We start from the raw sequence: 50,235 nt of genomic DNA on the forward strand, positions 1-50,235 counted from the left end.
GTGCGGACGAACTCGCCGGCCTCGAGCATGCTGTCGGGGGTGCCGGTGTCGAGCCAGGCGAAGCCGCGGCCCATGCATTCGACCGAAAGCTCGCCGCGTTCGAGATAGATGCGGTTGACGTCGGTGATCTCGAGCTCGCCGCGCGGCGAGGGCTTCAGGGTCTTCACGATCTCGACGACCTCGGCATCGTAGAAGTACAGCCCCGTCACGGCCCAGTTCGATTTCGGAACCTGCGGCTTCTCCTCGATCGAGATCGCCTTGCCGGTCGCGTCGAACGCGACCACGCCGTAGCGCTCGGGATCGCGCACATGATAGGCGAACACGCTCGCGCCCCTGGTTCGGGCCGCTGCCGAGGCCATCATCTCCGGCAGCGAGTGGCCGTAGTAGAGATTGTCGCCGAGAATCAGCACCGAGGGTTCGCCTGCGACGAAGTCGGCGCCGATCAGATAGGCCTGCGCGAGGCCGCCGGGATGGGGCTGCTCGGCATAGGAGAGGCTCATGCCCCAGTCCGAGCCATCGCCGAGCAGGCGCCGGAAGTTCGGCAGGTCGTGCGGGGTCGAGATGATCAGCACCTCGCGGATGCCGGCGAGCATCAGCGTCGAGAGCGGATAGTAGATCATCGGCTTGTCGTAGACCGGCAGAAGCTGCTTCGACATCGCCAGCGTCATCGGATGCAGCCGCGTGCCGGAGCCGCCGGCGAGGATGATGCCCTTCATCGTCTATTCCTGATCTGCGAGGAGCCGTTTGACGCAGGCCGAAAGCGAGGCCTGCCATTGCGGCAGGCTGACGCCGTGCGTCGCTGCCAGTTTCGTCGAGTCGAGCCGCGAATTCGCCGGCCGGCGCGCCGGCGTCGGATAATCCGTGGTGGCGATGCGCTTCACCGCGACCGGCTTGCCGCCAAGGCGCGCCTGTTCGGCGAAGATCGCCTCGGCAACATCGGCCCAGACGGCCTCGCCCCGGGCTGCCATATGGAAGATGCCGCGCAGGGAAGCCTCGCCCGGCCGCTCGGCGAGATTGCGCGCCACAGTGAAGATCGCGTCGGCAATGTCGAGCGCGCTGGTTGGACAGCCCTGCTGATCGGCGACGACGCCGACCTCGTCGCGCGTCTCGGCCAGGCGCAGCATGGTCTTGACGAAGTTCTTGCCGAAGGGGCTGTAGATCCAGGCGGTGCGCAGAACGGCATGGTTCGCCGTCGCCGCCGCGACGGCCTGCTCGCCGGCGAGCTTGCTCGCGCCATAGGCCGAGATCGGACCGGTCGCATCGTCCTCGCGATAGGGCCGGCCGAGTGTTCCGTCGAAGACGTAGTCGGTCGAGAGCTGGATGACGGGGATGCCGAGGGCGGCGGCCACGCGCGCCGCTTCGCCGGCCGCCTGGCCGTTGACGCGCATGGCGAGGTCGGGCTCGCTCTCGGCCTGATCCACAGCCGTGTAGGCCGCGGCATTGACGATGACGTCGGGCCTGGCCGCACGAAGAGCCGGCGCGATCGTCCGGTGATCGGCGAGATCGAGCTCCGGGCGGCGGATCGCGACGACCTCGGCACCCACCGGCACGCGTTCCAGCATGGCGCGGACGACCTGGCCGGTCCAACCGGTGACGGCGATGCGCAGGCCCATCAGTCGAAATAGCCCAGCATCTCGGCCAGGCGCGGATGCTTGCGGTCCTTGTCGGAGAGGGTCAGCGAGGCCAGCGGCAGCCCCCAGTCGATGCCCAGCGCCGGGTCGTCGAAGGCGAGCCCGTGGTCGTTCTCCGGCGCGTAGGGCGCCGTGACCTTGTAGAGCACCTCGGTGTCCGGCTCGAGCGTGACGAAACCATGCGCAAAGCCCACCGGAACCAGGAGCTGCCTCCAGTTCTCGGCGGAGAGCTCGACCGCGACATGCCTGCCGAAGCTCGGGGACGACGCCCGGATGTCGACGGCGACGTCGAGGATGCGTCCGCGCGTCACCCGCACCAGCTTGTCCTGCGCGAAGGGCGGGGACTGGAAATGCAGCCCGCGCAGCGTGCCGACCGCTGCCGAGAGCGACTGGTTGTCCTGGACGAAATCGAGATCGAGCCCGGCCTCGGCAAAGGCCTTGCGGCTCCAGGTCTCGGAGAAGAAGCCGCGGTGGTCGCCGAACTTCTTCGGCGAGATGATCTTGACGGCGGGAATCGCCGTTTCCTCGACGCTCAGCATCGCTTCCGTCTCCCGCTCAGGCCGCGCCGAGGCGTTCGCCGCGATAGCTGCCGGAGCGGATATCGCCCCACCAGCCGGGATTGGCGAGATACCACTCGACCGTGCGGCGCAGGCCCGTCTCGAAGGTCTGCTTCGGCGTCCAGCCGAGCTCGCGGCCGATCTTGCCGGCATCGATCGCATAGCGCGCATCATGGCCGGGACGATCGGTGACATAGGAGATCAGGCGCTCGCGCGGCCCCGCCGGATCGGGCCTGAGCTCGTCGAGGATGGTGCAGATCGCCTTCACCACCTCGAGGTTCGTCTTCTCGTTGTGACCGCCGATATTGTAGCTCTCGCCGATCTTCCCCGCCGTGGCCACGGTGAGCAGGGCGTCGGCGTGATCGTCGACATAGAGCCAGTCGCGCACATTGAGGCCGTTGCCGTAGACCGGCAGCTTCTTGCCCTCGAGCGCGTTGATGATCATCAGCGGGATCAGCTTCTCGGGGAAGTGATAGGGCCCGTAATTGTTCGAGCAGTTGGTCATCACCACCGGCAGGGCGTAGGTGTGGTGCCAGGCCCGCACGAGATGGTCCGAGGCCGCCTTGGACGCCGAATAGGGCGAGTTCGGCTGATAGGCGGTGTCCTCGCGGAAGAAGCCTTCCGCGCCCAGCGAGCCGAAGACCTCGTCGGTCGAGATGTGGTGGAAGCGGAAGCCTTGCTTTCGAGCCTCCGGCAGCGCCCGGTAATGCCGCAGCGCCTCCTGCAGCAGCGTGAAAGTGCCGACGACATTCGTCTCGATGAAGGCGGCCGGCCCGTCGATCGAGCGGTCGACATGGCTCTCCGCCGCCAGATGCATCACGATGTCCGGCTGGAAATCGGCGAAGATCGCCTGCATGCGCTCGCCGTCGCCGATATCCGCCTGCTCGAAACGATAGCGGTTGCTGCCCGCGACGGGTTCGAGCGAGGCGAGGTTGCCAGCATAGGTCAGCTTGTCGACGACGCAGACCTCATGCCCGGTCTCACCGATCAGCTTCCGCACAACCGCCGAACCAATGAACCCGGCGCCGCCGGTGACGAGATAACGCAAGGGCACGCCGCAGAACTCCGAGAAAGCCGGTGTCTTCAGCCGCAAGGCTCAGGGCAAGGACCAGCCTTGGGACGGCGTGTCAAGCATCGCGCCTTCGCCGCCTCTCGTCCCGGTCAGCCCTTGAAATGCTTGGAGAGCTTGAGGGCCTGGCCCTGATAGTTCGATTTCAGCCCGGCGCCATAGAGCGCCTCCGGCCGCGCCGCCATGGTCTCGTAGACCAGCCTTCCGACGATCTGGCCGTCCTCGATGATGAAGGGCACATCTCGGGAGCGGACCTCAAGCACGGCGCGCGCACCTTGTCCGCCGGCGGCGCCGTGGCCGAAGCCGGGATCGAAGAAACCCGCATAGTGCACCCGGAATTCGCCGACGAGCGCATCGAAGGGCGTCATCTCCGCGGCATAGTCCGGGGGGACGTGCACGGCTTCCTTGGAGGCGAGGATGTAGAACTGGCCAGGGTCGAGAATCATGCTGCGCGAGCCGTCGGCCGGAATCGGCTCCCAGAAGTCGACGGCGCGATAGGCGCCGACGCGATCGACATCGATCAGCGCGGTGTGATGCTTGCCGCGATAGCCGAGCAGCCCGTCGAAACCCGAGAGGTCGACGCTGACGGCAACGCCCCCCTGGAAAGAAGGTTCGGCGGCGCTGACCAGCGTCTCGCGCATATGGACATCTTCCAGAGCGCGGTCATCGAGCCTCGTCTCGCCGGCGCGGAAGCGGATCTGCGAGAGCCTGGAGCCGGACCGCACGAGCACCGGGAAGGTGCGCGGCGAGATCTCGATGAAGAGCGGCCCCTCATAGCCATCCTCGACCAAGTCGAATTCACGCGCGCGATCGGTGATGACACGCGTGAAGACGTCGAGACGGCCTGTCGAGCTCTTCGGATTGGCGGCGGCGCGCAGGCCCTTGGGCAGCTTCAGGCCTTCCATCAGCTCGGCGATGTAGACGCAGTCCGTTTCCAGCACCGCGCCGCGCGTCAGATCGATCTCATGCAGCGAGAGATCATCGATCCGGCTGCGCACCGTGCGCTCGGGGCCGGGCAGGAAGCTGGCGCGGACGCGATAAGCGCGATCGCCCAGCCGCAGATCGAGGCTCGCCGGCTGGATCTGCCCCTCGGCAGGCGGCCGGGCGAGCCTGATCGTGCCCTGCTCGATGAAGGCGCGGATGGAGCTGTCTGGCTGGATGCCGGGCGTGAAGGGCAGCATGCAAGGTCCGCGAGGATAATCGATCATAGCTAGCGAAGCGCTCCGGAAAGGCCAAGCACGGCCGAGTGCGTGCGGGCAATAGCCACAGGGTTGTCCACGCCAGAATCAGGACGGGGACGCATTGACGCTGCCGCCGGCAGGCCGATAACTGAGCCGTGGCGGCAGATGTCGTCACAGGCTAGAGAATCGGACCGAAAAGTGGATTCCACTTTTCGGGCAAATCCGATGCGACAGCAAAGAGATAGATCGCCACTTTGCGTCCGGAACGACGCGCGGCGATCTAGCCGGAGCCTCGACCATGTATCAGGCACAGACGCGCGGCGTGCGTGTGACCGTGGCGCCGTCCTTCCTGGAAGCGGAATCCTCGCATGCGCAGGGCCGCTATTTCTGGGCGTACGCGATCGAGATCGTGAATCTTTCGACGCAGACCATTCAGCTGATGACTCGTCACTGGTTCATCACCGACGGGCGCGGCGAGATGCACGAGGTGCGCGGTGAGGGCGTCGTCGGCAAGCAGCCGGTGCTTAGACCGGGCGAGAGCTTCAACTACACCTCCGGCTGTCCGCTGACGACGCCGGACGGCTCGATGCACGGTTTCTACGCCATGCAGGATGAGAGCGGCACGATCTTCGACGTGGAAGTGCCGCTCTTCCCGCTCGACTCCCCCTATGTGAAGAAGGTTCTGCATTGACCGCCTCCGCTCAAACCGGGCAGCGCTACACGCCGCTCGAGATGCTCGCCCGCCTCGTCGCCTTCGACACGGTCAGCGACAAATCCAACCTGCCGCTGATCGATTTCGTCGAGGATTATCTCGCCGGCTGGGGCGTGCCGTCCGTGCGCTTCCCGAATGCAGCGGGCGACAAGACGGCGCTGTTCGCGACCGTCGGCCCGCAGGATCGCGGCGGCGTCGTGCTGTCGGGGCATACCGACGTCGTGCCGGTTACCGGCCAGGCCTGGAGCCGCGACCCGTTCACGCTGCACGTCGAGAACGGCCGCGCCTATGGCCGCGGCGCCGTCGACATGAAGGGCTTCCTCGCGCTGGGGCTGGCGCTCGTGCCGGATTTCCTCGCCGCCGACCTCAACACGCCGATCCACCTGTTCCTGTCCTATGACGAGGAGGTGACCTGCCTCGGCGTCGTCGATGGCATCGCAGCGATGGGCAAGACGTTGCCGCGGCCGCGCGCGGTCATCGTCGGCGAGCCGACCTCGCTCGACATCTGCGACGCGCACAAGGGCGTCAGAACGTTCCAGACCGTCATCAAGGGCTTCGCCGCGCATTCCTCCAAGCCGCAGCTCGGCGCCAGCGCCGTCCATGCCGGGGCGCTGCTCGCGGCCGAGCTCGACCACATGGCCGAGGACGCCAAGCAGAAGCTGGATGCGAGCGGTCGCTTCGACCCGCCCTACGACACCGTCCATATCGGCTCGTTCCATGGCGGCATCGCCCGCAACATCCTGGCCGATCACAGCGAGATCCTCTGGGAGATCCGCACCCTGCCGACCTCCGATCCCGAGGCGGGTCCCGCACGCTTTGCCGGCGTGTCGGACAAGGTTCAGGCGCGCATGCGCTCGACCGCACCGAGCGCGGCGATCGAGACGGAAATGACCTCGGATGTGCCGGGGCTCGCGCCCGAGCCGGGCTCGGAGGCCGAGCGGCTCGCCATGCGCCTGTCCGGGCGCAACCACACCATCGCGGTCGCTTATGCGACAGAGGCAGGACATTTCCAGCATGCGGGGCTGGCGACCGTGGTGTGCGGGCCCGGTTCGATCGACCAGGCGCATCAGCCCGACGAATACATCACGCTGGAGCAGCTCCAGGCCGGTGAGGCGTTCATGCGCAAGCTGATGGCGGAGTGCCGGCAGGGTTAGGCTGCCCGCTGGCGCTCACGTCGCCCTCTCGCCGTCATGCTCGCCCTTGTGGCGAGCATCCACGTCTTGAACACAGCCTTCGGTCGGCGAAGCGAAGACGTGGATGGTCGGGACAAGCCCGACCATGACGGGAGTGCCGTGCTTGGAGATTCCCAGGTCGCCGCCTTGCGGCGCCCGAGAATGACGGCGAGGTCACAGCCCCGCTGACAATCCGTCCTCGACCTCGGCCGGGTCGAAGCTGTAGCGCCGCGAGCAGAACTCGCAGGTGACTCCGAGCTTGCCGTCATCGGCGATCATCGCGCGGCGGTCCTCGGGAGAGAAGCCGCGCAGCATCGTCAGCACGCGCTCGCGTGAACAGCGGCAGGCCTCGCGGACAAGGGCCGGCTCGAAGACACGGGCGCCGCGCTCATGGAAGAGCCGATAGAGCAGGCGCTCGCTCTCCAGCATCGGGTCGAGCAGCTCATGGTCCTCGACCGTCTCGACCAGCGAGCGCGCTTCCATCCAGGCATCATCGCTGATGCCGTCGGGGTCGCTGCCGGTCAGGATCTCATGCCCCTCGGGCGCATCGCCGGGATGGATGTCGGCCGCGCGCAGGCGATCGGGCGAATGCGGCATGAACTGGACGAGGATGCCGCCGGCGCGCCATTGCGGCCGGCCGCCGGTCGTGACCGTGCCCACGCCGAGCCGTACCCGGGTCGGGATCTGCTCGGACTGCCGGAAATACTGGTGCGCCGCCTCTTCGAGCCCCTGCCGCTTCAGCGCGACGATGCCCTGGTAGCGTGTCGTCGTCGTGCCTTGGTCGACGGTCATGGCGAGATGCCCCTCGCCCAGCAACTCGCCGGTCGAGAGCTTCTCGCGAGCGATCGCCTCGGCGAGCTTGGCTTCGTCGATATGGGCGACGGCGCGGAAATTGTCCGGCGCGTTGAAGTCGACCACCATCATCGAGATGGCGCCGTCGCTCTTGGTCTGGAGCTGGAAGCGGCCCTCGAACTTCAGCGCCGTGCCGAGCAGCACGGTCAGCGCGGCCGCCTCGCCCAGCACGCGCGAGACCGGCGCGGGATAGTCGTGCCGCTCGAGAATCGTGTCGATCGAGGGGCCCAGCCGCGCCACGCGGCCGCGCACGTCGAGATCGGGCACGGCGAAGGGCACGACCCGATCGTCGAGCCCCGCGGTGACGCCTGCGTCGTTGGCGGCCATCAGGCCGCCACTCCGCCGAAGCACCAGGCCAAGATGCCCTTCTGCGCATGCAGCCGGTTCTCGGCCTCGTCGAAGACTGCCGATTGCGGGCCATCCATGATCTGGTCGGTGACCTCCTCGCCCCGCGAGGCCGGCAGGCAATGCATGAAGATCGCGTCCTTCTCGGCACGGTCCATCAGCCTCTCGTCGACCTGATAGGGCCGCAGGAGGTTGTGGCGCGTGCCTTCCTCGTCACCCATCGAGACCCAGCAATCGGTGATGACGCAATCGGCGCCCTCCACCGCTTCCTCGGGCCGGCTGGTCAGCGAGAGCTTCGCGCCCTGCTTCTTGGCCCAGGCGATCAGGGCCGGAGGCGGCGCGAGTTCCTCGGGCGTCGCGATGGCGAGCTCGAAATCGAGCCGGCCGGCGGCATGGACCCAGGAGGTCAGCACGTTGTTGGTGTCGCCGGTCCAGGCGATGCGCTTGCCCTGGATCGAGCCCTTGCGCTCCTCGAAGGTCATGACATCGGCCATCACCTGGCAGGGATGCTGGCGCTTGGTCAGCCCGTTGATCACCGGCACGGTCGCATATTTCGCCATCTCGACCAGCGAATCGTGATCGAGGATGCGGATCATGATCGCATCGACATAGCGCGAGAGCACGCGGGCGGTGTCGGCGATCGTCTCGCGCTCGCCGAGCTCGATCTCATGGCCCGCGACCATCATCGGCGAGCCGCCGAGCTCGCGGATGCCGACGTCGAAGGATACGCGCGTGCGCAGCGAAGGCTGCTCGAAGATCATGGCGATGACCTTGCCTTCGAGCAGGCGATCCCCCGCAGCGGCCGGTGTACGGCGTCGCGATTTCATCTCCTCGCCGGCGCGCAGGATCGCGCGCAGCTCACTGCCGGAGAAATCGGAGAGATCGAGGAAATGGCGCGTCACGGGCGCTTCCTTCGCTTCGCGGGGTGGGTGGGTTGAACTTATTCGGCGGCCGGGCGCTTCAGCGACGCCTCGACGGCGCTCGCAGCCTTGTCGAGCCGCGAGACCGCCTCGGCGACATCCGCCTCGGTGATGATCAGCGGCGGCAGCAGGCGTACGACATTGTCGCCGGCGCCGACCACCAGCAGACCCTGCGCACGGGCCTCGTTGACGAAGTCGGTGTTCGGCGTGTGGAGCTTGAGGCCCAGCATCAGCCCCTCGCCGCGGATCTCGGCGACGACCTCCGGATGCTTGTCCTTCAACTCGGCCAGCGACTGCTTCAGCCGCAGCGAGATCTTGCCGACATTCTCGATGAAGCCCGGCGCCAGCACGACGTCGAGCACGGCATTGCCCACCGCCATGGCGAGCGGGTTGCCGCCGAAGGTGGTGCCGTGCGTGCCGAGCGTCATGCCGGAAGCGGCTTCCTCCGTCGCGAGGCAGGCGCCCATCGGGAAGCCGCCGCCGATGCCCTTGGCGATCGACATGATGTCCGGCATGACGCCGTACATCTCATGGGCGAAGAACTTGCCGGTGCGGCCGACGCCGGTCTGGATCTCGTCGAAGATCAGCAGCAGGCCGTGCTCGTCGCAGAGCTCGCGCAGGAGCTTGAGGAAGCGGGCCGGTACGGAGCGCAGGCCACCCTCGCCCTGGATCGGCTCGATCATCAGCGCGGCCGTCTCGGGCGTGATCGCGGCCCGCAGCGCCTTCTCGTCGTCGAAGGGAACCTGATCGAAGCCTTCGACCTTGGGGCCGAAGCCGTCGATATATTTCTGCTGGCCGCCGGCAGCGATGGTCGCCAGCGTCCGGCCGTGGAAGGCACCCTCGAAGGTGATGATGCGGTAGCGCTCGGGATGGCCCTTCGCGGCGTGATATTTCCGCGCCATCTTGATGGCGCACTCGTTCGCCTCGGCGCCCGAATTGGTGAAGAAGACGCGCTCGGCGAAGGTGGCCTCGCAGAGCCGCCGCGCCAGGCGTTCGCCGTCCGGCGCGCCATAGAGGTTCGAGGTGTGCCAGATCTTGCCAGCCTGCTCGGTCAGCGTCTTGACGAGATGCGGATGGGCGTGGCCGAGCGCGTTGACCGCGATGCCAGCGCCGAAATCGAGATACCGCGTGCCGTCAGCCGTGATCGCCCAGGGGCCTTCACCGCGCTCGAAGGCGACGGGGGCGCGGGCATAGGTCGGCACGAGCACGGACTGGCTGGCGGAAGCAGGAGCCATGGGGCGAAAATCCTCGCGAAGAGAGACGGGGTGAGAACGGATGGGCGCTGGATTGAGAACGACGATCCGGGATGGGTGCTGCTGGCATGCAGCCATGATACGACCCGGGGACGACGTTATCGTCGCACCCAGCTCCTGACCTCTCGTCGCGCCGTCATCCGCATCGTTCGGGGCCTTGATCCGCAAACATAAGCGCCGCCCGAACGGGGCGGCGTCACCTTGTGGATAAATATGCTTAAGGCGGCCGGAGCTGTCAATTCAAAGCCGCGCTGTCGGTGTTGCCGAAAGGATTCGCTTGACGGCGCAATCGCGAATCGCCTGGGGAAAAGCTGTTTTCGGATTCGCCGACTCTTGTTCGCGAGTCACCGCAGCTTGTATGGTCTGCCTTGTCAGATACGACATTTCGTGCGGCGTCCCCTGTACCGTCTGTTGCGGCAGCAACGGCATTGTCCCCGTGACAAGGCCGCTGATCCCGGATTCCGTCACGAAGCGCCCTTAAAGGCTGGCCTCGCAAGGGCTGGCCGGACAAGACAGGTGATGCGGATGAACGAAGCCGGAGCATGGACTGACGAACGCGTCGAACTGCTCAAGAAGCTCTGGAGCGATGGGCTGAGCGCCAGCCAGATCGCCGCCGAGCTGGGCAATGTCACGCGCAATGCGGTGATCGGAAAGGTTCACCGTCTCGGCCTTTCTGGCCGAGCCAAGAGTGCGGCCCAGCCGGCCGCGCCGCGCAATGCCGCACCCCGCAAGGCGCCGCCGCGCTCGCCGAGCCATCCGATGGCGAGCCCGGCCGCGAACGCCACGCGCGGCGCCCACGCGCTGGCCCCCGCCTTCGCGCCGGAGGCCGAACTCGAGGCCGAGACTGCGCCGCTGCCTTCCGAGGATGTGGTGATCCCGTTCTCGGAGCGCGTCACCATCATGGAACTGCGCGAGTATATGTGCCGCTGGCCGATGGGCGACCCGACGACCCCGGATTTCCGTTTCTGCGGCGCGCGCTCGCAGACCGGCCTGCCCTATTGCAGCCACCACTCGCGCATCGCCTACCAGCCCGCCGCCGACCGCCGGCGCGACCGGAGCAAGGTACGGGCCTGAGCCGCGAGCAATCACGGACACAAAAAAGCCGGCCTTCGGGCCGGTTTTTTTGTGCGCGCCCGGAAAGCACGTCATGGCCGGGCTTGACCCGACCCTCTCCGGCTGAAGGAGGCACCGGTGGCGTCGCGTCATGAGATTCTCGGGTCTGCGCTTCGCCGCGCTGAGGAATGACGGCAGGAGTCCACCCCCTCAAAGGCGCCGACGGTTCTCCAGCGATCGGCTCCAGCGCGAGAGCGCGAAACAGATCAGCCAGTAGATCGCGCCGGAAAAGGCATAGGCCTCCATGTTCATGCCGACCCAGTTGGGATCGGCGAGCGAGGCCTGGGCGATGCCGAGCAGGTCGAGGATCGAGACCACCAGCACCAGCGTGGTGTTCTTGATCAGCGCGATGAACTCGTTGGTCATCGCCGGCAGCGAGATGCGCAGCGCCTGCGGCAGGACGATGAGGCCCGTCGCCTTCCAGTAGTTGAGGCCGAGCGCTGTGGCCGCCTCGCGCTGGCCCTTGGGAAGCGCCTGCAGGCCGCCACGCACGGCTTCCGCCATATAGGCGGCGATCACGAAGCCGAGGCCGATCACGGCGCGCGCCAGCCGGTCGATGCCGATGCCGCCCGGCAGGATCAGCGGCAGCAGCAGCGAGGCCAGGAAGATGACGGCAATGATCGGCACGCCGCGCCAGAACTCGATGAAGACGATGCTGATCAGCCGGATGACGCGCAACTGCGACTGGCGCCCGAGCGCGAAAAGGATGCCGAGCGGGATCGCGATCAGGCTCGAATAGATCGAGATGAACAGGGTCAGCATCAGCCCGCCCCATTCGCGCGTCTCGATATAGCGCAAGCCGAACCCGCCCGAGAGCAGCCAGATGCCGAGCGGCGGCAGGATCACGAGCATGGCGATGCCGAGCTTCAGCCTGAGTCGCTGCGGGGCGAAAACGACTGCCGCGATGCCGAGGACGAAGGCGATGCCCGCGATATCAACCCGCCAGCGTTGGTCCGGGGGATAGAGCCCGTACATGAACTGGCCGAAGCGGGCGCGGATGAAGACCCAGCAGGCACCGCCGGGCGCGCAATCGGCCCGCGTCGTGCCGACCCAGGTCGCGTCGATCAGCGCCCAGCGGATCAGCGGCACCGCGACCCAGGCGATGGCAAGCGCCAGGACCACGCTGACGAAGCCGGTGAAGGGCGTGCCGAACAGGCGTTCGCGCCAGAGGGAGAGGGACGAGGCGCGGTTCATCGCGTCACCAGGGCGATACGGGCGTTGTACCAGTTCATGATCGCCGACACCGCCAGGCCGATGACGAGATAGACGGCGAGCGTCATGGCGATGATCTCGATGGCCTGGCCGGTATTGTTGAGCGCCGAGCCCATGAACAGGCTGACCACGTCGGGATAAGCGATGGCCGCACCGAAGGACGAGTTCTTCAGAACGTTGAGATACTGGTTGGTCAGCGGCGGGATCATCACGCGCAGCGCCTGCGGGATGGTGACGAGGCGCAGGATCTGCCCCGGGCGCAGCCCCAGGGCCGATCCGGCCTCGGTCTGCCCATGCGAGACCGACTGGATGCCGCCGCGCACGATCTCGGCGATGAAGCCCGCCGTATAGGTGACGAGTGCCGCGAGCAGCGCGACGAATTCAGGGATGACGGCGAAGCCGCCGCGATAATTGAAGCCGCGCAGTGCCGGAACGTCCCAGCGCGTCGCCAGCGTCGCCCAGACCAGAGCCAGCAGCGGCACGGCGAGCAGCAGGACGAGGCCGACCCGCAGCGTCGGTGCATGCAGCCCGGTACGCTCCTGGCGCCGGCGCGCCCAGATCGAGAAGGCCCAGTAGGCGAGGACGCTGACGAGGATCACGAGGCCGGCGACCCGGAAATTCTCCAGCCCTGCTGGAAGCGGGATCGTCACGCCGCGATTGTTGAGGAAGGCGACGCCGAACAGGCTGATGCTCTGACGCGGAGCCGGCAACGCCGCGATGATGCCGAAATACCAGAACAGCACGAAGAACAGCAGCGGGATGTTGCGGACGAACTCGATATAGGCCCCGGCAATGGTCGAGATCAGCCAGTGCGAGGACAGCCGGGCAATGCCGACGACGAAGCCGAGCAGCGTCGCCAGCACGATCGCGATCACCGTCACCAGCATGGTGTTGGCGACGCCGACCCAGAACAGACCGAGGATGTTGTCGGCCTGGGTATAGCCGGTCAGGACGAAGGGCACCTCGATGCCGGAGGTGCGCCAGAGGAAGTCGAAGCCGGAGGCGATGCCGGCCTTGACCATGTTCTCCGAGGCGTTGCGCACGAAGAAGACGGTCATGCCGACGAGGAAGACGACGACCGCGATCTGGTAGATCCAGTCGCGGACGCGCTTGTCGTTGATGAGAGAGAAGAAGCTGCTCACGCCGGCCTCGATCGGGAGTCGCGGGCGTCATCCCCGGGCGCCGCGAAGCGCAGTCCCGGGAATCTCGTGACGCTCAGCCTGGTTTCCGAGATGGCCGGGTCAAAGCCCGGCCATGACGTGCTTCAAGCGGCTCTCACTGGAAGGGCGGGGTGAAGAGCAGGCCGCCCTTGGTCCAGAGCTGGTTCTGGCCGCGCTCGAGCTTCAGCGGCGAGCCCATGCCGACGGTGCGCTCGTAGCTTTCGCCGTAGTTTCCGACCTGCTTGATCGCGTTGTACATCCAGTCGTTCGACAGCCCCATCATCGCACCGAAGCCACCCTCGGCGCCGAGCAGGCGGCGCACTTCCGTGTTCTTCGAATTGGCCTTCATGTCGTCGACGTTCTTGGAGGTGACGCCGAGCGCCTCGGCGGCGATCGTGCCGTTCAGCACCCAGCGCACGATGAGCTGCCAGCGCTCGTCGCCCCAGCGCGTCACCGGGCCCTGCGGATCGTTCGAGATCGGCTGGGTCAGGATGATGTGCTCGTCGGGGTTCTTGAGCTTGGCACGCTGGCCGGCAAGGGCGCCGACGCCGGCCGTATAGGCGTCGCAGCGGCCCGAATCATAGGCGGTGATGGCGTCGTCGTTCTTCTGGAAATTGGTGATGGTGACCTTGAGATTGCGCTCGCGGAACCAGTCGGCGGCGTTCTTCTCCTCGGTCGAGCCGGCAGCGACGCAGACCGAGGCGCCGTCGAGGCCAGCGGCTTCCTTCACGCCCGTCGACTTGCGGACGACGAAGGTCTGGCCCTCGTAGAAATTGATGCCCTGGAAATTGAGGCCGAGCGTGGCGTTGCGCGAGAAGGTGATGGTCGAGTTGCGCGAGAGCACATCGACCTGGCCCGATTGCAGGATCGGCCAGCGCTGCTGCACCGAGGTCGGCGTGTACTTCACCTTGCTGGCATCACCGAGCACCGCGGCGGCGAGCGCCCGGCAGTAGTCGACGTCGAGACCGGTCCACTCGCCCTTGTCATTGGCGAAGGAGAAGCCGGGCAGGCCGAGATGCACGCCGCATTCGAGATTGCCGCGTGCCTTGACCGCATCCAGCGTCGGGCTCGGGGCGAGCTGCTGCGCCTGCGCAAGCGAGATTCCGGCAGCAAGAACGCCCGCCACGCTCAAAATTCTGAAGGTCATATCCGTCTCCCCGAAGCCATTGGCGGCCTTCTGTGCTGGAAGCGGGACTATGCAACAGCCGCACCGAAAGCGATAGCACCCGGCACGCGCTCGCTTCGGCGCGGCGCCTGAACCCTGTCGAAGGCTGTCAGGAGGCGCGTGCAGCCGAGATTTCGGAAGGCTGATCGCGGCCGGCGTTCCGGCGGCCTGAGCCGAAGGGCTCAGTTGCCGAACACGGTGTTGAGCTGGCTGCCGACCATGATGAAGGTGGTGCGCTTGGCCACCTCCTTGAGGCTGACCGCGCCGATATAGGTCATCGCCGAGCGCACGCCGCCCATCAGTTCCTGCATCGTGCCCTCGACCGGGCCGCGATAGGGCACCTCGACCGTCTTGCCCTCGGATGCCCGGTACTTGGCGACGCCGCCGGAATACTTGTTCATCGCGGTGTCGGAGGACATGCCGTAGAAGGTCATGGCGACCGGCACCTTCTCGCCGCCGCGCTCCTCGTAGCGGATCTCGCCCTCGCATTCGTCATGGCCGGCGAGCATGCCGCCCATCATCACGAAGTCGGAGCCGCCACCGAAGGCCTTGGCGACATCGCCGGGCACGGTCAGGCCGCCATCGCCGCAGACCAGGCCCTTGAGCCCGTGCGCGGCATCGGAGCATTCGATGATCGCCGAGAGCTGGGGATAGCCGACGCCAGTCATCTTGCGGGTGGTGCAGACCGAGCCCGGGCCGATGCCGACCTTGATGATATCGGCCCCGGCGAGCAGCAGCGCCTCGGTCATGTCGCCGGTGACCACGTTACCGGCCATGATCGCCGCCTCCGGGAAAGCGGCGCGCGTGGCCTTGACCGTGTCGACGAACTTCTCGGTGTAGCCGTTGGCGACGTCGAGGCAGATCTTGCTGATCGGCGACTGAGCATGGACCGCCTTGAGCTTGTCATGGTCGGTGTCGGTCGTGCCGAGCGAGTAGAAGGCGTTGGCCGATCCTGGCTCGCGGAAGAAGGCGATCAACTCCTCGGCGCTGTAGTGCTTGTGCAGTGCCACCATGGCGCCGTGCTTCAGCAGTGCCCGCGCCATGCTCATCGTGCCGACCACGTCCATGTTGGCGGCGATCAGCGGGAAGCCCTTCCACTCCTTGCCCGTATGGGCGAAGCGGAAGCTGCGCTCGACATCGACTTCGGCGCGGCTGCCGAGCGTCGAACGCTTCGGACGGATCAGCACGTCGCGGAAGTCGAGCTTCGGGTCGTTTTCGATGCGCATGATTGGCCTCTGGTGGCGTTCCGGGGGGCTGGAGCCGGAATCCCGAGGGCTTTTGCTCGGGTGACGCACGCGGAAGAGGCGTGCGCCGACACATAGCGCCCGGCCCCTCGCGATGCAATCCGGGGTCTTCCGGCTCAGGCCGAGGCAGGCGAGACCGGCGGCCTCGCGTTCTTGCGGATGGTGTAGAGCGTTGCGCCGATCACGATGACAGCGCCGATCCAGGTGGTGAGCGCCGGTATCTCGGCGAAGAAGACGAAGCCGGTGAAACTCGCCAGCAGCAGGCGGCTGAAGTCGAGCGGCGCCAGCGCTGCCGCCTCGCCGACCTGATAGGCGCGGGTGATCAGCCACTGCCCGGCGGTGCCGAACACGCTCAGGACGACAAGCCAGAACCACTGGTTCGGCGTCGGCGGCTGCCACCAGAGCCAGCACGGCACGGCGAGCAGGGCGATCAGCACGATGCCCTGGTAGAGCAGGATGGTGTCCGTGCGCTCGCTTGCCGCAAGCTTGCGGACGCTGACGGTGATGCCGGCGCCGAAGATGGCCCCGGCGACGGAGAGCAGCGCATAGATATCGAGCCCCTCGCTGCTCGGACGCAGCATGATCAGCACGCCGATGAAGCCGATGATGGTCGCGGCCCAGCGCCGGCCATCGACCGCTTCCTTCAGCACCAGCACCGCGGCGATGGTGACGAAGAGGACCTGGCTGAAGCCGATCGCCGTCGCCTGCGCGAGCGGAATCTTGACCACGGCGGTGAAGCCGCAAAGCATGGAGAGCAGCGTGATCACGCTGCGGAAGACCTGCAGGCCGAGACGCTCCGTATGCAGCGCACGGCGCAGGCTGCCCGCTGCGAAGGCGAGCAGGATCGCGGTCATGATCACCTGCCGGATCAGCAGGATCTGCACCAGCGGGATCGCCTGGCCGACATGCTTGATGCCGGCGACCATCACCGCATAGACCAGCAAGGCGGAGATCATGAAGACGGAGCCCCGCAGATTGGGGCTGGCGCCACGCCACCAATGCCGCAGCCGGCGCAGGGCCTGTCTCCGGCCCCCCGGCACCTCGGCGAGGACGATCGGACCGGACGCGTCGGGTGCGACCAACTCGTCGGCGAGCGGCGGCGCAGCCGGCTCCTGCCAGGCGGGCGCTTCGCCTTCCACATCCGTCCGGCTTTGCCGGCCGGCCTGCCGATCCTCGCTCATCGCCCCTCGACTCGGCCGGCATCGGCCGGTCCCGCGTTTCCGCTTCGCGCAAATCATTGATGAAGCGCGGCAATCCGGCCAATGACAATGTCACATGACCGGGTTGTGCCGGCGGCGCGGCCGGAGCGGAGCCGGCATTTCCCGCCAGGGGGTGGGCAACCTCACCAACAGGCTCTAGGAGGGCTCCGGTTTCTGTGCCGCGGAGCACGCGCTTGAAAGTTCTGCTCGAGGATTTCGCGAACGGTGTTCGGGCCCTGGCGCCGAGTTGCTTCCCCTATCGGCGTTTCGCCCTGGCACTGGCGCTCGGCGGACTCGGGGGCTGGCTGTTCGTGCAGGCGCGGCTGCCGCTGCCCTGGATGCTGGGCTCGATGGTGTTCTGCACGGCCGCAGCGCTGATCAAGCTGCGCGTCGCCGCGCCGCCGGTGATCCGGCCGCCGATGACGGCGGTGATCGGCGTGATGCTCGGCGCCTCCTTCAAGCCCGATGTCGTAGCGCAGCTGCCGAACTGGCTGCCGACGCTGGCCGGGCTCGTGCTGTTCATGGTCGCCTGCGGCCTGTGCTGCGTCGGCTATTTCCGCCGCGTTGCCGGCTTCGACCCGGTCACCGCCTTCTTTTCCGGCATGCCGGGCGGGCTCATCGAGATGGTGACGGTCGGCGAGGAGAAGGGCGGCGATGCCCGCATCATCGCCCTGATCCACTCCGCCCGCATCCTGCTGGTGGTCATGACCCTGCCCTTCATCGTGCAATGGATCGGCGGCGTCTCCCTCGGGGGCGGGCGTGTCGCCGGACCATCGTTCGCGCAGACGCCGCTCGGCTCCGAACTCTGGCTCATCAGCTGCGGCATCCTCGGCGTGATCGCCGGTCACTGGCTCAAATTGCCGGCTAAATACCTACTCGGACCGATGCTGGTCAGCGCGATCGTCCATGTCACCGGCCTCAGCGCGGCGGTGCCGCCGGCGGAGATCGTCAATGCGGCGCAGCTTGTGCTCGGCGTTACCATCGGCTGCCGCTTCGTCGGCACGGCGCCCCGCATCATCCTGCGTGTGCTGCTGCTCTCGGTCGGCTCGACCGTGATCCTGCTCGCGCTGACGCTGAGCTTCGCCTGGCTGGTCGCGCTCGTCTCGGTGCACGGCCATGTACCGCTGATCCTCGCCTATTCGCCGGGCGGCCTCGCCGAGATGAGCCTGATCGCGCTGGCGCTGCACACCGAAGTCGCCTTCGTCGCGGCGCACCACATCGTCCGCGTCTTTCTGGTGATGGTCTCGGCCGGGCCGATCTTCGGGCTGATCGGCCGCCGCGAGAAGACCGCGCCGGCGGAATAGCGCCGCGCCAACCGGCTCCGGCGACCAAGCGGGTCGGCGCCTGCGACAATTCCGGCATCTTGGCGTTTTGCATGACCGGTCTGCACCAGCCGTCGAAAGCGGGGCGTCCTCTGGCCGGTGCCGCTCGGCGAAGCTAGGGTGATTCGAACGACAGGGGAGGCTGACGAACATGAACCAAATCGATTTAAAGAACCGTGTCGCCATCGTCACCGGCGGAGCGCAGGGGATTGGGCGGGCCGTCGCTGAGCGCTTCGCCGCCAGCGGCGCGACGGTCGCGATCTGGGATGTCGACGGAGCGCTCGCGGAGAAGGCCGCCGCCGAGATCGGCCATGGCGCCATCGGCGTCGCCGTGGACGTGACGGACGCAGCCGCCGTGCAGAAGGCGAGCGACGCGCTCGAAGCGAAGCTCGGCAGCATCGACATCCTCGTCACCAGCGCGGGTATCGCCGGCCCCAACCACAAGACCTGGGAATACCCGCTCGAGGACTGGGCGCGCGTCATGAAGCTCAATGTCGACGGCACGCTGCATTGTTGCCGGTCGGTCATTCCCGGCATGGTCAAGCGCAACTACGGCCGCATCGTCCTCGTCGCCTCGATCGCCGGCAAGGAAGGCAACCCTAACGCCTCGGCCTATTCGGCCTCGAAGGCGGCGGTGATCGCGCTGACGAAATCCCTCGGCAAGGAGCTCGCCGACAAGGACATCGCCGTGAACTGCATCACCCCGGCTGCCGCACGCACCCGCATCTTCGACCAGATGAGCGAGGAGCATATCGGCTACATGCTGGCCAAGATCCCGCGCGGGCGCTTCCTGCTGCCGGAGGAGGTTGCCTCGATGGTCGCCTTCCTGGCCTCGGCCGAAAACAGCTTCACCACCGCCGGCGTCTTCGACCTCTCGGGTGGACGGGCAACCTACTGACGCAAACGCCGAAGATCGAGCTGCGCCGGCCGGGAGGATTTCCCTGGTCCGGCGCAGCGCCTGAATGCCCGCGCCCTGGCCTGCGCCAGATAGACGCACAAATATCTTGATCATGTTTACGCCTCGGTAAGGCTCTCTTTTCACCCTGAAGGGGTAAAAGGAGATAAAACGATGATCAAGATGGCGCTCTCAACAGCCGCCCTCGTCCTTCTGACGGCCTCGGCAGCTCAAGCCGTCACCGCCAAATCGCTCGGACAGTTCAGCGACTGGAGCGCGGCGACCTATGAGCAAGGCGATACGCAGCGTTGCTTCATCATGAGCACGCCATCGACTGAAGAACCTTCCAGCCTGCGCCATGGGGAAGTGTTCTTCTTCATGCAGACGGGCGGCAGCGACAGCAATACGGAATCGAGCTTCCAGACCGGCTACGACTTCGCCAAGAACTCGGTCGTGACCGTCACCATCGGCGACGACAGTTTCCGCATGCTGACCGAAGGCAACAACGCCTGGCTCGAGCGGCTGGAACGCGAGCCGGCGCTGCTCGCTGCGATGCGGGCGGGCAACAGCATGGTGCTGGAAGCGCGCTCCGCCCGCGGCAATGCGACGACCTACACCTTCTCGCTTGCCGGCGTCACAGCCGCCTCCCGCATGATGCAGCGCTGCAATGCGGGGGCGGCACAGAGCTAGAACAGGACCTTTGCGAAAAACCGGTTCCCAGTTTTTCGTATCCTGCACTAACCTCGCGCCATGACGCAGATGCTTCCTTCCGCCGCCGTCCTCGGTGCCCGCGCCTTTGCCGCGCTTGCCGGCCTCAACCGCTTCAGCGACGAGCCGGGCAAGCTGACCCGGCTCTATCTCTCGCCGGCGCATCGGCAGGCGGCCGAATGGGTCAAGGGCGCGATGGAAGTGGCCGGGCTCACCGCCTTCATCGACGCCGCCGGCTCGGTGCAGGGACGGCGCGAGGGCACGGTGCCCGGCGCGCCCGCCGTGCTGATCGGCTCTCATATCGACACGGTGAAGGATGGCGGCCGCTTCGACGGCAACCTCGGAGTCGTCGCCGGCATCCTCGCGGCGCAGGCGCTGCGCGATGCAGGGATCAGCCTGCCGTTCCCGCTCGAGATCCTGGGCTTCGGCGACGAGGAGAATGTCCGCTTCCCCACGCATCTGTCGACCTCGGAAGCCCTGGCGGGCGCTTACGATCCGGCGTGGCTGGAAGCGCGCGACAGCGAGGGCGTGAGGCTCGGCGATGCGCTCGTCGCCTTCGGCGGAAACCCCGACGGCATCGCTGCCCTCGCTCGCAAGCCCGGATCGATCCAGGCCTATCTTGAAGTCCATATCGAGCAGGGCCCGGTGCTGGAGGCGGAGAACGAGCCGGTCGGCATCGTCACCGCCATCAACGCCCAGAGCCGGGCCCGGGTGCGCGTCACCGGCGAGGCCGGCCATGCCGGCACCGTGCCTATGGCGCTGCGCAAGGACGCACTGACGGCCGCCGCCGAGATGGCGCTGGCGCTGGAGGAGATCGCGGCTGGCCATGAACTCGCCGTCGGAACGGTCGGTGTGCTCAGGGCCGAGCCCGGCGCGACCAATGTCGTGCCCGGTGCGGCCGAGTTCACCATCGATTTCCGCGCACCGAAAAACGAGACGCTCGCAGCAATGGAAGCCGCGATCCGCAGCCGCTTTGCCGAGATCGCGGCACGCCGCGGCGTCGGGCTCGAGATCGTGCCCTATGCGAAGGCCGATGCGGTCCCGATGGACCCGCGCCTGCAGGACGCCTTCGTGGCCGGCATCGCCAGGACTGGCAGTAATATCGCCGGCCGCAAGCTCCCGTCCGGTGCAGGGCATGACGCCATGACCATGGCGGCGATCGCGCCGGCGGCCATGCTGTTCGTGCGGAACGAGAAAGGCATCAGCCATTCGCCGCTCGAGAACATGAGCGAGGAAGACGCCGGCATCGCTATCAAAGTCTTGATCGAAACGCTGTTGGAACTGGCCGAACGGTCAAAGTAGAAGAATTCCAGCCGCGACACCGCGCGCCATTCCGCGAGAAACCGGAAAGGCCTAGGAGAGGCGCGCCGCAGGAGGCTGGCCATGGATTTCGAGAACTTCTTCCGCCGGGAACTTGAGGGGCTGCACCGCGAGGGCCGCTATCGCGTCTTCGTCGATCTGGAGCGGCAGGCCGGCCGCTTCCCGCTGGCCACCTATCACGGCGAGGGCGGGCCGCGCGACGTCACCGTCTGGTGCTCGAACGACTATCTCGGCATGGGGCAGCATCCGAAGGTTCTCGCCGCGATGCATGAGGCGCTCGATGGCTGCGGCGCGGGCGCAGGCGGCACCCGCAACATCGGCGGCACCAATCACTACCACGTCCTGTTGGAGCGCGAGCTCGCCGATCTGCACGGCAAGGAAGCGGCGTTGCTGTTCAACTCCGGCTATACGTCCAACTGGGCCTCCCTCTCGACGCTCGCGGCCAGGCTTCCCGGCTGCGTCGTCCTGACGGACGCGCTCAACCATGCCTCGATGATCGAGGGCATCCGCCATTCACGCGTCGAGAAGCATATCTTCGCCCATAACGACCCGGACGATCTGCGCCGCAAGCTCGCCGCGCTCGATCCGAACAGGCCGAAGCTGATCGCCTTCGAGTCGGTCTATTCGATGGATGGCGACATCGCGCCGATCAGGGAATTCTGCGACATCGCCGACGCATTCGGCGCGATGACCTATCTCGATGAAGTCCATGCCGTCGGGCTCTACGGGCCGCGCGGCGGCGGCATCTCCGAGCGCGACGGCCTCACCGACCGGCTCACCCTGATCCAGGGCACCCTGGCGAAATCCTATGGGGTGATCGGCGGCTATATCACCGGCTCGGCCGCCCTCTGCGACTTCATCCGCAGCTTCGCCTCCGGCTTCATCTTTTCCAGCTCGCTGCCGCCGGCGGTGGCGGCCGGCGCCATCGCAGCGATCCGGCATCTCAAGGAGAGCTCAGCCGAGCGCGAGCGCCAGCAGGATTGCGTCGCGGCACTGCGCGGCAAGCTCGACGCGGCGGGCATTCCGCATCTGCCGAATCCCAGCCACATCGTGCCGGTGATGGTCGGGGAGGCGAAGGCCTGCAAGTCGATCAGCGACGAGTTGCTGGCGCGCTTCGACATCTATGTCCAGCCGATCAACTATCCGACCGTGCCGCGCGGCACGGAGCGGCTGAGGATCACGCCCTCGCCCTTCCATTCCGACGCCGATATCGATCGCCTGGTCGCCGCGCTCGGCGCGATCTGGGCGCGGGACGGGCTGAAGCGCGCGGCCTGAGGGCTGCCGGAGGCGTCATACTCGGGTTTGACGCGAGAATTTCCGGACGAGAAGGCGCCGGAGCCTCCTCCGGCACGAGATGCTCGGGTCAAGCCCGATCATGACGCCTTGCGAGACCGACAATCTCAGAGATTGAAGACGCGGTGGGGGACGAATTCGCCGTTCTCGACCGAGCCGGTCGCGATCAGCGTGCCGGCGCAGGTGGCATAGGCGGCTTTCAGCTCGATGGGCGCTCCGGCGCCGCGGAGCAGGGCGCTCTGGCCGCGCTTGATGCGGGCGGCGGCATCGCGGTGGATCACGATCTCCGGGATCAGCGTCAGCGCCGCCTTGACCGGCTGAAGGGCCGCCAGCGCGCTCTCCGGGCTTTCGCGCAGTGTCTCGACGCTCGCCGCTTCAGCCACCGTGAAGGGGCCGACGCGGGTGCGGCGCAGATGCGCGACATGGCCGAGGCAGCCGAGCGCAAGGCCGAGATCGCGGGCGATGGCGCGGACATAGGTGCCCTTGCCGCATTCGGCCTCGAAGGTCGTCGTGGCGCCGTCATGGCTGACGATGGCCAGCGCATCGATCTCGACGGGCCTGGCCTGCAGCTCGACCTCCTCGCCGTCGCGGGCGAGGTCATAGGCGCGCTCGCCGGCGATCTTGATCGCCGAGAACTTCGGCGGGGTCTGCAGGATGGTGCCGGTGAAACGCGGCAGCAGGGCTGCGATGGCGGCCTCGTCCGGACGCTGCTCCGAGGTCGCGATCACCCGGCCCTCGGTGTCGTCCGTATCGGTCTGCGTGCCCCAAGAGACGGTGAACTGATAGGCCTTGCGGCCATCCATGACGAAGGGAACTGTCTTGGTCGCCTCGCCGAGCGCGATCGGCAACAGGCCGGACGCCAGCGGGTCGAGCGTGCCGGCATGGCCGGCCTTCTTGGCGGAAAAAGCCCTCTTCACGACGCTGACCGCATGGGTCGAGGTCATGCCGATCGGCTTGTCGAGCACGACCCAGCCATGAACGTCGCGCTTCTTCGGACGCGGCGCCGGAGCGGCGCCCTGATCCTGGACGGTTTCGGATGGATTCTCAGCGGTCATCGTCACGGCGGTCGTCTTCGGAGGTTTGGTCTTCGTGGTCCTGGTCGATCTTCAGGCGCTGGACCTGCGTATCGCGGCGCACGGCATCGGTATCGAGCAGAGCGTCGATACGCTCGGCCTCGGCGAAGCTCTCATCGGCACGGAAGCGGATGTCCGGCGCGTATTTCAGGTTCACGCGATGGGCGATCTCACCGCGCATATAGCGCTTATTGGCCTCGAGCGCCTTGAGCACCGGCTTAATATCCTGCCCGCCGAGCGGCATGATGTAGGCGGTGGCGAGCTTCAGATCGGGCGAGAGGCGCACCTCAGGCACAGTGACGACGTGCTTTGCCAGCACATCGTCATGGATGTCACCGCGCGCGAGCATGTCGGCCAGCGCATGGCGGATCAGTTCGCCGACGCGCAATTGCCGCTGGGAAGGGCCGGAAGGTTTTGCAGGTTTGGCCATGGTTCTCGTTTTCCGGGATCGGACCGGATGGACGGGTCAACGTCATTGGCCGGGCACGAGGCCCGGCCATCTCTATGGGAGCGCGGATAAACAGGGATAGGCTGCCCGGGTCAAGCCCGGACAAGCCGCCCCATTCTCAGAGGCTGCGCTTGATCTCTTCGACGCGATAGCACTCGATCACGTCGCCGACACGCATGTCCTGGTAGTTCTCGAAGGACATGCCGCATTCCTGGCCGGCCACGACTTCCTTGGCGTCGTCCTTGAAGCGCTTGAGCTGACCGAGCTTGCCCTCGTGAACCACGACGTTGTCGCGGATCAGGCGGACATTGGCGCCGCGCTCGATCGTGCCGTCGGTGACGCGGCAGCCGGCGATCTTGCCGACCTTCGAGACGTTGAAGATCTCGAGGATCGACGCGTTGCCGAGCATGGTCTCGCGCAGGGTCGGCGCCAGCAGGCCCGACATCGCATCCTTCACATCATCCATGAGGTTATAGATGATGTTGTAGTAGCGGATCTCGACGCCGGCCCGGTCGGCCGCCTCGCGCGCTTCCTTATGCGCACGGACGTTGAAGCCAACCACGACCGCGCCCGAAGCCTGGGCGAGCGTGACATCCGACTCGGTGATGGCGCCGACGCCCGAAGAGAGCACACGGGCGCGAACCTCGTCGTTGCCGACCTTCTCAAGCGCGCCGACGATGGCCTCGACCGAGCCCTGCACGTCGCCCTTGACGACCAGCGGGAACTCCTTGCGGCCAGCGCCCTCCTTGAGCTCGCGCATCATCTCGGCGAGCGAGCGGCCGGCGCCGGAGGCGGCGCCACGGGCTGCCTGACGGTCGCGACGCTGACGCTCGCGGTACTCCGTGATCTCGCGGGCGCGGGCCTCGGACTCGACCACCGCAACGCGGTCGCCGGCCTCGGGCGTGCCGTTGAAACCGAGCACCTCGACCGGCATGGAGGGCGGAGCCTCCTTCACCTGCGCGCCGGTATCGGCGATCAGGGCGCGGACGCGGCCCCATTCGGCACCCGCCACGACGATGTCGCCGGTGCGCAGCGTGCCGCGCTGGACCAGCACGGTCGCGACCGGGCCACGGCCGCGGTCGAGCTTGGCCTCGATGACCGTGCCTTCGGCCGGACGATGGGGATTGGCCTTGAGATCGAGCACCTCGGCCTGCAGCGCAATCGCTTCCAGCAGCTTGTCGAGGTTGTGGCCGGTCTTGGCGGAGACCTCGACTTCGAGGGTCTCGCCGCCGAGGGTCTCGACCTGGATCTCGTACTGCAGCAGTTCGGCGCGGACGCGATCCGGGTTGGCGTCGGATTTGTCGACCTTGTTGATCGCGACGATCAGCGGAACGCCGGCCGCCTTGGCATGATGGATCGCCTCGGCCGTCTGCGGCATGACGCCGTCATCGGCTGCCACGACCAGCACGACGACGTCCGTCACCTTGGCGCCGCGGGCGCGCATCGCCGTGAAGGCGGCGTGGCCGGGGGTGTCGATGAAGGTCACCTGGCTGCCCAGCGGGGTCGTCACCTGATAGGCGCCGATATGCTGGGTGATGCCGCCGGCCTCGCCGGTGACGACCTTGGTCTTGCGGATCGCGTCGAGCAGCGAGGTCTTGCCGTGGTCGACGTGGCCCATGATGGTCACGACCGCAGGCCGCGACTCCAGGGTCTCGTCGGTATCCGGCGTGTCGAACAGGCCTTCCTCGACGTCGGATTCGGCGACGCGCTTGACGGTGTGGCCCATTTCCTCGGCGATGAGCTGGGCGGTGTCGGCATCGATCACGTCGGTGATCTTGTGCATCGCGCCCTGCTTCATCAGCAGGCGGATGACGTCGACGCCGCGCTCCGTCATGCGGTTCGCGAGTTCCTGGATGGTGATCGTCTCGGGGATGATCACCTCGCGCATCACGCGCTCTTTCTGCACGTCCGAAGCCCGATGGCCGGTCATGCGCTGCACGCGCCGGCGGAACGAGGCGACCGAACGTGTCCGCTCGTCCTCGCTCCCGGTCGCGGTCGATAGCGTCAGGCGACCGCGCGGCTTGTCGTTGGTGGTCTTCGGAGTCTTGGGCGCCGCCGGAGCAGGGCCACGGCCGGCACCGGCGCCCAGGCCGGGACGGCGGAACGCGGCCTTGACATCGACGTCATCCGAGCGATTGCGCGGGGCGCCGCTCGACGGAGGAGCCTGACGGGTCGGACGAGCAACAGCCGGCTCTGCAGGGGCCGAGGAATCCACACGCGGCGGACGCGGCGAATCGGAACGCGGCGGACGGGAGTCCAGCCGCGGCGGACGCGCGCCAACGTCGCGACCTGGACCGGGCGAGCGCGGCGTGAACTCGCGCGGGCCGGACGGGGCCGGACGGCCGTAATACTGAGTCGGCTGCGGCGCGGGCGCCTGGGCCGGGGGGGCTGCCTCTCGCGGAGCGGCGGGCGGTGCAGCCGGGCGAACAACCTGCTCATCACGCTGGCGAGCAGCGCTCTCGGCGCGACGCTTCTGGTCGTCCTCCTGACGGCGGCGATCCTCTTCCTGGCGCTGGCGGGCAGCGGCGGCATCGCGCTCCTGGCGCTCGCGCTCAATGGCGGCTGCGCGCTGGCGTGCCTCCTCTTCAGCGACGCGGCGCGCCTCGGCCTCGGTGCTGCGCGCTTCGGCGAGAGCGCGCTGACGGGCGTCCTTCTCCTCGTCGGAGAGGGTGCGCAGCAGCATGCTGCCAGCCGGGCGCTGCGGAGCCTGCGGGCTCGGGCCAGCAGGGCGCTGCGGAGCCGCCTGCGGGGCAGGAGCCTGCGGAGCGCGTGGCGCGACCGGTTCCTTCACCTCGTGACCGGCGGCGCGGCGCTTGACCTCGACGACGACCTGCTTCGAACGCCCATGCGAGAAGCTCTGTCGAACAGTGCTCTGTTCGACAGGCCGCTTCAGCGACAGGGTCTTGGGCGGGTTGACGGTCAAAGTCTTGTCGCCCGGGTTTTTGGTATCGGTCATTCCGCGTTCGGTCCTGCCGGTTCGGTCGTGTCTTCAATATCGTTCGGGTCGGATGCGGCGGTATCGTCCGTCCGATACCGGACGAGCCGACGCCAGCGCGAGAGTACGCCCTCGGCCGCTGGTCCCGGAGCAAGCGCGGCATGTATCACATGTGCGCGCCCCAACGCCAATTCCAAATCCGCTGCCGCGAAAATCGCGACGACGGGCAATTCGCGGGCCTTGAGCCCCTCGGCCTCGCGAGCCGCCGCCAACCGGCGGACAGCCTGGCCGATCTTGCGCTTGCCGTCCTCGGCGCCATCGCTCGCGGCGATTACCGCAAGACAACGGCCGGTTTCGATCAGCGCCTCAACCTTGGCGAAGCCAGCGGTAACCAGCCCAGCCTTGTTGGCCATCGACAGCGCCTGCAGCGTGTCGCGGTACATCAGTCCGTCGACAATATCCGGCAAATCCGCCGGAACCGCGACCTTCGCCTTGAGCGAACGCTCGAAGGCTTTCCGCTTGATCGCCTCGGCAACGGTCTTGCGGCTGAGGCTCGCCCAGACGCCGCGCCCGGGAAGCTTGCGCCGCAGATCCGGCACGAGCACGCCGTCCGGCCCGGCGACGAAGCGGATCAGGTCGTCAGGTGCCTTGACGGCCCGTGTGACGACGCAGCTCCGCTCCGGCCCTTCCTTCTGCGCCGCCGCTTTCACCGCGAGGGCTCCACTCAGGCCTCGGCCTCCTCGCCGGCCTCCGCCTCAGGCTCCTCGGCCGGCGCCTCGACCCAGCCGGCGTGGACGCGCGCGGCCATAATGATGGCTTCGGCATCCTGGCGGGAGAGATCGAAGCCATCGAGATAGCCGGCATGGCGAGTCGACTCGCCGTCCTTGCGCTCGGTCCAGCCGACCAGATCGTCGGTGGCGCAGCCGGCGAGATCCTCGACGGTCTTCACATCGTTCTCGCCGAGCGCGACCATCATGGAAGTGGTGATGCCCTCGACCTCGCGCAAGGCATCCTCGACTCCGAGAGCCCGACGCTTCTCGTCGAGCTCAGCCTCGATCGTGGCGAGATGTTCCTGCGCGCGGGTCTGGATTTCGCCGGCGGTCTCCTCGTCGAAGCCCTCGATCGAGGCGAGCTCGCTGAGTTCGACGTAGGCGAGCTCCTCGACATTGCGGAAGCCTTCCGAGGCCAGCAGCTGGCCGACCGTCTCGTCGACGTTCAGCGCGTTCATGAAGATCTCGGTGCGCTGCACGAACTCCTTCTGGCGGCGCTCCGACTCTTCCTGCTCGGTCAGAATATCGATGTCCCAGCCCGTGAGCTGCGAAGCGAGGCGGACGTTCTGGCCGCGGCGGCCGATGGCGAGCGAGAGCTGCTCGTCCGGCACGACGACCTCGATCTTGTCGGCTTCCTCGTCAAGCACCACCTTCGCGACCTCGGCCGGCTGCAGCGCATTGACGACGAAGGTCGCAACGTCCGGCGACCACGGAATGATGTCGATCTTCTCGCCCTGCAGTTCGCCGACCACGGCCTGCACGCGCGAACCGCGCATGCCGACGCAGGCGCCGACCGGATCGATCGAGGAATCGCGACTGATGACCGCGATCTTGGCGCGCGAGCCCGGATCACGGGCGACCGCCTTCACCTCGACGATGCCGTCATAAATCTCAGGCACTTCCTGGCCGAAGAGCTTGGCCATGAACTGCGGATGGGTGCGCGAGAGGAAGATCTGCGGACCGCGCGGCTCGCGGCGCACATCGTAGACATAGGCGCGCGCGCGATCGCCGACCTTGAAGGTCTCGCGCGGGATCATCTCGTCGCGGCGGATGATCGCCTCGCCACGGCCGAGATCGACGAAGACGTTGCCGTATTCGACGCGCTTGACCGCGCCGTTGACGATCTCGCCGATGCGATCCTTGTACTCGTCGTACTGGCGGTCGCGCTCAGCTTCGCGCACCTTCTGGACGATGACCTGCTTGGCCGACTGGGCCGCGATGCGGCCGAAATCGAAGGGCGGCAGCGGATCGGCGATGACGTCGCCAACCTGGGCGGCCGGGTTGTGTCGCTTGGCCTCGTCGACGGTAATTTCGACCGCCGGATTCTCGACGGTATCGACCACCTGGAGGTGGCGGGCCAGGCGCAGCTCGCCGGTCTTGGTGCTGATCTCGGCATGGACGTCGGTCTCGGCGCCGTAGCGCGAGCGGGCTGCCTTGGCGATGGCATCCTGCATGGCGTCGACGACGATCTGGCGATCGATCGACTTCTCGCGCGCGACTGCGTCGGCGATCTGCAGCAGTTCGAGCCTGTTGGCGCTGACGACCATGACGCTCACTCCTCTTCAGTGTCGTTGTTCTGCGGGGCCGTCTTGCCGGTCTTGCCCGGCCGCGGTCCCAGCGATTTCCCTCGGCCCTTCTTCGGGCCTGCGATCTCATCGGCGGCAGGCATCTCCGGCGGCAGGCCGGACTTGCCGCGACGCAGCGATTCGGTGACGAGCGCATCGGTCAACACCAGCCGGGCCTCGGCGATCAGCCGCATCGGAATGGCGACGTCGCGCTCTTCCTCGCTCTTGGCGTCGTCCCGCGTCAGCAGAGCGTCCTGACCGGAAGCGCCGCGCAGGATGCCGCGGAAGCGCTTGCGGCCCGCGACCGGCTCGCTCGTGTCGATCTTGGTGAGGTGGCCGGCCCAGCGCTCGAAATCGCTCGCGCGCACCAGCGGCCGGTCGATCCCCGGCGACGAGATTTCGAGGTGATAGGCCGCCTGAATGGGATCGTCGACGTCCAGCGCCGGCGAGATCGCCTGACTGATCTCCTCGCAGCCCTCGACGGTCATCGAGCCGTCCGGCTGCTCGGCCATGATCTGCACGGTGCAGCCGTTCTGAGCAGTGACGCGCACGCGCACCAGCCGATAGCCGAGATCGGCGATCGCCGGCTCGACGATCGCGGCGACGCGCGCAGCCACGCCGTTCTCGACGACGAGGCGCGCTTCCTGATTGGGCGCTGCTGTCGGTTCGCTTGGTTCGTTCATGGTCCGGGCCGTCCCGTCTGCCTCCGGCGGGTTGCGGCCAATAAAAAAGAGCGGGCCGGCCGGCCCGCTCTTGATCATCGGCGTTAACCGATACCAGAGCTGTTGGCCGCTATTTAGTCCGCATCGCCCCGATATGCAAGCTCCGAGCGTTGGCGATAACCCAATGGTCATCCTTGCCTGCCAGTCTGGCCGACGGGATAGCGGTCGAGGACAGAGTATGAGTACGGTCGCAACGTTGCTGCGGGATCTCGAGGCGACGATGGCACGCGGCTCGGGTGACGAGCGCGCCGTCATCCTGTCACGCCTGACGGATCTCTTCCTCGCCACGGCGACCGACATGGACGAACAGCAGGTCGGCGTCTTCGACGCGGTCATCGGGCGGCTGTCGCGAGCCATCGAGCTGCGCGCCCGGATCGAGCTCTCGGAACGGATTTCGCCTGTGCCGAACGCGCCGAGCGGCGTCGTGCGCCAACTCGCCCTCGACGAGATCGCGGTGGCGCGCCCCGTCCTGGTGCAGTCGCCGCGGCTGACCGACCAGGATCTTGTCGCGGTGTCGGCAGCCAAGGGCCGCGACCACATGCTCGCCATCACCGAGCGGCCCGATCTCGGGGAGCCCGTCACCGATTTCCTGATCCTGCGCGGCGGACGGGTCGTCACCCATGCGGTCGCAGCCAATCAGACGGCGCGGTTCTCGCGTCATGGAATGGGCGTTCTGGTGATGCGCGCGGCCCAAGACGATGCACTCCAGGCGACACTCGGCTTGCGGCGCGATATCCCGCCGGAGCTGGTTGGGCAGTTGATGACCGCCGCCAAGAATTCCGCCCGCCGCCGCCTGAGCGAGAGCCTGGAGCCGACGCTGGCCGGGGACGTCGACGGTGCGGTCGAACGCGGCGCCGACGCCATCGCGGCCGGCGGCCAGATGCCCGGCGAACTGGGCGCCATCAGCGCCGCGCTCGTCGAGATTCGTGAGCTGAACGAAGCCGGGCTGCTCGACGAGGCCAAGGTGCGCGATTTCGCGCGGCAGGGCGCGACCGAGCACGCCACCTGCGCCGTCGCGGTGCTGGCGCAGCTCGGCCTGCCGGCGAGCGAGCAGGTCATCCTCGGCAGCGACAGGGAGGCCGTCCTGATCGTCGCGCGCGGGCTCGGCTGGTCTTGGGAAACGACGGCAGCCCTGATCTCGCTGCGCAAGGACTTCGGCAAATCGCAAGCCGCCCTTGATCGCGCCCGCGAAAGCTTCCGCAACCTCGCCCAGAGCACGGCTCAGCGCGTGCTCGGCTTCCTCAGGATGCGCGACGCAAAGCCGTGAGATAGCTGGAGATGCGGCCCTCGCGAACCGCCTTCGCCTCGTAGCGGGTGCGAATCCAGCCGGGATAGGGCGTGCGCCAGTCTCCCGGCCGCTCGTCCGTCCAGTCGAAATCGGGCGAGACCAGCAGCCGCGACAGCGTCCAGCCGACATAATCGTCGATGTCGCTGGCGAAGCGGAACCGGCCGCCGGGACGAAGCGCGCGCGCGAACAAGGCGAGAGTGTGCTCGGAGACGAAGCGACGCTTGCGCTGGCGACGCTTCGGCCAGGGATCGGGATAGAGCAGGTCGATCGCATCAAGGCTGCCAGCCGGGAAACGCGGCAGCAGCAAAGCGGCATCGTCGTCCCAGACGCGGATATTCGTCAGCCCCTCCCGCTCGGCGACGGCGAGGAACTTGGCCATACCGTTGATGAATGGCTCGACCCCGATGAAGCCGATCTGCGGGCTCTCGCGCATCCGCATCAGCAGATGCTCGCCGCCACCAAAGCCGATCTCGAGCCGCACGGCCTCGACAGGCCCGGGAAAGAGCGCCTTCAGATCGGCGATCTCGCCCTCGGGCAAGCGCAGCCGCGGCAGGGTGTGCTCGATCAGGTGGCTCTGGCCGTCGCGCAGCGCCTTGCCCTTGCGGCGGCCGTAGAAAGCCCTTTCGTCGTGGTCGGGGTCGTGGGTCATGATCCGTGTTCGTACCGCATTATCCGATAGAGCGCCGTCATTCCGGACGCAGCGACGCGGAGATCCGGAGACCTCCGACGGATCCCGCGTCAAGCCCGGAATGACGGCGGTGTTTCAGCGACCTCATTCACCAAGTCAAAGAAAAAGGCCGGGTGGACCCCGGCCTTCTTGCTCATGACCCGGCGAGGTCGTTTCAGTTGACGGCCTTCTTCAGCGCGTCGACGAGATCGGTCTTCTCCCAGGAGAAGGAGCCGTCGCGGCCGGCCTTGCGGCCGAAATGGCCATAGGCCGAGGTCTTGGCATAGATCGGCTTGTTAAGGCCGAGATGGTTGCGGATGCCGTTCGGCGAGAGATCGACGAGCTTGCCGAGGATGTCCTCGAGCTTGGCCTCGTCGACCTTGCCGGTGCCATGCAGGTCGACATAGATCGACAGCGGCTTGGCGACGCCGATGGCATAGGAGAGCTGGATCGTGGCGCGGTCGGCGAGCTTGGCCGCGACGACGTTCTTGGCGAGGTAGCGCGCCGCATAGGCCGCCGAACGATCGACCTTGGTCGGATCCTTGCCGGAGAAGGCGCCGCCGCCATGCGGGGCCGCGCCGCCATAGGTGTCGACGATGATCTTGCGGCCGGTAAGGCCGGCGTCGCCGTCGGGACCGCCGATCACGAACTTGCCGGTCGGGTTGATGTGCCAGACGGTGTCCTTCGAGATCCAGCCTTCCGGCAGGGCCTCACGGATATAGGGCTCGACGATCTTGCGGACGTCGGCCGAGCTCAGCGACTCGTCGAGATGCTGGGTCGAGAGCACGATCTGGGTGACGCCGACCGGCTTGCCGTTCTCGTACTTGACCGTGACCTGGCTCTTGGCGTCGGGGCCGAGCTTGGCGGCGTCGCCCTCGCCCTTCTTGCGGGCGAGCGTCAGGGTCTCGAGGATCTTGTGGGCATAGTAGATCGGGGCGGGCAGCAGCTCGGGCGTCTCGCGGCTGGCGTAGCCGAACATGATGCCCTGGTCGCCGGCGCCGACATCCTTGTTGCCGGCCTCGTCGACGCCCTGCGCGATATCGGCCGACTGCGGATGCAGCAGCACGTCGATCTTGCAGGTCTTCCAGTGGAAGCCGGACTGCTCGTAGCCGATATTGCGGATCGCCTTGCGGGCGGCCGACTTCACCTTCGACTTGATCTGCTTCTCGTCGAGATGGGTGCGGACCTCGCCGGCGATCACGACACGGTTGGTCGTCGCCAGCGTCTCGGCCGCAACGCGGACCTTGGACGGCTCGTAACCGGCCTTTGCCGCTTCCTTGAAGAAGAGATCGACGATCTCATCGGAAATGCGGTCGCAGACCTTGTCGGGATGTCCCTCGGAGACGGACTCGCTGGTGAACAGATAATTCTGGCGTGACACGGTCGCGGTATCCCCTGAATCGGCACATGGAAACAGGCCGGCACACCAAGCCAGCCTCAAAAGACGCGCCGTCATCGCAGCGGACGCGTTCGGCGTCAAGTGGAAAAATCCGTTAATCGAAAAGCACGTTCGTCAAAACGAACGAAAACACCTCGGAATCACGCACTTTCAGTGTCTTGCTCGGCCAGCGCCTCGACGAGATCGATGATCCGCCTCCGGACGCGGCCGTTCTTGATGCGGGTGAACGCCTTGGTGAGCTGCACGCCTTCGCTGGTCGCGAGGAAGTCCGAAATATACGCCGTCGCCGCGGAATCGGCGAAACCGCCAGCCGGCATGTCGCCCGTCGGCGCGCCATCAAAGAAAAAGGACACCGGCACGTCGAGCATCTTGGCAATCTGCTGCAGACGGCTCGCGCTGATTCGATTAGAACCCTTCTCGTATTTCTGAACCTGCTGAAAGGTCAGACCCAGTGCGTCACCCAGCTTTTCCTGGCTAATACCGGCAAGCATTCGACGCATGCGGACGCGGCTACCAACATGCTTGTCGACCGGGTTGGGGACTTTCTTGATCATGATTAACCTGCTCTTACGTCAGTCGTCATGACCAGGAGCCGCCATCCTGGTCGGCGCGGAAACGTTGGTGTATTATAGCCGTCACGGACGGTCCACTCTTTCTCGCAAAATTTGTTCCAAATGGGATGATCAGCTTTTTTTGAAGCGAGAGAGCATCAAAAAAACGAGCAGCATACCGGCGAAAATGGCATCCCCACCCCGGGAATAGGGTGTCACCGGCCCGCTGCGCGGGAGTGGGGCATCCAGTACGCCCTCCACGCCCAGAGGCAGGCTCGCGACGACCCGGCCATAGGCATCGACCACCCCGGAGATACCGGTATTGGCGACCCGGACGAGCGGCAGGCCTTCCTCGACGCTGCGCAGCCGCGCCTGGGCAAAGTGCTGATAGGGGCCGCTGGTCTGGCCGAACCAGCCATCATTGGTCACGTTCAGGAAAAAACCTGCGCGGGGCCCGCGCGGAGCGACCTCTCCCGGAAAAACGGCCTCATAGCAGATCAGCGGAGCCGCTACGGGAAGTCCCTTGACCGCAAGGGGCACCCGGGTCGTCCCAGCCGCAAAACCGCCGGGAACGGACACGAATTCGGAAAGGCCGACGCGGCGGATCAGCGCATCGAGAAAAGGCGGAAGATACTCGCCGAAGGGGACCAGATGGAGCTTGTCGTAGCTCGCGACGATGATGCCCTCGTCGTTGACGACCTGAATCGCATTGTAGATCGGCGGCCTGCCCTCTCCCGGCAGCATTTCGCCAGCCCTCGCGGCGCCCGTGATCAGGGTCACGTCGGGCGGCAGGGCGGCCGCGATGCGGGACAGCGCACCCGGCGTGCGGCCCAGCAGGAAGGGGAAGGCGGATTCCGGCCAGATCAGATGCGTGACCGATTGCAGGCCGGGCGTCGTCGGGCTCGTCGCCCGATCGCTCAGCGCGAGATACTGGTTGAGAATGGCTTCGCCGTTGCGGCCGTTGAACTTGGCGTCTTGCGCCAGGTTGGGCTGCATGAGCCGGAGCTTCACGCCCGCCACGACCGGCGACGGACCGGACGGGATGCGCCAGACGCCAAAACCGAGCAGCGCCGCGACAGCGGCCAGCGCGATCAGCGGAGCCGCCCACCGACCGGCCGGCGTCTTGGCCGTGCCGATCACCGCCGGCGCTGCACCAATGGCGACAGCGAGCAGCGTCAGGCCGTACAGGCCTGCGAGCGAAGCGAACTGGGCGAGGTGGATCTCCCCCGCCAGCATCATGCCGTAGATGTTCCACGGAAAGCCGGTCAGCACGTGGCCGCGAAGCCATTCGCTCATCGCCAGCGCTGCGGCCAGGACGAGAATGCGCCGGGCTCCTTCGGGCCAGAACAGGCGAGCGGCGCCAAAAGCCAGGGCCGGAAAGATCGCCAGAAAAGCCGGCAGCGCGACGACCCCCAACGGCATCGCCCAGGCGAATTTGTCGGCTTCGACGAGGAAGGCGGCGCCGAGCCACCACAATCCGGCGAGGAAGAATCCGAAGCCCCACCACCAGCCAGCAGCGAAGGCTGCACGGAAGCGGCCGACGGCAGTGGTGCCAACCGCACCGTCAAGGAGCCAGACCGCCACTGTCATCGGGACAATGACGAGCGGCCAGAGATCGAGGGGCGGCAAGGCAAGCGCACCGCTTGCTCCCGCGAAAAGCGCAATGAGCCGCTTGCGCCATCCCCAAGCGAGAATGACGGCTTCCGCAAGCCCCGCTACGCGCATCAGCCAGGCTCCATCGCCGTTTCTTCGGGGGCCATCTGGCTGCGGCGATGGATCGTCAGGCGCTTCACGCGGCGCTGATCGGAATCGAGGATCTCGAAGGTCAGCCCTTCCGGCCCTTCGACGATCTCGCCCTGCGCCGGAACACGCCCGGCCAAGGTCACGATCAAACCGCCCAGCGTGTCGATGTCATCAGCCACCTCGTTCCGAGAGAGATCGACGCCGGTCGCACGCTTGAGTTCCTCCAGCGTCGCGCGCGCATCCGCGGCGAAGCTGCCCTCGCCGGTCGGCGCGATCGGGATCTCCTCGAGATCGTGCTCGTCCTCGATGTCGCCGACGATGATCTCGATCAGATCCTCGATCGAGACCAGTCCATCGGTGCCGCCATATTCGTCGATGACGAGCGCGATGTGGGTGCGCGTCGCCTGCATGCGGACCAGAAGATCGACCGCAGGCATCGAGGGTGGAACATAGAGCACCGGTCGCAACAGCTTCGTCGCCGAGAGCGGTGGCGTCAGGTCGACCGCGGCAAGGTCATGCGGGACGGCAAGCTTGCTTCCGTCTTCGGAAGGCTCGTCCCCTTCGGGGCGGGCCTTCTCCGCGATATATTCCAGAAAGTCGCGGATGTGGACCATGCCGCGCGGATCGTCGAGCGTATCGTCGAAGACCGGCAGGCGCGAATGGCCGGCAGTCCGGAAATGCGCGAGCAATTCGTCCAGCGTCGCGTCCGCCGGCACGGCGACGATGTCGGCGCGGGGGATCATGACGTCGCTCACACGGCGCTCGCGCAGGCTCAGCACATTGCTGAGCATCGCACGCTCCTGGGCGGAAATATCGGCGAGCTCGCCGTTCGCTTCGGCGAGGGCCTCGACGATCTCTTCGCGGGCCGTGCCGCCGGCACGCAGGCCGAGACGTTCGAGGAATTGGCCGAGCCAATGGCCGAAGCCGCGGCCATTGGTTTCAGACTGGGATTGTCGACTGTCGTCGCTCATGGCTGCGGGGACTGTATGCTGGAAGGGGCCGGCGCGGCGATGAGCTCGCCATCGGCATAGGGGTCGGCAATGCCGAGGCTGGCGAGCGCCTCGACTTCGAGGGCTTCCATGCGGCGCGCCTCGTCGTCGGTCTCATGATCCTCGCCGAGCAGATGCAGCAGGCCATGAATGACCAGATGGCGCAGATGGTCGGCGATGTCCTTGCCTTCCGCCCGGGCTTCGCCCTCCACCGTCTCGAAGGCGATAACGATGTCTCCGAGCAGCGGGCTGGCCGAAATGCGCTCCGGCGGGGCCGCCGGGAAGGACAGCACGTTCGTCGCCTTGTCGAAGCCACGCCAATCGCGGTTGACGGTGCGGATGCGCTTGTCGTCGGTCAGCAACAGGCTGAGCTCGGCCCCCGCCATGGGCTTGCGCGGCGCCACGGCAAGGCCCGCGGCCAGCGCCTCGCTGATCACTGCCCGCAGGCTCGCGAGATTGCCCACGGCCTGCCACCGGCGCGACTGAGCCCTCAGATCGAGATCGAGTGACATCGTCTCGGGTCGCGGCGCCGAGCGCCGCCCGCGAGGTCGATCATTCATCGCGGCCGCTCCCGCGCCAACATCCGCTTCAGCCCTTCGCTGTCGCCCTCGCGGTGGAAATCCGCGGGCGAATCGGGATTGCGCAAGCGCTCCTCCCGTTCCTCGCGCTCACGGCGCGACGCCGTCTCATAAGCCATGACGATGCGTCGCACCAGTTCATGCCTGACGACATCCCCCTCCTCGAAGCGGGCGTAGCCGACGCCGTCGACGTCCTTGAGCAGCTTCACAGCCTCGACGAGCCCGGAGCGCTGGCCCGGCGGCAGGTCGATCTGGGAGGGATCGCCGGTGATGATCATGCGCGAGCCTTCGCCGAGGCGCGTGAGGAACATCTTCATCTGCATCGAGGTGGCGTTCTGTGCCTCGTCGAGCAGCACGACGGCGTTGCTCAAGGTACGGCCGCGCATGAAGGCGAGCGGCGCGATTTCGATCATGCCGGTCTGGAGACCGCGCTCGACGTGGCGCGCCTCCATGAAATCGTTGAGCGCGTCATAGATCGGCCGGAGATAGGGGTCGACCTTCTCGCGCATGTCGCCAGGCAGGAAGCCGAGCCGCTCGCCCGCCTCCACCGCCGGGCGCGACAGAATCATGCGCTCGACCACGCCCTGCTCGATCAGCGAGACGGCGTGACCGACCGCGAGCCAGGTCTTGCCGGTGCCTGCCGGGCCTTCCGCGAGCACCAGTTCGTGACGCTTGAGCTGGCGCAGATAGGCGTCCTGCGCCGCGTTGCGCGCCCTGACCGGTCCGCGCTTGCGGGTGACCACGGCATCGAAGGAGGCCTTGCCGACATCCGCCGCCGGGAAGAGCGAGCGCTGGATATTGCTCTCCTCGATGGCACCATCGACCTCGCCGAGGGTGACGGAGGCGCCGGCCTTGGCGCGGGCGTAGAGCGTCTTCAGGACGCGGCCCGCCTGCTCGGCGGTCTCGCGCGGCCCCTTCACCGTGGCGTGGTTGCCGTTGGGATTGACCACGACGCCGAGCCTGCGCTCAAGATGAGCGAGATTCTGGTCGTACTGGCCGAAAACAAGGCTGGCGAGGCGGTTGTCATCGAAGGACAGCACGACCTCGGTGGCCGGCAACCCGTCGCGGCCCGCGCCCTCGGGGCGGGCTGGCGACACCTCGCGTCGCGGGGTCCGGTCGGGTCTTTGCGTCGTCGAATCAGCCTGTGCCAAATGCGTCATCTCCGTAGAGAGGGCTTTTGCGCCCGTTCCCGTCGGGCAGGAGCGCCCGGCCGGGTCGTCTCGCAGCATATCCGAACGCAACAATCTCAGCCTGATGACAGGCGAGAGCCTTCCAGCAGGAGATGGGCACGAACCGCAGCGCGCTCAAGCGGCCATGTCCTTTCCACCCGTTCCATCCGTCCGCCCTGCTTCCGCCAGCCGGCCGAAGAGCGAATTGGAACCCGCCCGCTCGATCGTCACCTGGACGATGTCGCCGATCTGATTCGTCTCGCTCTCGATCTGCACAGCCTGCAGATACGGTGACTTCCCGGCAAGCTGACCGGGATGGCGGCCGGCCCGCTCCAGCAAGACATCCACAGTTCGCCCGACCATCGCGGCGTTGAAAGCCTGGCGGTGATGTTCGATGCGCTCCTGCAGCCAGTAGAGGCGCTCATCCATGACCGCGCGCGGAATCTGTGCGTCGAGCTCGGCCGCCGGCGTGCCGGGGCGCGGCGAGTACTTGAAGGAATAGCTCGAGGCGAAGCCGATCTCGTCGACCAGACGGATCGTATCCTCGAAATCGGCGTCGGTCTCGCCGGGGAAACCGACGATGAAATCCGACGAGAGCGCGATATCGGGACGCGCCTGGCGGATGCGTTCGATCAGGCGACGATACTCGTCGCCGGTGTGCTTGCGGTTCATCGCGGCGAGGATGCGGTCCGATCCGGCCTGCACCGGCAGATGCAGGAAGGGCATCGCCTGCGGCAGTTCGCGATGGGCGACGATGAGGTCATCGTCCATGTCGCGCGGATGGCTCGTCGTGTAGCGGATGCGGGCGATGCCTGGCACCTCGGCAACGCGGCGCATCAGCCGCGCCAGACCCCAGACCGCCGCATCCGGTCCCTCGCCATGATAGGCGTTGACGTTCTGGCCGATCAGCGTGACGTCGCGCACGCCGGCCTCGGCCAGGCGCTCGACCTCGGCGAGAACCTGGGCGACGGGGCGCGAAAACTCGGCGCCGCGGGTATAGGGCACGACACAGAAGGCGCAGAACTTGTCGCAACCCTCCTGGACCGTGACGAAGGCGGAAACGCCGCGGGCGCGGATGATCTGCGGCTTCGGCGCCGGCAGGAAGCCGAACTTGTCCTCGATCGGCAGGTCGGTGTCGACGACCCGCTTCCTCGTTGCCTCGGCCAGCAATTCCGGCAGGCGGTGATAGGCCTGCGGCCCGACCACGAGATCGACGGCAGGCTGGCGATGCTGGATTTCGGCGCCCTCGGCCTGGGCGACGCAGCCGGCGACAACGATCTTCGTCTCCTGCCCCTCGGCCGCCTGGGCGTTCTTGATGTCGCGCAGCTTGCCGAGCTCGGAGTAGACCTTCTGCACCGCGCGATCACGGATATGGCAGGTGTTCAGCAGGATCAGATCCGCGCCCTCCGGCGTTGCCGTTTCCTCATAGCCCTGGTGGCTCAGGATGTCGGCCATGCGCTGCCCGTCATAGACGTTCATCTGGCAGCCGAAGGACTTGATATGGACTTTCTTCATCGTCGCGGATCGGGTCTCCAAAACGTTTTCTTTACTGCGGATCGGGCGCCTTGGAAACGGCCCGGCTTCACTGACATCGCAACAGGCAAGCCGTGCGCCAACCCGTCTCAGACGGCAGGCCGGCCCGTGACGGCCTCGTTCCGCGCCGCGCGTACCGCATCCTCCGCCCGTCGCGTCGCAGCCTTGCGCGACATCGCGCGGCCCATCACGATCGGTTCACCCCAGACCAGCTCGACATCGATCGCCCCGCATTCCAGCACCAGCTTCAGATGCGGCCAGAGCTCGGTGTCGCCGTACCAGGCAAGCGCAGCGCGCTCGATGCGCCCCCCCGGCAGCCCCTGCCAGCCTGTATAGGTGATGGTCAGCGGGTAGACCGTGACATCCGTCTCGATGTCGCCCATGGCCTGATGCGCCGCGCCAAGCAGCGAGGAGCGGAAGGGCAGGATGCGCGTGCCGTCACTGGTCGTGCCCTCGGCGAAGAGCACAACTTCCTCTCCGGCGGCGATGCGGGCGCCCATCGCGGCGGCAACACCTGCGGTCGCACCGCGACGTTGCCGGTCGATATAGACCGTGCGCTGGAGATTGGCGAGGAAGCCGACCACGGGCCATTGGCCGACCTCGCTCTTCGCCACGAAGGCCAGTTCACGCTCGGCGCCGAGGACACCGATATCGAGCCAGGAGACATGGTTGGCGACAATCAGCGCCCCTGTCCCGGCCGGCGGCGGCAGCCCCCTGACCCGGCGGCGCACGCCCAGGCACCGGCAGGTCAGGCGATGGAAGTGCAACGGCAAGACGCCGCGGTATTTCGGCGCGACCCGCATCACGACGAGCTGGAACAGGACGAGCCCGAACGTGCCGCCGATGAGCAGGGCAAGGCGAAAGAGCGCACCGACGCGGAGGTCTTTCATGCGCGGACGGGCCCGGTCATCGGCAGGGAGAACATCTCGCTGGTCGGAACGCCGTCAATGGCGTGATCATTCGGCAAAGTCACGTGAGATCGAGGCGCATCGCGATCGCAGTGGCGCGGCTGCCATCGGCCTTGGGGTAATACCCCTTGCGGCGGCCGACCTCGCGGAAGCCGAAATGCCGATAGAGGCGCTCCGCGGCCAGATTGCCTTCCTCGACCTCGAGGAAGACGTGCGCGACGCCATCCTCCGCGAGCCTGGCAAGGTGAGCCGAGAGCAGGGCGCGGCCGAGGCCGTCGCGCCGGCTGGCGGGGGAGACCACGATGCTGAGAATCTCGGCCTCGTCGGCCGCCTTGCGCGACATCACGAAGCCAGCCGGATCGCTGCTCCTGCCGAAGACGCCATCGGCGGCGACGCCGGCATCGGCGATCAGCGCGGCGCATTCGGCCGGCTCCCAGCCACGCGCGAAGCCGCCCTGATGGTGCAGAATCGCGACCTGCCGGGCGTAGCCGGCATCGAGTCGCATCGTACGCGCAGGCGCCGAATCAGGGTGCAGAAGCTTGCGCAGCCAATCCATGCCGTTTGTTCGCACGGATTGATGTTTCGGCAACCACCATTTGGAGGAGGCGTTCACCGGCGCGGCAGGCGGGCTTTGTCCTGCGGCGTCGTCTCCGGCGCCTTCAGGTAGAGCGGACGCGGCGGCGCGGTCTCCGGATCGGCGATCAGGCCGAGGCGCGCAACCCAGGCAATGTCCGGCGCCTTCGTATCGTCGACGACCACCGCGTCGAGACCGATCGCCCAGGCCTCGTTGGCGACGGCCAGCGCCGAGGAGCCGACGAGGCTGACGGGGCCGGCGCCGATGGCACGTGCCGCGTCGCGATAGCTGACCTGCCGGAGCGAAACGAGCGGCTTGCCTTCCGAGGTCAGCGCCTGGAACCAGACCTGGCCGTGCTTGGCATCGAGCGCAGCCGCGATGACGCGGCCGGATTCGCGGCCGATCAGCGGGGCGGCGCAGGCGGCGACTGTGGTGACACCGACGGCCGGGATGCCGGCCGCGAAAGCGATGGCGCGGGCCGCGCTGACCCCGACCCGCAGCCCGGTATAGCTGCCGGGACCGACGGTGACCGCGACGCGGCCCAGCGAGGAAAAGTCGCCGTCGACGGCCTTCATCACCCGCTCGACCAGCGGCATCAGCGCCTCCGCATGGCCGCGGTCCATAGCGAGCTGTTCGTGCGCCAGCGGCTCGGTCTCACCGGCCTCCAGGACACAGGCCGAGCAGGCCCCCAACGCCGTATCGATCGCGAGAATGCGCATCAGATCTTCATTCCGCGAAAGCCCGGCCGGTCACGCGCTCATCCCTTGGCCAACTCAAACCGCCTCGACCTCGCGCACTTCCGGCAGGAAATGGCGCAGCAGGTTCTGAATGCCATGCTTGAGCGTCGCAGTGGAGGAAGGGCAGCCCGAGCAGGCGCCCTTCATGACGAGATACACCGTGCCGTCGCGATAACCGCGGAAGGTGATGTCGCCGCCGTCGCCGGCCACCGCCGGGCGGATGCGGGTTTCGAGCAGATCCTTGATCGTATCGACCGTCTCGGCATCTTCCGGAGCGAAGAACTCACCTTCCTCGTCGAGATCGGCGGCGGAATTCTCGGCCAGCACCGGAGCGCCGGACATGAAGTGCTCCATGATCGCGCCGAGGATCGCCGGCTTCAGATGCGGCCACTCGCCTTCCGACTTGGTGACGGTGATGAAGTCCGAGCCGAGGAAGACGCCGGAAACGCCGGAAACACCGAACAGGCGCTGGGCCAGCGGCGAGCGGGCGGCGTCATCGCCGTCACGCAGGTCGAGCGTGCCGCTGCCCATGACGATGCGGCCGGGCAGAAACTTCAAGGTCGCCGGATTCGGCGTCGCTTCGGTCTGGATGAACATTGATACCTCCGGTACCGGCGGTTCAAGGTCGCCGTTCCTGGTCTCGATATAAGCGCGTCACTGGAATCATTCCAGCACGAAGGGCGCCGTCATTGCGAGGAGCAAAGCGACGACGCAATCCAGGAGGACTGGGTTGAACGTCTCACGCAGCCCCCTGGATTGCTTCGCTGCGCTCACTAGGACGGTCAGGCGAGCGCGTCGATTTCCTCGTCCTCCAGATGCCCCGGCACGATGGCGACGGGAACCGGGAAGCTCGCCGAGGATTTGCCGGCGAGCGCGCTGACCAGCGGGCCCGGGCCGTCACGCCCGGTGCCAGCGGCGAGCACCAGGAGCGAGATGTCCTCGTCCTCCTCGATCAGCTTGACCAGCTCTCCGGCCTTGTCGCCGATACGCACGACGCGCTCCGGCTCGAGGCCTGCGAGCGTCCGTACCGCCACAGCAGCCGCGTCGAGCCGCTTCTCGGCCTCGGCCTCGGCTTCCGCCCGCATCACGTCGCCGACGCCGAGCCAGGTCTCGTGCTCGGGCGGCGGAGCCACGGCGAGCAGCACGATCGCCGCACCGAGGCGGGCGCAGCGGCGTGCGGCGAAGCGAATCGCCTTGGCGCATTCCTCGGTATCGTCGACCACCGCGAGAAACTTCGGCCGATGGCCCGTCTCATAGGACCGTCGTTTCTTGACCATGAAACTGTCCTGCCGCCGCTTGAGGGACGAGCATGGTGGCCTGCGCCGGCACCCCGGCGCAAGCCCGTCGCCCCAAGTGCCTTGTCAGCTGCGCACGAAGCCGACGATGTCCTTGACCTCGCGCATGATCGGCGCGGCGATGGCATCGGCCCGGGCCGCACCTTCCCCGAGGATCGTGTCGATATGCTTCGGCTCGGCCAGCAGGCGGCGCATCTCCACGGCGATGGGCGCGAGCTTCTCGACCGCGAGGTCGACCAGAGCCGCCTTGAAGCCCGAGAACTGGCCGCCGCCGAACTCCTTCAGCACATCGCCCTTCGCCATGCCCGAGAGGCCGGCATAGATGCCGACGAGGTTCTCGGCCTCGGGCCGCCCCTCGAGCCCCTTCGCCTCGGAGGGCAGCGCCTCCGGGTCGGTCTTGGCCTTGCGGATCTTCTGGGCGATGGCGTCGGCATCGTCCGTCAGGTTGATGCGCGAATAGTCGGAGGCATCCGATTTCGACATCTTCTTGGTGCCGTCGCGCAGGCTCATGACGCGCTGGGCCGGCCCCAGGATCATCGGCTCCGGCAGCGGGAAGAAGCCGAGTTCGCCCGTGCCCAGACCCAGCTCGGCGATCTGCGGAGCGAAGTCGTTGTTGAACTTCTGGGCGATGTCGCGGGTAAGCTCCAGATGCTGCTTCTGGTCCTCGCCAACCGGCACATGCGTCGCCTTGTAGAGCAGGATGTCCGCCGCCATCAGGCTCGGATAGGCATAGAGGCCGAGCGAGGCATTCTCGCGATCCTTGCCGGCCTTCTCCTTGAACTGGGTCATGCGGTTCATCCAGCCCAGCCGCGCGACGCAGTTGCAGATCCAGGCGAGTTCGGCATGGGCCGAGACCTGGCTCTGGTTGAAGATGATGCTCTTCTGCGGATCGATGCCGGCCGCGATATAGGCGGCGGTGACCTCGCGGATGGCGCGCTTCAGGTCGGCCGGATCCTGCCACATCGTAATCGCATGCATGTCGACGACGCAAAACACGCATTCATGCGTCTTCTGCATCGCCACCCAATTGGTCAGTGCGCCCAAATAATTGCCGAGATGCAGCGTCGAGGTCGGCTGCATGCCTGAGAAAACGCGCTGATGAAAACCCGACATGGGGCACTCCGTCGTCACGATGGAGGAGGGAAGCGGCGCTTCTGGCTCAAGCCCGCCGCTTGCGCAAGGGGAGAGCGCCGAAGGCGCCGAGCACCCAGCCCGCTGTGCCGTAGCTGACAAGGCCTGCGAGGCAGAGCAGGCCGAGCGCGCCGATGCGGCGGAATGCCGGCTGCTCCGTCATCAGCGGCTCCGCCAGCAGGCCCAGCAGGAGGGCCAGCACGGCGAGCATGAGCGCGCTGGCGGCGAGGCTTGCGGCGATGGGGCGTAGATTGCCGAGGCTCGGCCGCCAGATGCCGTCGCGCAGCAGGGCGATACCAAGCATGAGCGCCTGAACGGCAAAGGCGAGCGTCGCCGCCAGGGCCGCCATCTGCGCCGCATCGCGACCGCCCGGCAGCAGAAGCCCGGCAAGCAGCGCGACGAGTACCGCCAGGCCGCCCGAGATCAGCGGCAGCCGCGGCCGGCTGCGCGCGAAATAGACCTGGCCGAAGACCTTCGCCACGACGGCGAAGGGCAGGCCGCAGCCGAAAGCGGCGAGCGCCGCAGCTGTGCGTTCGCGATCGCCGACATCGAAGCGCCCGTACTCGAACAGCACCGAAACGATCGGCTCGGCCAGCGCGACGAGCGCGGTCGCCGCGGGCAAAGCGAGCGCGAGGCCGAGCGCCAGCGACTGTCCGAGCATGGCATCCGGCCCGCCTCGGGTCGCCGCAAGCGCCATGTCGGAGAGCACGACCGTGCCCATCGCCACGCCGACGAAGCCGAGCGGGAGCTGGAAGACGCGGTCGGCATAGTAGAGCGCCGCCACCGCGCCCGGCTCGGACGAAGCGATCTGCGTCGCGACCAGCAGAACGAGCTGGGCCGCAGAGGCCGCCAGCAGCGTCGCGCCGCCGGTGCGGATCAGCCGGGTCATCTCCGGCGACCAGCGCAGGCTTGGACGCGGCAGGCCGGAGCCGCGCAGGCTCGCCAGGATCATGGCCAGGTGGGCGAGCCCGGTCAGACTGACGCAGAGCGCGAGCCAGCGCGCCCCGTCCTCCGGCCCTGCACCCATCACATGCAGGGCGAGCAGGACGCCGAGCAGGATCGCATTCATCAGCGCCGGCGCGAGGGCTGCGACCGCAAAGCGGCGCTCGGCGTTGAGCAGCGCCGCAAGCAGCGCCGCAAGCGTCGTCAGCAGCAGGAAAGGCAGCATCAGCCGCGTATAGGAGGCGGCCATTGCGAGCGTTTCGGGCTCATCGGCGAAGCCGCCGGCAAGGCCGAGCACGAGCCAGGGCGCGAAGAGCTCGCCGAACGCGACGAGCACGAGCAGCAGCAGGCCGAGTTGGCCAGCCGCCTCACCGGCGAATCGCCGCGCAGCTTTCTCACCCCTGTCCGCCTTGACGGCCAGGTAGAGCGGCACGAAGGGCGCGTTCAACCCGCCCTCGCCGAGCACGCGCCGCACGAGATTGGGCAGGCGCAGCGCCGCGAGGAAGGCGTCGGCGGCCGGCCCGCCGCCGAGCAGGCGCGCGATCAGCACGTCACGCGCGAAACCGAGCAGGCGCGAGGCGACCGTGGCGGCTCCGACAACGGCCGAATCGCGGGCGAGCCGGGAGGAGGCTTCCGGCGCGGACGCGGCCGGCTCGTCCATCAGAGGATGAACCGGCTCAGATCGGCGTTCTTGGCAAGATCCCCGATGCGGGCCTCGACATAGGCCGCGTCGATGATCACGGTCTCGCCCGAGCGGTCCGGCGCGGTGAAGGAGATGTCGTCGAGGATGCGCTCGATCACGGTCTGGAGCCGGCGGGCGCCGATGTTCTCGACCGTGGAGTTCACGTCGACGGCGATGCGGGCGATGGCATCGATCGCGTCGGGCTTGAATTCGACGCTGACCTCCTCGGTCGCCATCAGCGCGACCGACTGCTTGATCAGGCTCGCCTCGGTCTCGGTGAGGATGCGCTTGAAATCGTCGATGTCGAGCGGGTTGAGCTCGACGCGGATCGGCAGACGGCCCTGCAGCTCCGGCAGAAGATCGGAGGGGCGGGAGACGTGGAACGCACCCGAGGCGATGAAGAGGATGTGGTCGCTCTTGACCGCGCCGTGCTTGGTGGCGACGGTCGTGCCCTCGATCAGCGGCAGCAGGTCGCGCTGCACGCCCTCGCGCGAGACATCGGCGCCGCCCTTGCCCTCGCGAGCGCAGATCTTGTCGATTTCGTCGAGGAAGACGATGCCGTTCTCCTCGACCTCGCGGATCGCGGCCTGCACGATCGCCTCCTGGTCGATCAGCTTGTCGCTCTCCTCGGCCAGCAGCGGCTGGTAGGCGTCCTTGACCAGCATGCGCTTCGGCTTGCCCTTCTGGCCGAAAGCCTTGCCGAACATGTCGGAGAGGTTGATCGCGCCGATCGAAGCGCCCGGCATGCCGGGAAGCTCGAACATCGGCGTGGCCGCGCCGGCGCCCGCCGCCACCTCGACCTCGATCTCCTTCCCGTCGAGCTCGTTGTCGCGCAGCTTGCGGCGGAAGGAATCACGCGTCGCCTGGCTGGAATTCGCGCCGACCAAAGCGTCGAGCACGCGTTCCTCGGCGGCGAGGTGAGCCTTGGCCTGGACGTCCTTGCGGCGGCTCTCGCGCACCAGCGCGATAGCAATCTCGACGAGGTCGCGCACGATCGATTCAACGTCGCGGCCGACATAGCCGACCTCGGTGAACTTGGTCGCCTCGACCTTGATGAAGGGCGCGTTGGCGAGCTTGGCCAAGCGGCGCGCGATCTCGGTCTTGCCGCAGCCGGTCGGCCCGATCATCAGGATGTTCTTCGGCGAGACCTCCTCGCGCAGCGGCCCTTCGAGCTGCTGCCGGCGCCAGCGGTTACGCAGCGCGACCGCAACGGCGCGCTTGGCGTCCTTCTGGCCGACGATGAAACGGTCGAGCTCGGAGACGATCTCGCGGGGGGAAAAGCTGGTCATTACGGTACGATATCCGGGTGAAATGCCTTGGGAAGCGCCTTGGCTACGGCGATCACGCCGCCTCCAGCGTCTCGATGACGAGGCTGTGGTTGGTGTAGACGCAGATGTCGCCGGCGATCTTCATCGCCTTGCGCACGATCGTCTCGGCATCGGGCTCGATATCGATCAGAGCGCGCGCTGCCGACAGGGCATAGTTGCCGCCGGAGCCGATGGCCATCACCGCGCCGTGCTCGCCCGCCTCCGGCTCCAGCACGTCGCCGGTGCCGGAGATCAGCAGCGAAACCTCCTTGTCGGCGACGAGCAGCATCGCCTCGAGCCGACGCAGATAGCGATCCGTGCGCCAGTCCTTGGCGAGCTCGACGCAGGCGCGCAGCAATTGCGTGGGATATTGCTCGAGCTTGCTCTCGAGCCGCTCGAACAGGGTGAAGGCATCGGCCGTCGCCCCGGCGAAGCCGGCAATCACCTGCCCCTTGGCAAGGCGGCGAACCTTCTTCGCATTGCCCTTCATGATCGTCTGGCCGAGCGAGACCTGCCCGTCGCCGCCGATGACGACCCGCCCGGCCTTGCGCACCATCAGGATGGTGGTGGCGTGCATCACAGGGACATTGCTGTGTTCGGACATGGCAATCGTGAACCGGAACTGGACTGCGGAAGACGCCAACATGTTCAGGCGAGCCCGCTCTATCAAGGGGGCACGCGCGCGCCGTCCCTGCAAAGCAGGGTTTTGGCGCCGGATCACGGCGGGCGCCACCCGTGACAGATCACCGGAATCCGGCCCATGAGCCATCGAATAGTTCAAGTGTAAACTGCTTCGATGCCGACTGTTGACTTCGCTGCCGGAGGAAAACTCTTCGACACGTCGAAGACATTTCGAGCGTGAACGAGCCCAAAATCAGGGCGATTGAATCGATCAATTTTTAAGCAGTTTTTTATTGTTAACGACGAATGGTCGCCTTGTGGAAACGACCGCCTCGTTCAGGAGGTCGCCTTGGGACCGTTGTCATGAAATCCATCCGCCTGAAGATTCTCGCCATGCTCGCCATCGTCGCGGGCGGAGCCATTATTTCCGCGATCATCAGTATCTACGGTCTGCAAAAGGCGGATGACCTGAATACGCGTTCTCAAACCCAGGGTAACGTCGCGCTGCTGACGCAGCGGATCAACGGCGTCGTCACGGCCGTGGTGATGGAGTCGCGCGGCATCTACATGGCCAAGACGCCGCAGGAAGCCGAAGCTTACGCCAAGGGGATCGACGATCGCATTCCGACGCTGCGCAAATTCGTGGCCGAGCTGCAGACGGTCGCGTCGGCCGAAGAGCGGGAGACGATCGCGCAGATCACCAAATCCGTCGAGGAATTCATTGCCTTCCGCGTTGAAACAGCCCGGCTCGGACGCCAGGTTTCGCCGGAGGCGGCCAGTGTCCAGGGAAATAACGAGGCCAATCGCGCCAACCGGAAAGCCCTCAACGACCTGCTGATCGGCTTCAGCCAACGCGTCGAGAAGGCTGGCGCCCTCGTCGGCGACGAGGCGACGGCCTTTACCCGTCAGGTCCAGTGGCTCATGCCGCTCGTCCTGCTCGCAACCCTGCTGATGTCCGTTGGGGTGGCCCTCGTCTTCGCGCAGCGTTCGATCACGCGCCCGATCCTCGATCTCAGCGAGGTGATGGAGAAGCTCACGGCCGGCGATACCCGCATCGACGTGCCTCATGCCGATCGTCCGGACGAGATCGGCGCCATGGCGCGCGCGGTCTCGGTGCTGCGCGAGAGCACCGAGCAGGTCGCGCTGCTGCAGGAGCAGGAACGCGCCGCGGCGGCGGCTCGCCTGGCGCGGGCGCAGTCGATGGAAGCGGTGGTGTCGGATGTCGGCGAGGTTGTCGCGGCGGCAGCGGCAGGCGATTTCTCCGCCCGGTTGCAGATCGATGACGCCGACGAGCAGATGCAGCGGCTGGTGGCCGGCATCAACGAGATCAACGTGGTGGTTGATTCTGCAACGACGGAGTTTGCGCAGACGCTGTCGGCGATCGCGGGTGGCGACCTGACCAACCGGGTCGAGACGGCCTATCGCGGGCGCTTCGCCGATCTGAAGGGCGCGATCAACGAGACGGTCGACCGCCTCTCGGCCACGGTGGCGACGATCCAGACCACCTCGGCCGATGTCGGTCTCGCCGCGCGCGAGATCCATATGGGTTCCGACGATCTCTCCAAGCGCACCGAGGAGCAGGCCTCCTCGCTCGAGGAGACCGCCGCCACCACCGAGGAGCTCGCGGCTTCGGTCAAGGCCTCGGCCCAGGCCTCGAAGGATGCCGCCCGCATCGCCGACGACGCCATGCAGGCCGCCGAGAACGGCGGCGCCATCGCCGGCCAGGCGGTCGAGGCCATGGCCCGTATCGAGAGCGCCTCGCAGAAGATCTCCGACATCATCCGCGTCATCGACGACATCGCCTTCCAGACCAACCTGCTGGCGCTCAACGCCGCGGTCGAGGCGGCCCGCGCCGGCGAGGCCGGAAAGGGCTTCGCCGTCGTCGCCTCCGAGGTGCGCACCCTGGCGCAGCGCTCGGGCGAGGCGGCCAAGGACATCTCCGGGCTGATCTCCTCCTCCAATGTCGAGGTCGGCGCGGGCGTAAAGCTGGTGCGCCAGGCCGGCGACCAGCTCAGCCGCATCCTCGAAGCCTCGCAGAAGGTGGCGGCGACCATCGCCGACATCTCGGCGGCGTCGGGCGAGCAGGCCAACGGTATCGACGAGATGAGCCAGGCGGTGGCGCATCTCGACGAGATGACCCAGCAGAACGCGGCGCTGGCCGAACAGAGCGCCGCTTCCGCCAATGCGCTTTCCGGCCGGATCGGCCAGCTCAACGAGCTGGTCGCGACCTTCCGCACCAGCCGCGAGGCGGTGGGGCAGTCAGGCTATCCGCAGCCTGTCCCGGC

At 67.0% G+C, this 50,235-nt stretch carries 46 protein-coding genes; 10 read left to right on the plus strand and 36 right to left on the minus strand.

The annotated features are described in order from the left end of the window. From rfbA to AC1DIN_RS27015, 5 genes are all read right to left on the minus strand, one after another. On the minus strand, positions 1-716 hold a 716-nt coding region (gene rfbA / locus AC1DIN_RS26995; protein WP_476811979.1), incomplete at its 3' end, for a glucose-1-phosphate thymidylyltransferase RfbA. 3 nt (positions 717-719) lie between these two features. Next, positions 720-1,613, minus strand: coding sequence for a dTDP-4-dehydrorhamnose reductase (gene rfbD, locus AC1DIN_RS27000; RefSeq protein ID WP_476811980.1), 894 nt, complete (start codon positions 1,611-1,613; stop codon positions 720-722). Then, positions 1,613-2,170 carry a dTDP-4-dehydrorhamnose 3,5-epimerase gene (gene rfbC / locus AC1DIN_RS27005; RefSeq protein ID WP_441470020.1) on the minus strand — a complete coding sequence of 186 codons (558 nt, stop codon included), beginning with the start codon at positions 2,168-2,170 and terminating at the stop codon, positions 1,613-1,615. Before rfbC ends, rfbD begins: the two co-directional genes overlap by 1 nt. A 16-nt stretch (positions 2,171-2,186) precedes the next feature. Continuing rightward, positions 2,187-3,242, minus strand: coding sequence for a dTDP-glucose 4,6-dehydratase (gene rfbB / locus AC1DIN_RS27010; RefSeq protein ID WP_476811981.1), 1,056 nt, complete (start codon positions 3,240-3,242; stop codon positions 2,187-2,189). A 107-nt stretch (positions 3,243-3,349) separates the two neighbouring features. Continuing rightward, entirely contained in the window at positions 3,350-4,438 is a 1,089-nt protein-coding gene (locus tag AC1DIN_RS27015; protein ID WP_441473696.1) for a 2'-deoxycytidine 5'-triphosphate deaminase, read from the minus strand. A 298-nt stretch (positions 4,439-4,736) separates the two neighbouring features. Between AC1DIN_RS27015 and apaG the strand changes: the two genes are divergently transcribed. Further along, positions 4,737-5,129 (plus strand): Co2+/Mg2+ efflux protein ApaG, encoded by a 393-nt coding sequence (gene apaG / locus AC1DIN_RS27020; protein WP_149131783.1) that lies wholly within the window; start codon positions 4,737-4,739, stop codon positions 5,127-5,129. Next, a complete protein-coding gene (gene argE / locus AC1DIN_RS27025) occupies positions 5,126-6,304 on the plus strand; it encodes an acetylornithine deacetylase (RefSeq protein WP_476811982.1) in 1,179 nt (392 codons plus the stop codon). Before apaG ends, argE begins: the two co-directional genes overlap by 4 nt. A 192-nt stretch (positions 6,305-6,496) precedes the next feature. Here the strand turns inward: argE and AC1DIN_RS27030 are convergent, their stop codons facing one another. From AC1DIN_RS27030 to AC1DIN_RS27040, 3 genes are read right to left on the minus strand one after another with little or no spacing between them, the layout of a single operon-like run. Continuing rightward, a complete protein-coding gene (locus AC1DIN_RS27030; protein WP_441473698.1) occupies positions 6,497-7,501 on the minus strand; it encodes an Hsp33 family molecular chaperone in 1,005 nt (334 codons plus the stop codon). Then, positions 7,501-8,421, minus strand: coding sequence for an ornithine carbamoyltransferase (gene argF, locus AC1DIN_RS27035; RefSeq protein WP_441473699.1), 921 nt, complete (start codon positions 8,419-8,421; stop codon positions 7,501-7,503). Before argF ends, AC1DIN_RS27030 begins: the two co-directional genes overlap by 1 nt. Positions 8,422-8,459: 38 nt before the next feature. Further along, the gene (locus tag AC1DIN_RS27040) at positions 8,460-9,674 is read right to left on the minus strand and encodes an acetylornithine transaminase (protein WP_476811983.1); all 1,215 of its coding nucleotides are present in this window, start codon (positions 9,672-9,674) and stop codon (positions 8,460-8,462) included. A gap of 543 nt (positions 9,675-10,217) precedes the next feature. On the opposite strand from AC1DIN_RS27040, the gene AC1DIN_RS27045 reads away from it, so the two are divergent. Next, the gene (locus AC1DIN_RS27045; protein WP_441473701.1) at positions 10,218-10,766 is read left to right on the plus strand and encodes a GcrA family cell cycle regulator; all 549 of its coding nucleotides are present in this window, start codon (positions 10,218-10,220) and stop codon (positions 10,764-10,766) included. A 189-nt stretch (positions 10,767-10,955) separates the two neighbouring features. Here AC1DIN_RS27045 and AC1DIN_RS27050 read toward each other — a convergent pair whose 3' ends face one another. From AC1DIN_RS27050 to AC1DIN_RS27070, 5 genes are all read right to left on the minus strand, one after another. After that, a complete protein-coding gene (locus tag AC1DIN_RS27050; RefSeq protein WP_441473702.1) occupies positions 10,956-11,999 on the minus strand; it encodes an amino acid ABC transporter permease in 1,044 nt (347 codons plus the stop codon). Then, a complete protein-coding gene (locus tag AC1DIN_RS27055) occupies positions 11,996-13,159 on the minus strand; it encodes an amino acid ABC transporter permease (protein ID WP_476811984.1) in 1,164 nt (387 codons plus the stop codon). Before AC1DIN_RS27055 ends, AC1DIN_RS27050 begins: the two co-directional genes overlap by 4 nt. 133 nt (positions 13,160-13,292) lie before the next feature. After that, the gene (locus tag AC1DIN_RS27060) at positions 13,293-14,324 is read right to left on the minus strand and encodes an amino acid ABC transporter substrate-binding protein (protein ID WP_476811985.1); all 1,032 of its coding nucleotides are present in this window, start codon (positions 14,322-14,324) and stop codon (positions 13,293-13,295) included. Positions 14,325-14,524: 200 nt separating this feature from the next. Beyond that, positions 14,525-15,568 (minus strand): GMP reductase, encoded by a 1,044-nt coding sequence (locus tag AC1DIN_RS27065; protein ID WP_441473705.1) that lies wholly within the window; start codon positions 15,566-15,568, stop codon positions 14,525-14,527. Between the two features lie 134 nt (positions 15,569-15,702). Then, positions 15,703-16,767 (minus strand): DMT family transporter, encoded by a 1,065-nt coding sequence (locus AC1DIN_RS27070; protein WP_476811986.1) that lies wholly within the window; start codon positions 16,765-16,767, stop codon positions 15,703-15,705. Positions 16,768-16,979: 212 nt separating this feature from the next. Between AC1DIN_RS27070 and AC1DIN_RS27075 the strand changes: the two genes are divergently transcribed. The 5 genes from AC1DIN_RS27075 (at position 16,980) to hemA (ending at position 22,305) form a co-directional block, all read left to right on the plus strand. Then, the gene (locus AC1DIN_RS27075) at positions 16,980-18,089 is read left to right on the plus strand and encodes an AbrB family transcriptional regulator (protein WP_476811987.1); all 1,110 of its coding nucleotides are present in this window, start codon (positions 16,980-16,982) and stop codon (positions 18,087-18,089) included. Positions 18,090-18,258: 169 nt separating this feature from the next. Next, a complete protein-coding gene (locus tag AC1DIN_RS27080; RefSeq protein WP_441473708.1) occupies positions 18,259-19,005 on the plus strand; it encodes an SDR family NAD(P)-dependent oxidoreductase in 747 nt (248 codons plus the stop codon). Positions 19,006-19,176: 171 nt separating this feature from the next. Next, the gene (locus AC1DIN_RS27085) at positions 19,177-19,692 is read left to right on the plus strand and encodes an invasion associated locus B family protein (protein ID WP_476811988.1); all 516 of its coding nucleotides are present in this window, start codon (positions 19,177-19,179) and stop codon (positions 19,690-19,692) included. A gap of 60 nt (positions 19,693-19,752) precedes the next feature. Then, on the plus strand, positions 19,753-21,012 hold the full coding sequence (locus AC1DIN_RS27090) for an allantoate amidohydrolase (protein ID WP_476811989.1): 1,260 nt from the start codon (positions 19,753-19,755) through the stop codon (positions 21,010-21,012). Between the two features lie 81 nt (positions 21,013-21,093). After that, positions 21,094-22,305, plus strand: coding sequence for a 5-aminolevulinate synthase (gene hemA / locus AC1DIN_RS27095; protein ID WP_476811990.1), 1,212 nt, complete (start codon positions 21,094-21,096; stop codon positions 22,303-22,305). Positions 22,306-22,430: 125 nt separating this feature from the next. Here the strand turns inward: hemA and truB are convergent, their stop codons facing one another. The 6 genes from truB to rimP all read right to left on the minus strand — a co-directional run bounded on the left by truB (position 22,431) and on the right by rimP (position 29,797). Next, complete coding sequence (gene truB, locus AC1DIN_RS27100) at positions 22,431-23,378, minus strand: tRNA pseudouridine(55) synthase TruB (RefSeq protein WP_441473736.1); 948 nt, start codon at positions 23,376-23,378, stop codon at positions 22,431-22,433. Then, positions 23,368-23,826 (minus strand): 30S ribosome-binding factor RbfA, encoded by a 459-nt coding sequence (rbfA, locus tag AC1DIN_RS27105; RefSeq protein ID WP_441473712.1) that lies wholly within the window; start codon positions 23,824-23,826, stop codon positions 23,368-23,370. The genes truB and rbfA overlap by 11 nt, the downstream gene beginning before the upstream one ends. 136 nt (positions 23,827-23,962) lie before the next feature. Beyond that, positions 23,963-26,800 (minus strand): translation initiation factor IF-2, encoded by a 2,838-nt coding sequence (infB, locus tag AC1DIN_RS27110; RefSeq protein ID WP_476811991.1) that lies wholly within the window; start codon positions 26,798-26,800, stop codon positions 23,963-23,965. Further along, positions 26,797-27,489, minus strand: coding sequence for an RNA-binding protein (locus tag AC1DIN_RS27115; protein WP_441473714.1), 693 nt, complete (start codon positions 27,487-27,489; stop codon positions 26,797-26,799). Before AC1DIN_RS27115 ends, infB begins: the two co-directional genes overlap by 4 nt. Before the next feature lie 14 nt (positions 27,490-27,503). Continuing rightward, positions 27,504-29,096: a transcription termination factor NusA gene (gene nusA / locus AC1DIN_RS27120; protein ID WP_441473715.1), complete on the minus strand. Its 1,593-nt coding sequence runs from the start codon at positions 29,094-29,096 to the stop codon at positions 27,504-27,506. A 5-nt stretch (positions 29,097-29,101) separates the two neighbouring features. Next, positions 29,102-29,797, minus strand: a complete 696-nt coding sequence (gene rimP / locus AC1DIN_RS27125) for a ribosome maturation factor RimP (RefSeq protein ID WP_441473716.1) — start codon at positions 29,795-29,797, stop codon at positions 29,102-29,104. Positions 29,798-30,014: 217 nt separating this feature from the next. On the opposite strand from rimP, the gene AC1DIN_RS27130 reads away from it, so the two are divergent. Further along, on the plus strand, positions 30,015-31,103 hold the full coding sequence (locus AC1DIN_RS27130) for a DUF2336 domain-containing protein (protein ID WP_441473717.1): 1,089 nt from the start codon (positions 30,015-30,017) through the stop codon (positions 31,101-31,103). Here the strand turns inward: AC1DIN_RS27130 and trmB are convergent. The 17 genes from trmB to hslV form a co-directional block, all read right to left on the minus strand. Next, on the minus strand, positions 31,078-31,773 hold the full coding sequence (gene trmB / locus AC1DIN_RS27135; protein WP_476811992.1) for a tRNA (guanine(46)-N(7))-methyltransferase TrmB: 696 nt from the start codon (positions 31,771-31,773) through the stop codon (positions 31,078-31,080). The genes AC1DIN_RS27130 and trmB overlap by 26 nt on opposite strands. Before the next feature lie 193 nt (positions 31,774-31,966). Then, positions 31,967-33,226, minus strand: coding sequence for a methionine adenosyltransferase (gene metK / locus AC1DIN_RS27140; protein WP_476812004.1), 1,260 nt, complete (start codon positions 33,224-33,226; stop codon positions 31,967-31,969). A gap of 104 nt (positions 33,227-33,330) precedes the next feature. After that, positions 33,331-33,744: a helix-turn-helix domain-containing protein gene (locus AC1DIN_RS27145; RefSeq protein WP_476811993.1), complete on the minus strand. Its 414-nt coding sequence runs from the start codon at positions 33,742-33,744 to the stop codon at positions 33,331-33,333. A 129-nt stretch (positions 33,745-33,873) separates the two neighbouring features. Then, complete coding sequence (gene lnt / locus AC1DIN_RS27150; RefSeq protein WP_476811994.1) at positions 33,874-35,466, minus strand: apolipoprotein N-acyltransferase; 1,593 nt, start codon at positions 35,464-35,466, stop codon at positions 33,874-33,876. Beyond that, positions 35,466-36,455 carry a hemolysin family protein gene (locus tag AC1DIN_RS27155; RefSeq protein ID WP_476811995.1) on the minus strand — a complete coding sequence of 330 codons (990 nt, stop codon included), beginning with the start codon at positions 36,453-36,455 and terminating at the stop codon, positions 35,466-35,468. The genes lnt and AC1DIN_RS27155 overlap by 1 nt, the downstream gene beginning before the upstream one ends. Next, positions 36,452-37,033: an rRNA maturation RNase YbeY gene (ybeY, locus tag AC1DIN_RS27160; RefSeq protein WP_476811996.1), complete on the minus strand. Its 582-nt coding sequence runs from the start codon at positions 37,031-37,033 to the stop codon at positions 36,452-36,454. The genes AC1DIN_RS27155 and ybeY overlap by 4 nt, the downstream gene beginning before the upstream one ends. Next, complete coding sequence (locus tag AC1DIN_RS27165) at positions 37,030-38,211, minus strand: PhoH family protein (protein ID WP_476811997.1); 1,182 nt, start codon at positions 38,209-38,211, stop codon at positions 37,030-37,032. The genes ybeY and AC1DIN_RS27165 overlap by 4 nt, the downstream gene beginning before the upstream one ends. Positions 38,212-38,355: 144 nt before the next feature. Beyond that, positions 38,356-39,735 carry a tRNA (N6-isopentenyl adenosine(37)-C2)-methylthiotransferase MiaB gene (miaB, locus tag AC1DIN_RS27170; RefSeq protein WP_476811998.1) on the minus strand — a complete coding sequence of 460 codons (1,380 nt, stop codon included), beginning with the start codon at positions 39,733-39,735 and terminating at the stop codon, positions 38,356-38,358. A 107-nt stretch (positions 39,736-39,842) separates the two neighbouring features. Continuing rightward, positions 39,843-40,643, minus strand: a complete 801-nt coding sequence (locus tag AC1DIN_RS27175; protein ID WP_441473725.1) for a lysophospholipid acyltransferase family protein — start codon at positions 40,641-40,643, stop codon at positions 39,843-39,845. Positions 40,644-40,722: 79 nt separating this feature from the next. After that, positions 40,723-41,166, minus strand: a complete 444-nt coding sequence (locus AC1DIN_RS27180; RefSeq protein WP_441473726.1) for a GNAT family N-acetyltransferase — start codon at positions 41,164-41,166, stop codon at positions 40,723-40,725. 104 nt (positions 41,167-41,270) lie between these two features. Continuing rightward, positions 41,271-41,954: a tRNA (adenosine(37)-N6)-threonylcarbamoyltransferase complex dimerization subunit type 1 TsaB gene (gene tsaB, locus AC1DIN_RS27185; protein ID WP_476811999.1), complete on the minus strand. Its 684-nt coding sequence runs from the start codon at positions 41,952-41,954 to the stop codon at positions 41,271-41,273. Positions 41,955-42,008: 54 nt separating this feature from the next. Next, on the minus strand, positions 42,009-42,569 hold the full coding sequence (locus tag AC1DIN_RS27190; RefSeq protein WP_441473728.1) for a NifU family protein: 561 nt from the start codon (positions 42,567-42,569) through the stop codon (positions 42,009-42,011). A gap of 185 nt (positions 42,570-42,754) precedes the next feature. Beyond that, the gene (locus AC1DIN_RS27195; protein WP_441473729.1) at positions 42,755-43,249 is read right to left on the minus strand and encodes a universal stress protein; all 495 of its coding nucleotides are present in this window, start codon (positions 43,247-43,249) and stop codon (positions 42,755-42,757) included. Positions 43,250-43,333: 84 nt separating this feature from the next. Further along, a complete protein-coding gene (gene trpS / locus AC1DIN_RS27200; RefSeq protein WP_476812000.1) occupies positions 43,334-44,380 on the minus strand; it encodes a tryptophan--tRNA ligase in 1,047 nt (348 codons plus the stop codon). A gap of 46 nt (positions 44,381-44,426) precedes the next feature. After that, complete coding sequence (gene murJ / locus AC1DIN_RS27205) at positions 44,427-46,001, minus strand: murein biosynthesis integral membrane protein MurJ (RefSeq protein ID WP_441473731.1); 1,575 nt, start codon at positions 45,999-46,001, stop codon at positions 44,427-44,429. Next, positions 46,001-47,311, minus strand: a complete 1,311-nt coding sequence (gene hslU / locus AC1DIN_RS27210) for an ATP-dependent protease ATPase subunit HslU (RefSeq protein ID WP_476812001.1) — start codon at positions 47,309-47,311, stop codon at positions 46,001-46,003. Before hslU ends, murJ begins: the two co-directional genes overlap by 1 nt. A 52-nt stretch (positions 47,312-47,363) precedes the next feature. Further along, positions 47,364-47,933 carry an ATP-dependent protease subunit HslV gene (gene hslV / locus AC1DIN_RS27215; protein ID WP_476812002.1) on the minus strand — a complete coding sequence of 190 codons (570 nt, stop codon included), beginning with the start codon at positions 47,931-47,933 and terminating at the stop codon, positions 47,364-47,366. A gap of 380 nt (positions 47,934-48,313) precedes the next feature. On the opposite strand from hslV, the gene AC1DIN_RS27220 reads away from it, so the two are divergent. Then, positions 48,314-50,235: methyl-accepting chemotaxis protein (locus AC1DIN_RS27220; protein WP_476812003.1), on the plus strand; the 1,922-nt coding region annotated here is incomplete at its 3' end.

The organism is Allobosea sp. 05T438, from assembly GCF_056396025.1.

Bases quoted from the DNA above. Each gene is read 5' to 3' on its own strand.
- rfbD (WP_476811980.1), bottom strand. From the start codon at position 1,613: ATGGGCCTGCGCATCGCCGTCACCGGTTGGACCGGCCAGGTCGTCCGC.
- rfbC (WP_441470020.1), bottom strand. From the start codon at position 2,170: ATGCTGAGCGTCGAGGAAACGGCGATTCCCGCCGTCAAGATCATCTCG.
- AC1DIN_RS27015 (WP_441473696.1), bottom strand. From the start codon at position 4,438: ATGCTGCCCTTCACGCCCGGCATCCAGCCAGACAGCTCCATCCGCGCC.
- apaG (WP_149131783.1), top strand. From the start codon at position 4,737: ATGTATCAGGCACAGACGCGCGGCGTGCGTGTGACCGTGGCGCCGTCC.
- AC1DIN_RS27030 (WP_441473698.1), bottom strand. From the start codon at position 7,501: ATGGCCGCCAACGACGCAGGCGTCACCGCGGGGCTCGACGATCGGGTC.
- AC1DIN_RS27040 (WP_476811983.1), bottom strand. From the start codon at position 9,674: ATGGCTCCTGCTTCCGCCAGCCAGTCCGTGCTCGTGCCGACCTATGCC.
- AC1DIN_RS27045 (WP_441473701.1), top strand. From the start codon at position 10,218: ATGAACGAAGCCGGAGCATGGACTGACGAACGCGTCGAACTGCTCAAG.
- AC1DIN_RS27050 (WP_441473702.1), bottom strand. From the start codon at position 11,999: ATGAACCGCGCCTCGTCCCTCTCCCTCTGGCGCGAACGCCTGTTCGGC.
- AC1DIN_RS27060 (WP_476811985.1), bottom strand. From the start codon at position 14,324: ATGACCTTCAGAATTTTGAGCGTGGCGGGCGTTCTTGCTGCCGGAATC.
- AC1DIN_RS27065 (WP_441473705.1), bottom strand. From the start codon at position 15,568: ATGCGCATCGAAAACGACCCGAAGCTCGACTTCCGCGACGTGCTGATC.
- AC1DIN_RS27070 (WP_476811986.1), bottom strand. From the start codon at position 16,767: ATGAGCGAGGATCGGCAGGCCGGCCGGCAAAGCCGGACGGATGTGGAA.
- AC1DIN_RS27080 (WP_441473708.1), top strand. From the start codon at position 18,259: ATGAACCAAATCGATTTAAAGAACCGTGTCGCCATCGTCACCGGCGGA.
- AC1DIN_RS27085 (WP_476811988.1), top strand. From the start codon at position 19,177: ATGATCAAGATGGCGCTCTCAACAGCCGCCCTCGTCCTTCTGACGGCC.
- AC1DIN_RS27090 (WP_476811989.1), top strand. From the start codon at position 19,753: ATGACGCAGATGCTTCCTTCCGCCGCCGTCCTCGGTGCCCGCGCCTTT.
- hemA (WP_476811990.1), top strand. From the start codon at position 21,094: ATGGATTTCGAGAACTTCTTCCGCCGGGAACTTGAGGGGCTGCACCGC.
- truB (WP_441473736.1), bottom strand. From the start codon at position 23,378: ATGACCGCTGAGAATCCATCCGAAACCGTCCAGGATCAGGGCGCCGCT.
- rbfA (WP_441473712.1), bottom strand. From the start codon at position 23,826: ATGGCCAAACCTGCAAAACCTTCCGGCCCTTCCCAGCGGCAATTGCGC.
- infB (WP_476811991.1), bottom strand. From the start codon at position 26,800: ATGACCGATACCAAAAACCCGGGCGACAAGACTTTGACCGTCAACCCG.
- nusA (WP_441473715.1), bottom strand. From the start codon at position 29,096: ATGGTCGTCAGCGCCAACAGGCTCGAACTGCTGCAGATCGCCGACGCA.
- rimP (WP_441473716.1), bottom strand. From the start codon at position 29,797: ATGAACGAACCAAGCGAACCGACAGCAGCGCCCAATCAGGAAGCGCGC.
- AC1DIN_RS27130 (WP_441473717.1), top strand. From the start codon at position 30,015: ATGAGTACGGTCGCAACGTTGCTGCGGGATCTCGAGGCGACGATGGCA.
- trmB (WP_476811992.1), bottom strand. From the start codon at position 31,773: ATGACCCACGACCCCGACCACGACGAAAGGGCTTTCTACGGCCGCCGC.
- AC1DIN_RS27145 (WP_476811993.1), bottom strand. From the start codon at position 33,744: ATGATCAAGAAAGTCCCCAACCCGGTCGACAAGCATGTTGGTAGCCGC.
- lnt (WP_476811994.1), bottom strand. From the start codon at position 35,466: ATGCGCGTAGCGGGGCTTGCGGAAGCCGTCATTCTCGCTTGGGGATGG.
- AC1DIN_RS27155 (WP_476811995.1), bottom strand. From the start codon at position 36,455: ATGAGCGACGACAGTCGACAATCCCAGTCTGAAACCAATGGCCGCGGC.
- ybeY (WP_476811996.1), bottom strand. From the start codon at position 37,033: ATGAATGATCGACCTCGCGGGCGGCGCTCGGCGCCGCGACCCGAGACG.
- AC1DIN_RS27165 (WP_476811997.1), bottom strand. From the start codon at position 38,211: ATGACGCATTTGGCACAGGCTGATTCGACGACGCAAAGACCCGACCGG.
- miaB (WP_476811998.1), bottom strand. From the start codon at position 39,735: ATGAAGAAAGTCCATATCAAGTCCTTCGGCTGCCAGATGAACGTCTAT.
- AC1DIN_RS27175 (WP_441473725.1), bottom strand. From the start codon at position 40,643: ATGAAAGACCTCCGCGTCGGTGCGCTCTTTCGCCTTGCCCTGCTCATC.
- AC1DIN_RS27180 (WP_441473726.1), bottom strand. From the start codon at position 41,166: ATGCGACTCGATGCCGGCTACGCCCGGCAGGTCGCGATTCTGCACCAT.
- tsaB (WP_476811999.1), bottom strand. From the start codon at position 41,954: ATGCGCATTCTCGCGATCGATACGGCGTTGGGGGCCTGCTCGGCCTGT.
- AC1DIN_RS27190 (WP_441473728.1), bottom strand. From the start codon at position 42,569: ATGTTCATCCAGACCGAAGCGACGCCGAATCCGGCGACCTTGAAGTTT.
- AC1DIN_RS27195 (WP_441473729.1), bottom strand. From the start codon at position 43,249: ATGGTCAAGAAACGACGGTCCTATGAGACGGGCCATCGGCCGAAGTTT.
- trpS (WP_476812000.1), bottom strand. From the start codon at position 44,380: ATGTCGGGTTTTCATCAGCGCGTTTTCTCAGGCATGCAGCCGACCTCG.
- murJ (WP_441473731.1), bottom strand. From the start codon at position 46,001: ATGGACGAGCCGGCCGCGTCCGCGCCGGAAGCCTCCTCCCGGCTCGCC.
- hslU (WP_476812001.1), bottom strand. From the start codon at position 47,311: ATGACCAGCTTTTCCCCCCGCGAGATCGTCTCCGAGCTCGACCGTTTC.
- hslV (WP_476812002.1), bottom strand. From the start codon at position 47,933: ATGTCCGAACACAGCAATGTCCCTGTGATGCACGCCACCACCATCCTG.